This is a genomic window from Methylobacterium organophilum (assembly GCF_022179465.1).
GTDB lineage: Bacteria > Pseudomonadota > Alphaproteobacteria > Rhizobiales > Beijerinckiaceae > Methylobacterium > Methylobacterium organophilum.
The window spans coordinates 170,169-227,839 of sequence record NZ_BPQV01000010.1 but is presented as its reverse complement, the minus strand read 5'-3'; the positions used below and the strand labels follow the sequence as shown (position 1 = coordinate 227,839).

Here is a 57,671-nt window from a genome sequence, read left to right as displayed (position 1 = left end):
CCGGACGAGGCCGCCTTCGACTTCGCGGATCTGCGCACCGGCGAGCGCTGGCAGCTGCGCCCCAATGCCGGCCGCCTGCCCTGGTGGGTGCTCGACGCCTCGCGCCGGGTGCCGGGCAGCCGCGCCTCCGACTACCTCGCCCCCTTGAGCCTGATGATGGCCGCCTCCGGCAAGGCGCCGGGCCGGGCCGGCACGATCGGCGAGAAGATGGCCTGCGAGGGCCTGCTCTACGAGCGGCTCTGGCATCCGGTGCTGCTCGCCGCCCTCAACACCGACCCGCGCGAGAGCGATGTCGGGCTCGCCGCGACCATCCTGAAGGAGACCCTGGGGGCGGGCGGCCGGGCCTGCCGGCCCCTCGTCGCGGTCCAGGGGCTCTCGGCCGCCTTCGTCGATCCGGCGCTCAGCTATCTCGCGGCCCGGGGCGGCGAGATCCGCTACGGGCGGCGCCTGCGCGCCCTCGGGATCTCCGGGGGCCGCATCGCCAGTCTCGACTTCGCGGACGGCCCGACCGAGATCGGGCCGCGGGACGGCGTCGTGCTGGCCTTGCCGCCCTGGGTCGCCGCCGATCTGCTGCCCGGCCTGCCGGCGCCGCAGGAATTTCGCTCCATCGTTAACGCGCATTTCGCAGGGGCTCCGCCGGCCGGCGCGCCGCTGCTGCTCGGCGTGGTCGGCGGCCTGACGGAGTGGCTCTTCGCCTATCCGGACCGGTTCTCCGTGACGATCAGCGGGGCCGACCACCTGCTCGACACGCCCCGCGAGGAGCTGGCCCGCCGGATCTGGGACGAGATCGCGGACCTTCACGGACTTGCACGCGAATTGCCTAGCTGGCAGATCGTCAAGGAGAAGCGGGCGACCTTCGCGGCCACGCCCGCCGAGGCGGCCCGGCGCGCCGGCGCGACGACCGTCTACACGAACCTGGTCCTGGCAGGCGACTGGACCGCGACGGGTCTGCCCTCGACGATCGAGGGCGCGATCCGCTCGGGTACCATGGCCGCGGACGCACTGACCCGTTCCGGGATGTGCGGGCGGACACAGGCGTCAAGCGCCGCGTGAAACAAAACGGCCGCGAAAGACGGTCGCAGAGGCGAGAACGATGCGAGAGGCAGCAGGCAAGGTCGAGACGCTCAAGCGTCCCCGGACCCGTGACGTGGCCATCGAGGAGGTCGAGCGCGCGATCCAGAGCGCGACCCGCGCCCTGACGGATCTCGCCCAGTCCGACGGCCATATCTGCTTCGAGCTGGAGGCGGATGCGACCATCCCCTCCGAATACGTGCTGTTCCACCACTTCCGGGGCACCGAGCCGCGGCCGGGCCTCGAGGCCAAGATCGGCAATTACCTGCGCCGCACCCAGTCGCCCGTGCATAGCGGCTGGGCGCTGGTGCATGACGGGCCGTTCGACATGAGCTGCACCGTCAAGGCGTATTTCGCCCTGAAGATGATCGGCGACGACATCGAGGCGCCGCATATGCGCCGTGCCCGCGAGGCGATCCTGACCCGCGGCGGCGCACGCAACGCCAACGTCTTCACCCGCTTCCTGCTCGCGCTCTACGGCGAGGTGCCCTGGGCGGCGGTGCCAGTGATGCCGGTGGAGGTGATGCACCTGCCGAAGTGGTTCCCCTTCCACCTCGACAAGGTCTCCTACTGGGCCCGCTGCACCATGGTGCCGCTCTTCGTGCTGCAGGCGAAGAAGCCGCGGGCGAAGAATCCGCGCGGCATCGGCGTGGGCGAGCTGTTCGTGACCCCGCCCGATTCGGTCACGTCCTGGCCGGGCTCCCCGCACGCGACCTGGCCGTGGACGCCGATCTTCGGCGCCGTCGACCGGGCGCTGCGCGTCACCGAGCCCTATTTCCCGAAGACGCCGCGCAAGCGCGCCATCGACAAGGCCGTGGCCTGGGTGAGCGAGCGTCTGAACGGCGAAGACGGGCTCGGCGCGATCTTCCCGGCCATGGTCAATTCCGTGCTCATGTACGAGGTGCTGGGCTATCCCTCGAACCACCCGCAGGTGAAGATCGCCTGCGAGGCGATCGAGAAGCTCGTAGCCGAGAAGGAGCACGAGGCCTATGTGCAGCCCTGCCTGTCCCCCGTCTGGGACACGGCGCTGAGCGCCCATGCCCTGCTCGAGGCGGGCGGCGAGGCTGCCGAGGGCGCGGCGCGCTCCGGCCTCGACTGGCTGAAGCCGCTCCAGGTCACCGACATCAAGGGCGACTGGGCCGCGACCAAGCCGGACGTGCGCCCCGGCGGCTGGGCCTTCCAGTACGCCAACCCGCATTACCCGGATCTCGACGACACCGCCGTGGTGGTGATGGCCATGGACCGCGCCCAGCGCCAGCACGGGCTGGTGAGCGGCATGCCGGATTACAGCCAGTCCATCGCCCGGGCGCGCGAGTGGGTCGAGGGCCTGCAGAGCGCCGATGGCGGCTGGGCGGCCTTCGACGCCGACAACAACCACCATTACCTCAACCACATCCCGTTCTCGGATCACGGCGCCCTGCTCGACCCGCCGACCGCGGACGTGACCGCCCGCGTCGTCTCGATGCTCGCCCAGCTCGGCGAGACCCGCGCGACGAGCCGCGCCCTCGACCGGGGCGTGACCTATCTCCTCAACGACCAGGAGAAGGACGGCAGCTGGTACGGCCGCTGGGGCATGAACTTCATCTACGGCACCTGGTCGGTGCTCTGTGCCCTGAACGCGGCCGGCGTCGATCCGCAATCGCCGGAGATCCGCAAGGCCGTGTCCTGGCTGATCGCGATCCAGAACCCGGATGGCGGCTGGGGCGAGGATGCCTCTTCCTACAAGATCAACCCGGCCTTCGAGCCTGGCTATTCCACCGCCTCGCAGACGGCCTGGGCGCTTCTCGCCCTGATGGCGGCGGGCGAGGTGGAGGATCCGGCCGTGGCCCGCGGCGTCAACTTCCTGACCCGCACGCAGGGCGCGGACGGCTTCTGGAACGAGGAGCGCTACACCGCCACCGGCTTCCCGCGGGTGTTCTACCTGCGCTACCACGGCTACCCGAAGTTCTTCCCGCTCTGGGCCATGGCCCGCTTCCGCAACCTGAAGCGCAGCAACACCGGCAAGGTCGCCTACGGGATGTGATCGCGTCGCGGCGGCGGACGATCTGACGAACGGCGCGGGGGCTCTCCGCGCCGTTTTGCTTTCGTCCCCGACCCTGCCGTTCGACCGTCCCCCCGGCACGAGGTCCCCCGACCATGATTCCCTGGGAACATCTCGATACCGCCTCGATCCCCGGCGAGGGCGACACGCTGCGGCTGATGCGGCGGGGCAAGGAATTCTCGATCCAGCTCGGCCAGAACGAGCTGATGAACAGCCGCCTCAGCGGGTCCGAGGAAGCGCTGGCCCGGCTCGCCGCCGAGCGGATCGGCCGCGCCCGGTCGCCACGGATGCTGATCGGCGGCTACGGCATGGGCTTCACCCTGCGCGCCGCGCTGGGCTGCCTGCCGGCAACGGCCGAGATCGTCGTGGCGGAACTGGTGCCGGCGGTGCTCGCCTGGGCGCGGGGCCCGATGGCGGAGCTGTCGGGGGCCAGCCTCGACGATCCGCGCGTGCGCCTGCGCGAGACCGACGTGGTCGCCGCGATCCGCGAGAGGCCGGCGGCCTGGGACGCGATCCTGCTCGACGTGGACAACGGCCCGGACGGGCTGACGCGGCCGGAGAACGACCGGCTCTACGACGCGGCGGGCCTGCACGCGGCGCGGGGGGCGCTGAGGCCGGGCGGCGTGCTCGCGGTCTGGTCGGCCCATCCCGACGACGCCTTCACGCGGCGCCTGCGGCAGGCGGGCTTCTCCGTTCAGGAGGAGACGGTGCGCGCCCATGCCGGACGCCGGGGCGCCCGGCACCGGATCTGGCTGGCTTCGCGCTAAAGCGCTTTCCGCCGAAGGGGACACCGGTTCGGCGTGAGAGGCGCGTTCCAGTAAGGGCTGGAGCCGCTCCCGATTTCAACGCGATCGGGGGCGGCTTGAGGGGGGCTCAGGCCCCCCGGCGTGCCATCAGTTGCTCGATCAGCGAGGCGCCGGTCTGGAGGGCGGCGAGCTCTTCCGCGACCGCGTTCACCGTGTCCTTGATCTGCTCCGGCGTATGCTCGGAGGTGATGAAGAAGCGCAGGCGCGAGGCGCGCTCGGGCACGGCCGGGTGGATGATCGGCTGCACGTTGATGCCGCGGGCGAACAGGCGGTCGGACAGCGTCACGGCCTTCAGCGAATCGCCGACGATCACCGGAATCACCGCGAGCCCGAGGCTGGTGCCGACATCGAGGCCGAGCTTCTTCGCGCTGGCGAGGAACAGGGCACCGTTGCGGCGCAGGCGTTCCACGCGCTCCGGCTCGGCATGGAGCAGGTTCAGCGCGGTCTCCGCGGCGGCGGCCAGGGGCGGGGACAGGCCGACGCTGTAGAGGAAGCCGCCCGCGGTGCATTTCAGATACTCGACCAGGGCGCTCGGCCCGGCGATGTAGCCGCCGCAGGTGGAGAGCGTCTTCGAAAGCGTGCCCATCCAGATGTCGACCGCCGAGGGGTCGACGCCGCAATGCTCATGCAGGCCGGCGCCGGTCCGGCCCAGCACGCCGAGCCCGTGGGCATCGTCGACCATCAGCCAGCAATCGTAGCGCTCCTTCAGCGCGACGAAGGCCGCGAGGTCCGGCGTATCACCGTCCATGCTGTAGAGGCCCTCGATCACGATCAGCGCCCGGCGATGCTCGTGGCGCGTGGCCGCGAGCAGCTTCTCGAGCGATTCCGCGTCGTTATGGGCGAAGGAGCGGCGCTTGGCGCCGGAGAGCTGCGCGCCGGTGACCACGCTGTTGTGGATCAGCGCGTCGTGGAAGATCACGTCCGGCTCTTCCAGGATGGCACCGATAGCGGTGACGTTGGTGGCGTGGCCGCTGACCATGACCACGCAGGCTTCGGTGCCGTAATGGCGCGCCAGGGCGTTCTCCAGGGAGAGATGCCCGGGGCGCTCCCCGGCCACCACCCGGCTCGCCGAAGCCGAGGTGCCGAACTGCTCGATGGCGCGCTTGGCCGCCGCGTTCACCTCGGGATGCCCGTTGAGGCCGAGATAATCGTAGGACGAGAAGTTGGTGAGCGCCTTGCCACCGATCCGCGTGGTCGCGCCGGCCTTGGCCTCGTGCACCCGGAAGAACGGGTTGTCGAGGCCGATCAGGTCGGCGGCGGAGCGCTGGAGCTTCAGCTCGCGGTAGCCCGTGAGCTTGGCGAAATCCTGCGCGGTCTCCTTCGCCGGGGCCTTGGCTTCGTTGCGCGGTGCCGACGGCTTGGCGGCGTGCCGCCCGAGCCGGTTGGTGACGAAGCTGGCGAGCGCCGCGCGCCCCCCATCCGATCCCGGGGCCTGACTCATAGGATTTCTTTGATGTCCTGGCTGTTCTGCTCGACGAGGTTCTGGAAGGGCGCCAGCGTCGCGGCATCGACATCGGCGCCGACATGCTTCTGGGCGAGGGTGAGCACGGCGCCCGCGGCCTCGTCAACCGGCGCCGAGACGGACTGGATCAGGGTCTCGGACAGCTCGTTGACGGTGAGGCCGGAGGAGATGCCGGCGGGCGGCGCCTCCAGGGCGAAGCGCTCCTGCAGGCTCGCCCCGAGCTCGACGCCCATGAGGGAATCGAGGCCGATTTCCGAGAGCGGCCGGGTGCGGCCGATATCGTCCTTGGGCAGGCGCAGGATGCGGGCGATGTCCTCGACGATGGCATCGGCCACCACCTTGCGCACCGCGTCGATGTCCTGGCTCTTGAGCAGCGCGCCGATATTGATCGCCGCGACGCCGCCGGCCTCCGCCTGGTTCTCGGAGCCGAGGCCCGCATAGCTCGGCGAGCGCATGGTGGCGAGGCGCTCGCGCGCCTTGCCCCAATGCATGGCGGCGATCGCGATCACCGCATCGTCGCTCTCCGCGCCCTGCGTCTCCAGGGCCTGGGCCATCAGGTCGAGGCAGTGGCGCGCATCCATCGGCGTCACGCCGACACGGCCCGCCAGGCTCTCCATCACCGCGCGGTTGCGGGCGAGCACGCCGACATCGCCGATCGCGCCCCAGGCGACCGCCAAGGCCGGCAGGCCGAGGCGGCGGCGCTGGCGGGCGAGGCCCTCCATGAAGCCGTTGGCGGCGACATAGGCGCCCTGGCCCGGATTGCCGATGAAGGTCGTGGCCGAGGAGAACAGCACGAAGTAGTCGATCTGCCGGCCGCGGGTGACCGCGTCGAGATGCTGGGCGCCGATCACCTTCGGCCGGATCACCGCCTCCAGCGCCTCGGCCTCCAGATTGGCAATCAGGCCATCGTTGAGCACCATGGCGCCGTGGATCACGCCGGCGAGGCGCTTGCCCCGCCGCTCGATCGCGTCGACGAGATCGTCCACCGCCTGCCGGCTGGTGATGTCGCAGGCCTTGGTCTCGACGGTGACGCCGCGGGCCTTCAGCTCGGCGATGACCGCCGCGCCCTCCGCGTTGGGTTTGCCGGTGCGGCCGACGAGCAGCAGGTGCTTCGCCCCCCGGTCGGCGAGCCAGCGCGCCGCCTCGATGCCGAAGCCGCCGAGGCCGCCGGTGACGAGGTGGACGTTGCGGTCGGACACCGCGAAGGGCTGGCGGGCGAGCTTGGCCACGCTGCCGGCCTTCGGCGGCGCGATCACGATCTTCCCGACATGCCCCGATTGCTGCATCAGCCGGAAGGCGTCGGAGGTCTCGTCCGCCGTGAAGGGCTGGTAGGGCAGGGGCTTCAGGCCACCCTCGGCGAAGAGCGCCATCACCTCGCGGAACATCCGCGCACCGTCCTCGCCCTGGTGCTGGAGCACCTGATCGAGGTCCACGCCGAAATAGGAGAGGTTCCGGCGGAAGGGACGCAGGCCGATATGGGTGTTGGCGACATAGTCGCGCTTGCCCAGCTCCACGAAGCGGCCGAAGGGCGCCATCACGTTGAGGGTGCGCTCCATCATCTCGCCGAAGAGCGAGTTGAGCACCACGTCGACGCCCTTGCCGGTGATGCGGCGGACATCGTCGACGAAGGCCAGGGAGCGGGAATCGAGCACGTGCTCGGCCCCGAGCGCCTGGACCAGGGCGCGCTTCTCGCGGGAGCCCGCCGTGGCGATGACGCGGGCGCCCTTGAGCTTGGCGATCTGCAGCGCGGCGAGGCCGACGCCGCCGGCACCGCCATGCACCAGCACCCACTCACCGCGGCGCAGCCGGGCGCAGGTGACGAGGCCGTAATAGGCGGTGAGGAAGGCCACCGGCACGGTCGCCGCCGCAGCGGGGGCGAGGCCCGCCGGCATCGGCGCCACCACGGCCTCCGGCACCACGATATGCGTGGCGAAGCCCGACTGGGCGAAGGCGACCACGGGATCGCCGACGGCGAACTCGGTCACGTCCGCCCCGACGGAGACGACGCGGCCGGCCACTTCCAGGCCGAGGCGGGGGCCGGCGAAGCCGTCCTCCAGGATCTCCTCGGGCAGCATGTTCAGCGCCCACAGCACGTCGCGGAAGTTGAGGCCGGTGGCCTCCACCGCGATCTCGACCTCGCCGGCCTTGGGGGCGGCGCGCTCGGCCGGGCCCCAGACCATCTCGTTGAGGCCGCCGGTGGTGCCGCGCTCGAGGCGGGCGGCGACGGCCGGCTCGAAGGTGCCTTCCCGACGCCGGGCCGGACGGCCGGCGGCGAAGCGGACGACGCGGGTCGCGTCCTCGTCCAGCACGATCTCGGTCTCCGGGGTGCCGGAGAGGACGAGGTCGCGCAGGCGCTCGGCGGCGGCCTTCGGATCCATGGCGGGCGACAGGTCGACCCGGCGCAGGTCGAGGCTCGCGGTCTCGTTGGCGAGCGCCCGGCTGAAGGCCCAGAGGCCGGTCTCGACGGAGCCGACCTGGCCGCCCCGGTCGCGGGTCGCGCCGGGCGCGATCACCCAGAGGCGGGTCGGGCGGCTGCCGAGATGCTCGGCGCAGCGCTTCAGGCTGAGGCAGCGGTCGCGCAGGCGGGCGGCGGCCTCGCCGCCCGGGGTGAAGGCGCCGGCCAGGAAGACCACCGTGTCCGGCGTCTCCCGCTCCAGCTCCTTCAGGGATTGCTCGGAATCGAGGATGATCGAGACATGCACGCCGCTCGCGATGAGCAGGGTGGCGAGCGAGGAGGCGGTCTCCGCGCCGACCTCGTCGTCCGAGCCGATCACGAAGGCGAAGCTCTGGCCATGGGCGGCGGCCGGGCGGGCCGGGGCCTCGGCCAGCAGCAGCAGGTCGTCGCCGTTGACGGAGACGGCGCGGTCGGCGGTGACGCGCACCAGGCCGGAGGCGCTGAGGCGGCGCTGCCACCCGATCGTATCGTCGAGCCGGCTGACCGGCATGTCGGGCAGGGCCGAATCGAACCAGTCGGCGTCGAGGCCGAAGACGAGGTCGCGGAACAGGGAGACGCCCGGCTCCACCGCCACCAGCAGGCCGCCGGTGGCGAGGCACGCGGAGAGGGCGGCCGGCAGGTCGCGCGCGCCGCGATGGAGGGTGTCGCTGGCCAGGATCAGGTCGAAGCCGGCCGGCGGCAGGTCGGCGGCGGCCTCGATCACGGTGACGCCGTGGGGCAAGGCGAGGCGCGCCCGCTCCGCCCGGCGGCGGTCGGTCTCGAACAGGCTCAGGCGGCCCTGGACCTCCTCCGCGAAGCGGGTCGCCTGGGCGGCGAGGGGCCCGAAGCCGACCTGGAGGACACGCAGCGCCCGGTCCTGGGGCAGCTTCGCCCGGACGCCTTCGACGATGCGGGCGACGGTCTCGGCCGAGGCGCGGGCGGTGGCGCCGCGCAGATGGAAGGCATCGATCGCCGCCTGATTGAGGCTGACCGCCTCCTCCAGGCCCTCGGCGACGAGGCGGCCGGCGAGGGCCGTGACGTCGGCCATCAGCACCAGCTCGGCGGAGAGCTCGGGATGGTCGGCGGCGACCCAGCGCATGATCTCTTCCGGATCGGGCAGGGTGACGTCGCTGCGCAGGCGCCAGTGCGCGCCGTCGAGATCGGCCAGCCCGCTGCTCTCCAGGGCATGCAGGGCGTTGACGAGCCAGGGGCGCAGGGCGGCGGGCAGCCGCGCGTCCTCGAGCGAGACGGCGCCCTCCGCCCCGACGAGGCCGGAAGCGACGCGGTAGGCCAGGGCCGTGGCCCAGCCTTCGAGCAGGAGATGGCCGGGGCCGAGATTGGCCTCGTCGTCGCCCTTGGCGGCCTCGGCCGCCGGCCGGACGATCTCGGCGATGGCCGGGCCGAGCAGGATCGGGAGCGCGGTCGGCTCGGAGGCGAGCTCGGTGCGCTGCGCCACGGCATAGGCCGCGAGCTCGTCGCCGCCGCGGGCGCGCAGGGCCTGGAAGCGGCCCTCGCGGATCGTGGCGACCACCGCGCCCTCGGCATCGACCAGGGTGAAGTCGGCCAGGATGCTGCGCTCGTTGCAGCGGCGCGTCTCGATCAGCGCGCGATGGATCACGGCGCCCGGCCGGATCAGGCGGATCTCGCCGAAGCGCACGGGCACATAGGCCTTCACCGCGTTCTCGCCGAGAAGCTCGGAGAAGAGCAGGATCAGGCCGTGGAAGCAGGCGTCCAGGCGGCCCGGCACGAGGCCGTAGCGCGCATCGGCCTCCGCCGGCACCAGCTCGGAGACGATGGTCGCCTCGTCGAGGCGGGCGGAGGCCGCCACCTGCCGGAAGGACGGGCCGAAGCCGAGGCCGGAGGCCAGCGCCCGGCGATAGAGATCGGCCCCCGCCACCGCCTGCTCGTCCGGCAGGTCGATCACGCGGGGCGCGGGGGCGCGGAACTGGCCCTCGACGATCTTGGCCTGGGCATGGAGCTGCCAGGCGGCCTGGGTCAGGCGGGGCCGGCTCAGGATCTGGATCTGGTTGCCGCCGCCCGAGAGCCGCACGGCGACCTCGCGCAGGGAATCCTCGGCGAGGATCATCGGCGAGTGGATCTCGAAATCGGCGAGGGTCACCGTCTCGGAGCGCAGCGCCTCGCGGGCGACGTGCAGGGCCATCTCCACGAAGCCGGCGCCCGGTACGAGCACCTGCCCATCGATGACGTGGTCGCCGAGCTCGGGCACGGTCGCGGCATCGAGATGGCCATGCCATTCGAGCCCGTCCGCCACGGCGCGGACGCCCGCGAGCGGGTGGTGGCTGCGGGTGTTGACCCAGCCCGCGCCCTCCGCCGTCTCCGCGAGGCGGAAGCTGCGGCGCTGCCAGGGATAGAGCGGCAGGGGCACGATCCCGGCGGGGTTGGTGCCGAACACGGCGGCCTCGTCGACCGCGGCGCCCGCCACGATCGCGGCGGCGACGGCGCGGGCGATGGGATCGCCCTCGGCCGGCTTGCGGTGGAGCACGCCGACGGAGGCGACCTCGATGCCGAGCGGCTCGACCGCGTCGCCGATATGGGGCAGCAGCGTCGCCCGCGGGCCGACCTCGACGAAGACGCGCACGCCCCGGCGGGTCGCCTCCTGCAGGGCCTCGCAGAAGCGGACCGGCTCACGGATATTGCGCCACCAGTAGCCGGCGCCGAACTTCGTGCCGGCGAGCACGTCGCCGGTGACGGTGGAGACCATCGCCGTGTGGCCGGCGGAGGGCTTCAGCCCGTCGAGATCGCGCAGCAGCGGCTTCTCGGTCGGGTCCATCAGCCGGCCGTGGAAGGGATATTCCAGGTCGAGCTTCTTGCCGCGGCGGCGCTTGCGCGCCAGCGCCTTCATCGCGGCCTCGATCGAGTCCACCGGGCCGGCGACGGTGATCGCCTTGGGGCTGTTATAGGCGGCGATGTCCAGGTCCGGATAATCGGCGAGGAAGGCTTCCATCTCCTCGACCGGGCCGAGCAGCACGGCCATGCTGCCGTGGCCGCGCGTCGTCTCCTGGTGCTTGCTGCGGTAGAAGATGACCCGCACCGCCTGTTCCAGGCTGAGGATGCCGGCGGCTTCCGCCGCGGCGATCTCGCCGACGCTGTGGCCGAGCACCGCCGCCGGCTTGAGGCCGCGGGCGCGCAGGGCCGCGTTGGAGGCGGCGGAGATCGCGAAGATCAGCGGCTGCGAGACGCGGGTGAGGGAGAGCTGCGCGTCGAGATCCTCGGCGAACAGCGCATCCTTGAGCGACCAGCCGGAATGGCCGGCGAAGAGCGTGTCGATCCGGTCGAAGGTCTCGCGGAAGGTCGGGTTCTCCGCATAGGCCTCGCGGCCCATGCCGGCCCACTGGCTCCCATTGCCGGAGAAGACGAAGGCGACCTCGGCGGCGCGGTCCACGGCGGTGCCGATGACGGCCTTCTCGGTCTCCTCGCCCTCGCCCACGGCGCGCAGGGTCTCGACCAGGGGCCCGTCCAGCGGGACGGCGAGGCGCACGGCCTGGCGCTCCCGGCGATGGGCGGCGGCGGCGGCGATGCGGGCGGTCTCGGCGGCATCGGCGTGCGCGAGGCGGTCGGCATAGTCCTGCGCCAGCTCGGAGAGGGCAGCCCGGCTCTGGGCCGAGAGGAGCAGCATCTCCGGCGCGCGGAAATCGGCGCCCGTCGCGGCCACGGGGGCCGGGTCGGTCAGCACGACGTGGGCGTTGGTGCCGCCGAAGCCGAAGGAATTCACGCCGGCGAAGCGCTCCTTGCCCCGCTTCAGCGGCAGGGGGGCGCGGTTCACCGCGAGGTTCAGGGTGTCGAACGGGATCTCGGGATTGAGCTCGGCCGCGTGCAGCGAGGCCGGCAGCAGGTCGTTCTCCAGGGCGAGATGCGCCTTGAGCAGGCCGGCCAGCCCCGAGACCGGCTCGGTATGGCCGATATTGGTCTTGATCGAGCCGATCGGCAGCGGGGCCTTGCGGCCCTTGCCGAGCTTGCTGCCGATGGCGTTGGCCTCGATCGGGTCGCCGACCGCGGTGCCGGTGCCGTGGGCCTCCACGAAGGCGATCGCGTCCGGCGCGATGCCGGCGTCGCGGTAGACCTGCTCCAGCAGGGCCGCCTGCGCCTCGCCCGAGGGCAGGGAGATGCCGGTGGTGCGCCCGTCCGAATTCACGCCGCTCGTCGCGATGACGCCGCGCACCAGGCTGCCGGCCCGCGCCGCCGCCTTGGCCGATTGCAGCACCAGCACCACACCGCCCTCGGCGCGGACATAGCCGTCCGCATTCGCCGAGAAGGCCTGGCACAGGCCCGTGCGCGAGAGCATCTGCGCGTTGGAGAAGGAGATGAAGCTGAACGGGCTCGCCAGCAGGTTCACGCCCGCGACGATGGCGGTGTCGACCTGACCGTTCTCGATCGCGGTGATCGCGGCGTTGAGCGCGACGAGCGAGGAGGAGCAGGCGGTGTCGAGGGTGAAGCTCGGCCCCTTGAGGTCGTAGATGTAGGAGAGGCGGTTTGAGACGATGGAGAGCGTGTTGCCCGTGGCGCCGTAGGCATCCGCGCTCGACGGATCGAGGATGCGCAGGTTGCCGTAATCCAGGGCCGAGGCGCCGACGAACACGCCGATATGGCTTCCCGCCACCGCCGAGGGACGCAGGCCCGCATCCTCCAGGGCCTCCCAGGTCAGCTCCAGCAGCAGGCGCTGCTGCGGATCCATCTGCTCGGCCTCGCGGGGCGAGATGCCGAACACGCCGGGATCGAAGGCCCAGATGTCGTCGAGGACGCCGGCGGCGAAGGTGTAGCTCTTGCCGCGCTCCTGCGCCCGCGGATGCAGGAAGCGCTCCCGCGTCCAGCGGTCGGCGGGGATCTCGGAGACCGCGCAACGCCCCTCGGTGAGCAATTGCCAGAGGGCCTCGACGCTGGGGGCACCGGGGAGCCGGCAAGCCCGGCCGATGATGGCGATATCCTGGCGCTGAGTCACGTCGATCCGCATACGCTCGTGGAAGAACGGGCGGCTCTCGCCGTCCGGCATGCACCCGTTTCGACCTTAGGCCGCACCCGCGAAGGCTGTCCAACGCTGCAGCGCAGAAACAGACTTGATCCTAAAGATTGGGTGATAGTGTGGCACGCGCCCATCAATCGAAACGGATGGGCTTGCACCACCATGAGTTGATAAAATCAGCAGACGCTTGCCAGCGACAGTCGAAAAACGCGCTCAAAAGCAGTCCATCGCGGCTATCGGGAACCGTATCCGGAAACAAACTGCCTGACCTCAAGCATCCGTGCGGCGGGAGAACGCCTGCGAACGTGACCAAAGGATGACGCAGGCCGCCGCGGATCCGGCGCCGGGACCGAATCCGGATGGGTGCGGACAGAGGGCCACAGCTGGCCCCGGGACCGCCGGGGAGACCGGGCGGGCCTCAGCCCTGTCCGGCCGTCCCGCTTCCGACGCCGACGCCGGTATAGTGGAAGCCGTGCCGCTCGGCATCGGCGGAGGCGTAGACGTTGCGCAGATCGACGAGCACCGGCGCCTTCATCGAGGCGCGCAGGCGGCCGAGATCGAGGGCGCGGAAGGCGTCCCACTCCGTGACGATCACCAGGGCATCCGCCCCCTCGGCGCAGGTATAGGCGTCCTCGGCATAGGTCACGCCTTCGAGCATCGGCCGCGCCTGCTCGATGCCCTCGGGATCGTAGGCGACCACCGCCGCGCCCGCATCGCGCAGCCCCGCGATGATCGACAGGGAGGGCGCGTCGCGCATGTCGTCGGTGTTGGGCTTGAAGGTCAGGCCGAGGATCGCGACCGTCTTGCCGCGGACCGAGCCGCCGCAGGCGGCGATCACCTTGCGGGCCATGGCGCGCTTGCGCTGGTCGTTGACCGCCACCACCGTCTCCACCAGACGGATCGGCGCCCCGTAATCCTGCGCGGTCTTCACCAGCGCCAGGGTGTCCTTGGGGAAGCAGGAGCCGCCATAGCCCGGCCCGGCATGGAGGAAGGTGCGGCCGATCCGGTTGTCGAGGCCGATGCCGCGGGCCACCTCCTGGACGTTCGCGCCGACCTGCTCGCAGAGATCCGCGATCTCGTTGATGAAGGTGATCTTGGTGGCCAGGAAGGCGTTGGCCGCGTACTTGGTCAGCTCCGCCGTGCGCCGCCCGGTGAACAGGATCGGCGAGTGGTTGAGGTAGAGCGGGCGGTAGATCTCGTTCATCACCGCCTTGGCGCGCTCGTCCTCCGTCCCGATGACGATCCGGTCCGGCCGCTTGAAGTCGCCGATCGCGGCGCCCTCGCGCAGGAATTCCGGATTGGAGACCACGGCGAACGCGGCCTCCGGCCGCGCCTCGCGGATGATGCGCTCGACCTCGTCGCCGGTGCCCACCGGAACCGTCGATTTCGTCACCACCACGGTGAACCCGTTCAGGGAGGCCGCGATCTCCTTGGCGGCGGCATAGACGTAGGAGAGATCCGCGAAGCCGTCCCCGCGCCGGGAGGGCGTGCCCACGGCGATGAAGACGGCATCCGCCCCCGCCACCGCTTCGGCCAGCTGCGTCCCGAAGGACAGCCGGTTCTGCCTCACGTTCTCCGCGACCAGGGCCTCGAGGCCCGGCTCGTAGATCGGCATCCGGCCCGCCTTCAGGCCCTCGATCTTGGCCGGATCCTTGTCGATGCAGACGACGTCGTGGCCGAAATCCGCGAAGCAGGCTCCGGACACCAGGCCCACATATCCCGACCCGACCATCGCTATGCGCATGTCACGCCTTTCCCATGCCGCAACAACCTACGGTTCGACCATGTTGCGGCGCACGGTCTTAGACACCTTTGCCGCCTGCGGCAAACCGGACGCCCGCCCTCTCACGCGCCCCAGCCCTTGGCGACGGAGCGCAGGACGAGGTCGCTGAGCACGCTGTCGAAATCCACCATGTCGGTGGCGACCTTGATCGTCTTCAGAAGGTCCGCAAGCGCCAGGATCGCCGGGCGCAGGCGGGGCGGGTCGGGCGGATCGGCCGTGATCCCGTTCTGGTCGAACAGGGTCGAGAGGAAGGCCCTGTGATAGTTGAAATGGCCGACGACGCCGACCCGGGCGAGCACCTCGACGGCGATGATCGAGGAGCCGGGCGTCACCCGCTCGTCGAAGCCGCGGGTGCCGAGCTGGCGGGTCAGCGGGTTGTAGAGGAAGTGGTAGACCTCCTCCGGCATGAACCGGAACAGGCGCTTCAGGCTCTTGGCGTCGGTGAAGTCGAACTCCGCCGCGTAGCGCGCGCCGTCCACGAAATTGCCCAGGCGCCAGTTCTGCGCCGGATCGGCGGCGAGCCCGGAGCGGTCGCGCAGCCAGGTCAGACGCTGGGCCATCTCCACATAGGGGTCATGGACGAGCATGGCCGACAGCGTCTCGGACTGGACGAAATGCGGCTCGTAACGGGGAAAGTTGATCGCCCCCGACATCAGGCAGGAGGTCATCTCCGCCGTGTCGAAGATCACCCGCAGGATCTCGTCGGAGAATTTCCCGATGCCGAAATAGCATTGCCGGAAATGCGGGAAGAGGGCCGCCTCGATCGGCAATTCCGGGTTCACGCTCGTGTTCACGAGAACCACGCGGTTCCGGGACAGGCCTTCCGGGGGCGCCCGGCGATAGACCAGCATGTTGGTGTCGGCGTCGCGGATCTCGAGCCGGTCGAGGGCGCCGAGCCCGGGCACGTGCTCCTCGGTGACCTGGAACACGCATTGGCCCGTGGAGTGCCAGCCCAGGGCGACGATGTTGGCATCGAAGCCCGTCGCGGCGATCTCGGCGACGCGGCGGCCATGGACCGAGACGTGGACCCGGCTCACCGCCGCCGGGTTGTCGGGCACCACCCATCCCACGATCCGGTCGCCGGAATCCGATTGGAGGAAGAAGCGCATGCCTCGCTAAGGGTGTCCCGCTCCGGCCGCCTTCGGCCGCGTCCGGAGGCCATAGCGCAATTTCTCCCGCATTGCAGGCGCGCAGAGTTTTCCGCGCGTTGCGCATGAGCTCGCTTGCATCGTCTGTCGGCTCTGGTTATAGCCCCCTCACCGCCGGGGCCGACAGGCCTCAGCCGGGCGCGTAGCTCAGCGGGAGAGCACTACCTTGACATGGTAGGGGTCACAGGTTCGATCCCTGTCGCGCCCACCATCGCAAGCCCTTGCGATGATTGCGGAAAATGGCTCCCATCACGGGAGCCTTTTTTGTTTCCGGGACAGACCGCGCTACCGGCACCGATCCGACGCCCCTGACCGGTCTCGCCGGTTCGGCCGACCGAACCGGCAAGTCTGGCACAGGCCTCCCTCGATATGGCCGCGCAACGCCCTTATGGCGGGAAGGCGGAGCGGCGTCCGGTGGATTTCGGCCGCCAGAACGTGTTCGACGTCACGATCGGCTTCACCTATGTCAGCACGGCGATGCCCTCACCGCTGGAGATGTCGCGTCGGGTGGGTGCCCTGATCGTCGTGCATGCCGCGCCGGAGCCGAGCCTCTTGCAAGGCGACGTCTGCTTCTCGAACATCTTCTGAGACTTCCGGAGCCAGACAGTGAAGGCCATCGACCAGCCCGGCATGCTGCCTGACGGAACCAAGTCGATTTCCGGCGATTCGCGCAGTGACCCGATCACCTCCGGCTCTGTGACAGACGGGCTCGCCGGCCGATCCGGGGATCCCGACCCGTCGGGATTCGAGGCCGGCAACGGACCGGGGCCGATCGCGGCCCTCCGCGAGGCGCATCTCCTGAAGCGCCCAAGGACGAGCGGGTGGGCACGGCTACCCTCGTTCATCTCTTCGTCTTGATGCTTCCCCTCCATGCGCCCCAGCCCGAGCGGCCGCTCTGCTCGGTCGCCAATGCCACGCGTGTCTCTCAACAGGTGGAAAAGGTCTGATGTACGTCTTCCCCATGGCCGGGCTGAGTCGGCGCTTTACGGAAGCCGGCTACACGGTTCCGAAGTTCATGCTGCCGGCAGGACCGATGAACCTGTTCCAACATTCGATCCATGGTTTCCGCGAGGCCTTCGAGACCGAGTCCTTCCTGTTCATCTATCTCGGGGCCACCTGTTCGGATGCCTTCATCCTCGACAGCGCGGCGGCGATCGGCCTTCGCCCGGAGAATGTCCGTCTCGCGCGCCTGGACCAACCGACAGACGGACAGGCGACCACGGTGGCGGAGGGGCTCGCCGTGGCGGGCGTCTCGGTGGACGAGCCCCTGACGATCTTCAACATCGACACGATCTATTCGGACTTCGCGCAACCCGACTTCTCCGGTCGCGGCCCAGTCGACGGATACCTGGACGTGTTCGTGGGGGAGGGGACCCACTGGTCCTTCGTCCGGCCGAAAATCGAGGGAGAGCGGCTGGGCGAGGCGATCGAGGTCACGGAAAAAATCCGCATCTCGAACCTGTGCAGCTCGGGACTCTATCACTTTGCCCGCGCAGGAAGCTTCATGAAAGAATTCGATGCGATCCGCAGCCGCTCCGTACACGAGCTGCAGGGCAATGAGCGCTACATCGCGCCGCTCTACAATGCCATGATCCAAAAAGGACAAACCGTCTATTACCGCGTGATCCGCTCCGACAGCATCCAATTCAGCGGCACGCCTGCCGAATACCACCGGTTTCTGGCGGATAACGGCTACCCCGAGAACGCACCGCCGGTCGGTTGAGCACGACGGAGATGATGTGCGTCGGCGTGTCCGGACGGCTGAGCTGCTACGCCTGTGGTTGCATCGCGCCGCCATCTGCCCAGGGAAAGGCTAAGTTGCCGATCCAATGAGAGACGGGCACGGCTCATAGATGCGCGAGTCCATCCCAAAGCAGGAATATGTGACATGATTTATGCAAAGAACGGAAATCTTTTCGGCCCTAGAACGCCGTCAGTTCTTGTCGACGATCTTCTAGAGACCCCGCTCTATTTCTTTGCTGCACATTTCAAATGCGTCTACGTCGTCAGCAGCATTGAGGGCGACAAAGTGTTTTTCGCCGATGGCCGCTCCTTCACACGTGCAGCGGTGATGGAGATCAATCCGATCCTAGTTCATGAGAACGGGCAGCGCCTTTTCCTGAACGGTCCCATCGAAGACGATATCCCCCATCATTTCATTTTGACCAATGATTATGACGGCAGCCTTTTGATTGGTCAGGAGATTGCGACCGATTATCCTGTGCTATTCGAATCCTTGGAAAAGGAGCGCATCTACGACACGACTGCGTTACGCGTGGAAACCGGACTGCACGGAGACGGAGACTATGTCATCCGCACGAACCACGGCCTGTTCTTCACCTTTGAGAACGCCATACTCTACGATCCATCTCGACCTTTGCAGAAGAATAATGCGCCGATTCTTCCGAGCTGCACGCCCTCTGGGCCCGGCGACGATCCGTTCAACAATCTAGGCCGAACCAAAATCCGAATTATTGAAGATACAGTCATGTATCTATGCAATCCATGGAGTAGCAATTATAATGTATTTCTACATGAATATTGCCCAGCAAGCTTTTTTGGAGAAAATTATGTTAATAATTTGAAGTACTACATTGCAAATATTGAATGGCAGAGAGAATTAATGGAACTTATGGGCGTTCCATCAGAGCATATTATCAAAGACGACAATGAAACAGCAGTTGTATTCCGAAGAGTTATAATTCCGCTGCGCTTTTCTAATCTTAGCTATATTGGCAAACAACTTGTAGATACTTATAAAAAGTTGCGCCAGACTCTGCGCGAAGCTGCAAAGCCGGTCGAAGCCAAGACGGGGAATCTTTTCCTCGGCCGGCGTCAGATGATGGGAAATACTGGTAACAACCGGTTCATGACCAATGCCGATCAGGTACTCGACTTGATCCGAGATTTTGGCGTCAAGCCTGTCTATGCCGAGGATTGCCCCCATATTCCGCAGAAATATGCCCAGTTGAGCCATGCCGACCTAATCATCACCGAAATCGGCGCCAATGTCTGTAATATTTGCCTATCGGAAAGCCCGAAGGCAATCATTCTGATTGCCTCGCCTGGGTGGTGGATTATTAAATACTACTGGAAATATCTAATGCAAACGATCCACCCAAATGCACGGGTCATCCTATTCGAAGATTGCTCCGTGGAAGATAATCATCAGTCCGATGACACCTTCAATAAGCCATTTAGGGTAAATGTTGAGACTTTACGGGGCGTATTGACATCAGTTATATTCGGTCAAACGTGAGCCCAACCTGTTGGCTCGATCTTACCCTTTGCGTATGGCTTCAATGGATCGGATCACCGGCGTGCCGTTCTCGGCCGGAACGCCGGTGCCGAACCGTCAGGCCTCTTCGCCGATCGCCTGAACTAACAGCGACTGAACCTCGCCGGCTCCCGGGCTGTCCGTAACCGGTCGAAACGCGATCCTCTCTCCTTTACGGAAGGTCACTCCGGTTACGGGGACATAGTGCGAGGCCGACGCCGCACTGTTTTTCCGGGGAGTCGAGAGGACGCGCTGCCGGACCTCGCCCGAAACCACGATCTCGAGATCGGCCAGGCCGGTTTCCATCATCATCCCCAAGAGAATGCCATGTTCCGAAGCCTCGTAAAGTGCGAGTGGGACTGACGACGGCTGCGGCCAGGGCTGATCGGGCTGTGCAACGGCGACCTTGATCGGCTTGCGCACTCTCAAGGCAGATCGGCGGCGCCCCGATGTCAAGAACAGGTCGATATGGGCCGCGATCAGTGCGCCGGCCATTTTCGCGAAATAGGGATGAAGATGCGTGTCATCCATGAACATCTCATCGATGCTCGACTTGCCGCAGGAATGCATGACTCGGATGATCAGCGGCCTGCAATCGATCAGGCAGGCTTCCGAAGCCTGGCAGATCGTGCGGTAGGCATGCAACGTTGCCGGATCAGGCTGCGTCATGGCCGCCTTATCAGGCCACAGTAGCACCACCGGCCGTACAGCACGCGGCAAGCTGTCCAGCACCAGCGGCATATCGCGCAAGATCTGCTCGACATTGCCATTACAATCGCTGGTATAATAATCCAGGATAACAAGATCCTGTTCGGTCTGGCGTGCACGGAATGTGCGGGAGATCCAGCCGGCGAGGCCGAAATTCGCGGTCTCGAAAGAGATATTCTCCAGGCGACCGGATGTGCTTTCGGCCAGCCCCTGGGCAAACCCCGTCTCCAGAAGGCTGTCGAAACCACCATTCAGCATGATGTTCTTGCCCAGGCGCCGGTCACCGGTCACGAATAGGGATTCCCGCAGGTTTTCCGTAAAGGCCGGAGCGTCGATGATGTACTCCGCATTTTCGATGCGGCTCTCGGGTTCGGCGAGCTTTGTCTGGTGGAAGGCGAAGAAATACGTAAGGTCAAAGCCGATGGCGCGATAGAGCAACGGAAAGAAATAGGATCCCTTAAAAACCGGATGTTCGATGATAAACATGCTCGCCGACAGCGGCAAGAAAATCAAGTTCATCATATTGGCGCCGGTCAGACTGACGGCCATCGACACGCCCTGCGCCTCCGTCGCCTTTTCCGTCAGACTCTTGCTGTCGAAATCCCGGATTGGGATGCCGATTTCATCAAAAGCTTCCTCAAGCTCGGCAAAGTTGAGCAGGACACGCTGATTGCCCTGGTAGTTCATGTTCGGCTTACGACCGAAGAAGATCGTCCTACCTCTGCTTGGCCGCTCTTCAGGATCGATCCCTGCCTTGAAAAGAACCTGCATGCGGAAGAACCGCAGGGCTTGACCGAGAACGGCAGGCGGCGTCGACATGTTGCGCGCCATCGCACCGGGATAATAGACCGGGCCGGCAACCCGAACAGCTTCACCGTGCTTGAGGTAGATGAAGGTGCGATCCGGGAAGCAAGTTTCAAGAATTTCCCGGACATGACCATGATCCGAGGTGACGATCGGCAGGTGCCGCAAGGCTTCGATCTGACACACCGCCCAGATTCGAGGAAATATCTCTACAAGAAAATGCTGGTAATTCTTGTCCCAGATATGCGTGCAGAAAATTGCGCCAGCCTGGTCCTCCCGCAATAAGTGATCATGCTTCAAATTTGCAGCAATCTCCTTATTCACATAGTCAAATTCTTCTTTCATCGGATATAGATCGTAAAAGGTTGTATCCGGACAAAAAGCTTCGCCCTGGATCACGCCATAGGTGGTGATCATGCCACCGTGGAATCGATAGAGCCGGGGAAACCGACCGTCGAAGGTGTCGCTCAGCGGTCCGTATTGCGTCAGCTCGACGAAACCGTCCTGCACGTCCGCCAGAAAGAGATCGAGGGAGCGCATATCCTGAACGACATGGGCGTGGAACGTCACGGGTGAAAGATCCTTATCGCGGCCGCTATGCGGCATAGTTCGAGAGCGGCGAAGGCCCGCTTCAGCGTCGTAAACCTGCAGGTTGGGCTGGACCAGACCCGGCGTGTCATGGATCTACCGGACCGCAGTTTCCCTCATCAGGGGCGCCCTCGATCCTACTCCCTACGGTGTTTCCGGTTCGACTTCGTTGCAGGATTGGCCACAACCAGCACAGCAACCGAGGGATGCACAGCAGTATCAAAGGACCACCGGAGGCTCCTCCGAGTTGGTGGAGGGCCCTACCGAGACGACATGGGCGGGTGACATCAAGAAAACTCGAGCACCGACTCTGCCGAATCTGCGGCTTCAACGGATCTCCTCACTCTCGCCGCCTTCATCATGATTCGGCACAAGCCGACTGCGGAGAGAAACAAGAGTTCTGCAAGCTCCTGCACGCGCGGAATCAGGATGCGCAAGAAGGGCGAGTCCCCATGACCCCGGAGAGAAGCAGGCTGCATGAGCTACCTTCCTGCAAATCAGCTTGTCCCGTATCAGGCCGCCGATCGCCGCCGCGGTTTCCCAATCTCCAAATCCCTCACCCGGCAAACCTGCTCCCTCGTCAGACTCCCGAGTTTCTTGCGCCAGCCGATCGTCCGTCATGCCGAGGACCAAGACCGCTCCGGCCACGCTCCGACCCCGCGAGATCGCTACCTCCGCCTGCCGCAGCTTGGCAGTCAACCCCTCGGCTTTTGCCGGGTCGTTCGCATCCCGTCCCCCCTCGTCTGGCTCGAAAGCCATACATCCGGACGGACCACTTCAAGGGGAGGTGGATCAGGATTGACATTGCGTTGCAGTATGGCATGAAGCATTCGATCCTAAAATTCTGTCTGACCGTCCGCGCGAGCTTGCCGGTCGCCGACTAAGTAGAATAGAAGATGATGTCGACCGAGCTGAAAAAAAATAGCTCCTACGAGATTGTCGACACTCTACCATCGGTTGTTGAAATATCGGCGGATACGCCGCTCGACAGTTCGAACGGACTCCATTTTCGTGAGTGGTCACAGCCAGGGCAGGGATGTTATCGCTGGTCCGGTGCGGCCGAGCGGATTCGTCTGCCGATCCGAATCGATCGAAGCGCCGGCAACGTCATCTCCATCCATATGATGCGGGCGATGTGCGAGCCTGCCCGCATCCGTATGCTGGTCGACAGTCAAGAGGTCGCAATCACCGAGACCATCCAGGCGTACGGCATCCTCGTATCAGCTGCCGTGCCGCCTTCGCCACGCGGTGCGCTGCTTCTGGAAATCATTTCGACCACGCAACAGGAAGGCACTTTTCCCGGAGCGCGGACCCTCGGACTTGCTGTCCACCATATCCGCGTCGCGTCGGGAAATTTTTGACATGAGCAGCTTAACCGACTTCACGCCTGTACTCGACAACGCGTCCGACCGAGGTTTGACGGCACAGATAAAGCAACTCGCGGCACGGCAGCGGGCTCTAGAGGCCACGCTCGCGGATCAACAGCGCGCCCTCGACGCAGCGGTCAAGGCCGGATTTGCTGCCGGGCGGGCAGCCGGTGTCGGTTCGGCCGGCAGCGCATGGCGCTTCGACGCCCGGATGCCGAACACGGTCAGTGATCGGCTGTCTTTGCCGGAGCGTGACGAAACGGGCCGCTGGGTCCGGTGGCTGGTGAGCGCATCCCTCCTGCCGATCACCGTGCGTCTCCTACCTGACCGGCAATACGACCTGACGGTCGTCGTACCGAAGTTTGCTTCGGAAGTCGCTTATCAAAGCCTTTACGTGCGCGCGAACGGCCAGGATCTGCCATGGCTGACTTGGGAAGGCGCTACCCGCACGACGATTGTCTCGCATGGTCCGGAGGAGGCTTTGAGCCTTATCCTCGCTGTCGCGGATCCCGGCGAGTCGGACGCGCCCTTCGCGATCTCCCTCATCGATCTCAAGGCTCGGTGACACGTGGCCTCTTCCGTTCGCCTGACCGTCGCGATCTGCACCTACGATCGCTACGACCTTCTCGACAGAACACTGGCCGCGCTGCTGGAGCATGATCGCATCGACGGTCTCACCACAGAAGTCGTCGTCGTCGACAATACGCCGCCTGATCGGCGGCGTCCGATCGGCCTGCCCGACAGTCCAGGGTGGCGCGCGACCATCTGCGAGGATGTCGGACTCTCCCACGCCCGGAACAGCGCGATCGACCAAGCGGCCGGCGAGATCATTACCTTCCTCGACGACGACGCCCTCGTCTCGCCGGGTTGGACGCGGGAAATCCTCAAGGCGTTCGATGCCAATCCCGAGGCATTGATCGTCGGCGGGCGCGTCGTGCCGTTATACGACGATCCGGACGAACTGCCGGAATGGTTCGATCCAAGCTTGGCCTCGCATCTGTCCTGCATCGACTGGTCGCCGGTCGGCCGGTTCTTGAAGGAAGGCGAATGGTTGGTGGGCGCCAACCTGTCATTGCGTCGGACCGTATTCGAGACCCATGGTCGCTTCGATCCCGCGCTCGGCCGGCGCGGCGTCGGCTCGCTTCTGAGCAACGAAGAAATTGCGCTGATGGAGAAAGTCGGCCGCCAGCGGACTTTCTACTGCCCGGAAGCCTGCGTCTCGCACATCATCGCAGCCGATCGCCTGACAACGGAATATTTCCGCCGCCGAGTCTTCTGGCAGGCCATCTCGGACATGGTGTCGGGCTCTTGCTGGATGACGAACGAGCAAGCGCTCGAACGCTATCGCGATCGGATGGTGCGCTCGCCGGCACAATATCGCAACATAAAAGCCCTGTCCTATGACCCGCGCACCTCCGCTGAGTTCCTCATCCAGCTTGATGCGGTCTACGCGATGACGATGCTCGCGGGTGCCGGCTTTCGACAGGGAGGCGATGTATGACGCCTGCCGAGAGCACCCCGAAGGGCCTGTCGAACCGCTTCGGGCAAAACGTCCTATTCATTACCCCCTTCGCATCGCATCCGGCCGATGCTGGCCAGCGCCGGCGCGTCCATCAGATGGCCTCGCATCTCAAGCGGTCCGGCTACCGCATCACTTTCGTTCTCTTCGCGCTCGAAATGCCTTGGTACTGGTATTTCGACGAGCCTGCCTATCGCGAGATGGTCGAGGCCTGGGATGAAGTCCATGTCTATCCCGCCTCGAAGCAGGTCGGCCTGCCACCCCGGGACGGTTATGCGCACGGTCTCGACGAGTGGTGGGATCCGGGTTTTCAGCAGTTCCTTGAACGTCTCGCAGACATCAAGACCTACGATGTCGTTATGGTTTCAAATGTCTGGCTCTCCAAGGCATTTCAAATTTACGATGGATTGACATTCAAAATCTTAGATACGCACGATATTTTCAGCGCGCGACTCAGTATCGCGCAGCGAGCCGGTATCGCGCCGGAATTTTTCTGGACACGTAAGGAAGAGGAAATCCTAGGCTGGAGCAGGGCCGACCTCGTCCTCACCGTGACCGACGAGGAGATGTCCTACTTCGGTGATAGCTCGGTCCCTCCGACCATGAGCATCCCCATCGTACCAGCTCGAGCCCGTAGCGCCCCCCGGCGGCGGACCTACCTGCATGAGGATCGCGTCGTGTTCGGCGTTCTCAGCAGCGCGCAGATCTACGCGGCAGAAGGTCTCAAACGCCTCCTGATCGAACTCGAAAGCTCCGTCGCCGACAGCTACGCGCCAGTTGACATCGTGGTCGCTGGCAAGATCTCCGATCACGTGGAGACGGCCCTCCCGGTGCGTAAACTCGGCTGGATCCGATCGGAGGATGATTTCTTCGATCAGGTCGATTTCGTCCTGGCGCCGCAATTCGAAGGAACAGGATTTAAGGTCAAGGTTGCCGACGCGATGATGGCTGGCATGCCCATCCTGGCCAGCGAGCATTCCGGGATTGGTACATTCCTGCCGAGAAGCCTGCTCTTCGCAACGCCGAAGGCGCTGGCGGGCGCGATGTGCCGGATCGCGTTGGAGCGGCCTGCCCTGTCACGGTTCAACGCGCTGGTCACGCAGGCGACACAGGCCTTGATCGCCAAGCGTGATCGCTCCGAACAAGATCTTGTCGAGGCGATCAGCGTGGCGCGGGGTGCGTTCGTCTTCGACCTACGACGGCTCACAGCCGCCGAGCACTTTCCGATCATGCTGTCTTACATCAGCTGGACGCGGTTGGTATCGGCGAGCGCTTCGGTATTCGTTCTCGTGGACAATGGTTCGAAACGTGTGGTGGACCGTCTGAGAAACCGCTGGTTCCGGATCGTCACCGAGGAAGAGTTGCCCGATTTCCTGGCGGCACGGCTGGAGGCCATTGCGCTGGGGCCCTTCCGCGTCAGTGACATTCCCAGACATAGGCGAGATCCGCGCTGGGATTGGCTGCTCGGAGCCGAATGTGCGGAAATGGGGAAAGCAGACGGGTCTCTGGCCTATCTGCCGCATCTACATACTGACGTGAGCTGGATGCCTGGGCTGATGCCCCTGGCAGAATCCATTCAGAAAAACCCGCTTCTGCACGGAACCGTGCGCCGCATCTGCGTGACGGAAGAACCCATGCTCGCCAGCGCTCTGATGCGGGTCTGGGGAGCGTCCGGAATCGCCATCTCCGTCACGGATCGGCTGGCAATGCGCACGCTCGTGGCGGCTTTGCTCACGCTGGCGGACAGCGCCCCCGTTGAGATCCTGTGGCTCTGTGAAACCGACACACCGCTGGGGCGGCTGATCCACGAGATCGCGCTGAGCAAGCATCTGAGTTTCAGCAGCGCCGACTCGACCCAGGAGCCGTCTTTCGAGAATGCGGAAGCGTACGGACTCGCTCTTCTGGCGGATTTGTACGGCACGAATACTTCGGCGCGCCCAGGCATCACGATCTGCTGATGCGGTATATCAGTGTACGGTCCGAGCGATAACGTTCGAGCCGTACACTCACGAAAGCGCGACTTTAAAACAATTCTGATATAGGCCGATGCGGCCTCGTAGATTGACTACGACAGTGTCGACGCCATTTAAGGGCCGCCCTAAACGATCATAAATGCACCATTTGAAAAATTTCTAGAGACAATTGAAGCGATCTAGCGCCGAGCAGGGACAGCATGCTTTGGACAGTCTTTTGCGGAGGCGATCTCGGATGGCTCCGCTCCCGACAAACGGAACGATCACTGCCCGTCCACAAGGCTCACACGCCGCCCTAAGCTCGAAACACCGGGAGCGTTCCTGCACGCTTTGATCGCGGAGAGGGACGACAGAACCCTGGAGAAGATGCGTGCTCGCGTACGGGACGAGCGCGCTCTCACGAACCGTCTGCCGTTCACGATGAACGACAACGAATCCATGCGACGCGCAACAACATGCAAAATACGACAAGGCGTGCTCGAAGACCGTTCGACGATTTCTAGACCGTCTTTCAGTTTGTCAGCCGACATTGGTCAAATGAGGGTTGAGCTTCCTCATCGAAGACACATACGTAACGTTGCGACCCATAAACTGACAGGATCAATACAAATCCATCATGTATCGAGCGCGACGAAGAGCCGAAGTGCGTTTGCCAAAAATGCTTTTTGTCGGCTGGGCTTATCAGCGTGCAGGGGGATCATGGAGAGGAACAAGTGGATTGTGAGAGCGAGATTCTCCGGGTCACCGATCCGATGGCCGGCGAGGGACCGCTCCGATCCCACCTGACCGAGCCATCGGATCGGCCCCTCTTCCGGGAACGAGATCGTCATCGACCGCTCGCCCGTGGTGTCGAGCACAAACCGGTTGGCAAGGATAAAGTCGTATCCCTCGATCGAATGGTTGAGCTTGGCGAGATCGTAACGCAGATCTCCGTACATACTCGGTTCGTTGTTTGAAAACGACCCTCGTGGATCGATGACCTTTACGGACTGCTCGCGAAAATCATAAAAAATATTGGGAAAACAGAAATCACCGTGCATCAGGCCAATGACGTCCGGCGTGCTCTCCGAGATGAGCTTCGCTGAAATTTCAGCGATGCGGGTGAGGCTCGGGAGGGGATGTCCCGCATAGGTCCACTCGTCATCAAGGTCGATGCCGGAGGTCCTGGCATAGTCCAGAAGACGCTCGGGCGTCTTCTGCGTTACCAGTTTGTCGATTGCGGAATTAGCCTCCACTGGGGCAGGCACGTGTGCGCAGCGGTCGAGAAACTCGAACGCCGAGTGGAATATCTGCTGCCAAACCTGCTGACCGAGATGGCCGAAAACAAAAAGCTCGTGCAGTGTCGGACTGTGCTCGTAGGCCGTTCGGTAGGAAAAAACACCCTCATCGTTGGTTTCAGAGCCGAGATATAACGGCGCATAAAGCCGCATGATGGGCGGGAGGGCCTCGAACCAGCTCGCCTCGTTGCGGGCCTTCTTCTCGTTGCTGCTGGATTTCTCGACGATACGATGCTTGATTTTCAAGCTGTTGAACGCACGAGCCGTCGTGATCTTGGCGCGCGAACGATAATACGTCTGCAGATGGCCGCAATCCAACCACTCGCCCAGCTGACGCAGACGGAGCGGCGCCGCCGTACTGGAGTAGATATTGAGAGCTTCCAGGAAGTTGCCACGTGAAACGGCGAGGGCACGCCGGAAGTCATGCCCGCTTGCGAATGAAAAATAGCCGGTCAGCACGGGCCCGCTCGGCACACCGGTTGCACCGGTTTGGGAGAAGCGGCCTGTCCCGTCGACGACACCCCACGAATACGAGAGGGGGGAAGACTCGACCGAGACGAGATCGAGTTCGGTGGGAAGTTCGTTGAGGAAGACGGTGTCGCCGTGAAGGATCCTCACGGGTCCCGAGGCGCATACGACGGCAAGTGCGTAAGCGACGCTTTCCCCGAGGGTCAGGCCGTCGGGAACGAACAGGACCTCGGCGCCCCGGCCTCGCAATTGTCCCAGGTCCCAAACCGTCGGCTCGAAGGACTGGGGGAGCGTGACGACGATGCGCCCCGGTAAGGCGGCGGCCTTCTCGATCTGCAGGGCGATGAGCCGATCATGCCCGATCGGGAGGAAGCTGGGTGGCAGGAGGCCATATTCTGCCGCGATCTCCGCATTCACATAGGCTGCGGAGGTGATGAGGGTGATGGGGCGCATCAAGATTCGCCTAATTCTGAGATTTGATGCCGACCAGGGCCTGGATGCCGGCGAGATCTAGGGAGGTGAACTCTTCCGGCCTGATCGCCTTGTCATCGACGTAGAAGCCCTCGGTGCCGCACCACGGCTTGCCGACCAGGACCTCGTCATAGGGAATCGCATGCTTGTCGAGCCATCCCAGTATTACGGGCAGCGTCTTGACATTAATCACGCCAATATTACCCTGGAACGTATTCATATTTCGTGCTGTGCTAATAACAATCTTAAACCCCAGATCCTTCATTTCACGCAGCTTCTCGACCACGTCGAGTCGTGGCTTGCGTTGGTCGTATGGCGCACCCGGCTCGTCGATGGTCAGCGTCCCATCCAAGTCCATCACAATCGTTTTCATGATTTATGCGCCTAATTTCGAAGACGTGATTCGGAACGCGTTCCCGAAAGGATCCTCAACTTCGGAAGGCGTTGCGTCTCTTCGAGGAATTTGGATCGTTGCCCGACCGATGCCGGCAAATGGGGCTCGGCAACACGGCGCCTGCCGAGACGGGCGGGTCGATCCAGCCGCCTTGTCCATGCTTCGGGCACGGCTCTCGGTCGTTGTTTTGACGCGCTCTCTTGCGCCGAACCGGCATCCATTTTCGCGGCGAAGGCTCTCGCGTCGCTCCGGGCCACGCCGGCCGTTCTGGCCCGGCTTGGCCTCCGGGCATCGGCACGGCCGTGATCCCGATCGAGGCGATGGCGTGAGGGATGCCGGTTTTCGTGGAAGCTCCCTAGCCTGCGGGACTGGAGCGATGACGAGATCATCCCCACCGTTCTCCCCCGACGTTGTTAGGTCTGCACACGAAACAGCGCTCAACCGGCAACCGAACCCGACTCGTAAGGTGGATCCAGACGACCGTCGCGACAGGGGCTGTGTGAGCGGGTTGCGGGAACCGGTCAAGCTTTTTGGCAGACGTTTCCGGTCCAGCATCCCGGATTTCGGCCGCGACCGATGACCTGGCAGGTATTCCAAACCGGGCTCTGTGGGGGGCTACTTCATGGCAGAAACCATAGGCAGCCAGGGCTCATGTCAAGGAAGATGATCGACACGGGCCGTCGGCGGCCCAGCGATGCGCGTGGACGCATACAACCTTTAGTATACTATTCGGGGCGGCCATGGCTCCGCCCCTCTTGAACAGGGAGAGAGGATTTTCTGTTTCAGGCTTGCGATGCGCAATCTTCAGTTGAGCTCCCATAACACCTACTCTCCCGTGAGCAGTCGGGCCTTCTCACATTCCTTACGCTTCATCCGACGCGACCGGTCCGTCTGCAAGCCATCGGACTGCCTACGCCGGCAGTTATCGCTCCGCTCGGGGATCACCGCCTTCTCACGCTCGTGCGAGACTCTTGCCCTGTGCCGTCCGCGCTCGAGCCGCCGCAGTTCCACATCACCCGCTGTGCGCCCGTGTTCGGACTTCGCCGTCGCTCGGCGCCGCCGGGCCGGTCAGCCCAGCGGTTTCTCCCGCCATGTGCCGCGTGTGCCGGTGCCGCGTCCGATGGGACGTGCTAGGCTGCCGGCAGAGATGCACGCCTCGGGAGGCACCATGAGGACGGTTCTGCTGGTCGGCGCGCTGCTGCTCGTACCCGGCGCCGCGTCGGCGGCCTGCCAATGCGTCTGCGCGGCCGGGAAGTCACGGGCCGCCTGCTCGTTGCCGACGGATGTCGAGCCGATCTGCATGCAGATCTGTCCCGAGAAGATCGGATCGGACAGCGTGGCCGCCAGCCCGATCAGCAGCGGCCTTGGCGGAGGGCTGGGCGGCAGCCTCGCGTCGGGCGCGGCGGCGGCGCAGGCCTCCGGCCTCGCGAGGGCGATGTCCCAGGGCCTGCCCGGCGGATTGTCCGGCGCGGGCGACCCGCGCCTTCTCGAGCGCTGAGACGCGCGCCCGCAGGGACCGCCTCAGGCGGCGGTCTTGAACTGCGCGCCGATCGTCTCGTCCGTCCGCCAGGCGACGGCGCAGACGCGCACCTCGCCGAGGCAGGGCGAGACCAGGACGAAGGTGTCGGGCACGGGCCCGGTATCCGGCAGGGTCAGACGCACGCCACCCTCGGAGATGTCGTAGAGCATACAGGGTATCGACGTATGCTCGTCGATCGCGATCAGACCGTTCTCCGTCACACGATGACGGGGGGCCGCGCGCCGCTCATCCATACCGGGTGTCTCGCCTTCTCGTTCGCCGTCCAGTGTGAGCATGGGCGTCTTAAGGCTTCGACGGTCGGGTCGTTCGAATTGTAGCGATCGGACACCCTTTCCGATTGAGCGGCCTGGAACGCTTCGCGCCTTCCTTGCAAAGTGCCGCCGCGTCCGTCCGGCGGGAAGCGCAGCGTCCCGACGTCGCGCGATCGGCCCGGCGACCGGATCGGGATTTCGGCGAGGGCTCGATGAGGCGACGTCCACCATTCCCGGATGGCGCCGGCCTCACTCGAAGGCGACCCCGAGCGCCCGCGCGCCCCGCCAGGCCACCCGCGCCGGCAGGCTCTCGCCGGTCGACTCGATCTGCAGGCGGAAGCGGTCCGGGATGCCGAACTGGTTGCCGACGAGCAGCATCGCGCCGCCTTCCGAACGGTCGTTGACGCGGCAGGGGATTCCCAGGCAGGTGGGCGCGACGATCAGGGCGTGATTGTCCGCCCAGATGCGCGGCTCCTTTCTCCGATCACTCATGGTGGATCTACAGATCGCCTCCGAACAGGCTTCGATTTTTGATTCTCAAATGTTGATCAAAGCTTAAAGCATTCGGATACAGGCAGAATTTGACAATTCGCTCGTCGCAGAACAATCACGGAGGCGTGAAAGAGCTTTTCACGGGCCGTCCGTCGCGCGGAAGCATTGAAAGAGGTTAAAGAGCGCGACTGTGAAGCATCCGATGGCTTCTTCCCGCGCCAACTCGCGCAGAAATAAATCGCTTCCGAGAACTCAACTTCGAGTTGCGCCAGTGGCGCAGGGCGAGCCCAGCAAGACGGCCTTCTCGTCACGGCTCGGCCTCAAGGATGTGCGGCGGAGATGGTTCAGGGATTGCCGCATTGGGAGAGAAGGCTTTCGAAAAATGCATGCAACCGATCGGCGTCGACGGACTTGTCCCCGCTCATTCCTGAAACGCGCCGGAACGAGCCGGCGAACGACGATGCTGCACGCGCATTCCCTTCTCCCGCCCATGGCCGGTCCCCGCTCCAATCCCGTCCTGTTCGGGATCGCGGACGGTCTGGCCAAGCTCTTCCCGGTCGACGCCCTCGACCGGCCGCACCGACACGGAGCGCCGCGGGACGGGGCGGGCGAACGCGCGGCCCCGGATGCGGGGCCTTCCGGAAGGGTGGCGAAGGGCGCCACGGGCTGACCGCCTTCGCGCCCCGTTCTGGCCACGTTCCTGACGGCAGGTTCCCGCCGTCGAAACGAGCGGGGGATCCTCCACGATGTCGTTCCTGCACGACCTGCCGGTCGCGGACCTGATCGCGCATTACGGCTATTTCGCCATCTTCGGGATCATCGCCCTGGAGAGCGCTGGCGTGCCGCTGCCGGGGGAGACGATCCTGCTCACCTCCGCCGTCTATGCCGGCAGCACGGGCAATCTGAACATTGTGCTCGTGGTGAGCGCGGCCGCTGCCGCGGCCATCCTCGGCGACAATCTCGGCTACTGGGTCGGGCGGCGCTGGGGAATGCCGCTGCTCCTGCGCCACGGCCACCTCATCGCCCTCGACCATGGCCGTCTGAAGCTCGGGCAGTACCTGTTCCGGGAGCATGGCGGGAAGATCGTGTTTTTCGGCCGCTTCACCGCGATGCTGCGCGCCTATGCGGCGGTGCTCGCCGGGGTGAACAAGCTCGATGCCCGCCGCTTCATGCTGTTCAACGGCCTCGGCGGCGTGGCCTGGGCCTCCATCATGGGCTTCGGCGCCTATTTCTGCGGGCGCTCCATCGAGCACATCGTCGGCCCGGTCGGTCTCGCCCTGCTCGCCTTCGTGGTCTTCGGCGGCCTCGCCCTCTGGCTGTTCATGCGCCGCCACGAGGAGCGCCTGCTCCTCAAGGCCGAGGCGGCCATCCCCGGCCCGCTGAGCTGAGCTCGGCTGAAAGATCTCGATCGGAACCGGAAAAGGCCGCCTCTCGGGGCGGCCTTTTCGTTTGCGCCCCGGCGTTCAGGGCTTGGACGGGCTGTCGCCGGAGGCCGGGGGCTTGCCGGGCTCGGCGCTCGCCTGCTTCTCGGGGTGCTTGACCTGGCTGTAGGCGATGTTGGCGAAGGAGCCGATCGTCGCCGACCAGCCGAGCGGGGCGGTGTCGCCCGCATCGCGATTGGCCGTGCAGAAGGCGCTCGTCAGGCCGTTGACCAGGGCGTCGTCGGCCGCGCCGGTGCCGGCGGATTTCAGCTTCGGCACGAGGGCGGACAGGGTCGGCACGAAGTCGTTCGGCTTCAGATCCTTGAGGGCGTCGGGCAGTCCGGCCTCGCCGAGCGCCGCCTTGAGCTTCTCGTTCTCCACCGTCGAGCAGGCGGCGTTGCCCGCCATCATGGTCTGCGTGCGCCCGCGCAGATCCGCGACGATGCCGGTCTCCGAGACCGGGGGCGCCTTGTTGCCCCAGGAATTGCGGATGTAGTCGGTCACGTCCTTGATCTGCTGGTCGCTCATCTCCTGGCCGATCGCCGGCATCGGCGCGTAGCCGCTCTGCGCCGACAGGCCGCCGAGGACGACCCGCAGCACCGTCTCCGGTCCGGCCGACTGCACCGAGGTGTTGCCGGCCAGCGCGGGGATCGCACCCTCGACGCCCTTGCCGTCCGGGCGGTGGCAGGAGGAGCAATAGGTCAGATAGGTCTCCGCGCCCGGGGCGCCGGGGCCGTTGAAGGCCTGCAGGTCCTTCTCCTTGTAGGTCTGCTTGGCGGGCACCGTGCGCAGATAGGCGACCATCGCCTTCAGGTCGGCATCGCTCAGCTTCGACAGGGATTCCTCGATGGTCTGGCGCATCGGTCCGGCGGCGACGCCGGGGCGGTTGCCCGGCGCGGTACCGGTCTTGAGGTAGGCCACCACCTCCGCGTCGCTCCAGGCGCCGATGCCCTGGTGCCCGTCCGGCGTGATGTTGGGGGCGTACCAGCCGTCGATCACGCCGCCGCCGAGCCGGCCGGCGATGCTCGTGTTGCCGACGAGCTTGCGCTCGTTGTGGCACATGCCGCAATGGCCGAGACCCTCCACGAGATAGCCGCCGCGGTTCACCTCGGCGCTGGCGTTCGGGTCGGGCTTGAAGCGCTCCGCGGAGAAGAAGGCGGTGCGCCAGGTGATCAGGGCCGTGCGCACGTTGAACGGGAACGGGATGTCGCTCGCCTCCCGCTTCTCCTTCACCGGGGGCAGCGACTTCAGGTAGGCGAAGATCGCCCGCGTGTCCTCGTCCGAGACCTTCGTGTACCAGCCGAAGGGGAAGGCGGGGTAGAGATACTCGCCCTCGTCGCCGATGCCGTGGCGGAAGGCCTTCTCGAAGGTCTCGTAGGTCCACTTGCCGAGGCCGGTCTCGTCGTCCGGCGTGAGGTTCGGCGTCTTGATCAGGCCGATCGGGGTGTTGAGCCCGTAATTGCCGGCAAAGGGTTGGCCGCCGGGCTTGGTGTGGCAGGCGGTGCAGTCGCCCACCGTCGCGAGGTACTTGCCGCGTTCGATCAGATCCTTGTCCGCGTCCTGCGCCGAGGCGGATTGCGCGACGGCAAGAAGACTCGCCAATCCCGACGCGAGGCCGAGGGCTTTTCTGCGGTCCATGGGCCTTCTCCGGGTTCGGATCGGATCGAGAAGAACAGTAATTCTAAATTGAGCGCCCGGGCGGGAACGCGGTGTTTTCAACCGATGTTCCAGGTGAGCAGTATTGCTGCCTGCGGCGAACCGTCTCCCGCGCGAAGCGCAGGGCCAGGTCGGCGAGATGGGCCAGCAGCGAGAGGGCGAGCCAGGGCGCGATGCTCGTCCAGGCCGATCCGAGCAGGGCGGCGCGCAGGGCGAGCATCAGCCCTACCCCGGCGAGCAGGCTCGGCAGCAGGGCGGGCAGGGAGGGCCCCCGGCCGAGGACCCGGCGCAGCCAGACGAGGCCGAGCGTCTCGGCGACCACGAGAACGAGAATCAGGTCGACGATGCGGCCGGAGGCGAACAGGCCCTCCATGGCTCAGGCTCCCCGGAGGGACGGGTTGAGCCGGACGATCCGGAGGTTCAGGCAGGCGGCGATGCCGACCCAGAGGAGATAGGGCAGGTTCATCGCTCCTGCCGCAGGCGCGGCGCGGCCGGTCACGAGCACCAGCACGGCGATGGAGAGCCAGAGGAAAGCGACCTCGGTCAGCGCCCAGTCCGGCCGGCGCAGGCGGAAGAACAGCACGCTCCAGGCGATATTGAGCACACCGTTGATGGCATAGGCCCAGACCAGCACGACCCGGGCGGCGAAGCTGTCATCGGCGTTCCAGGCGATCACCGCGGCGCCGGCGGTCAGCGCGAGGATCACGGTCCAGATCGGCCCGAAGGCCCAGTCCGGCGGCTTCCAGTCGGGCACGCGCAGGCTCCGGTACCAGGCGTCGGTCACCGTCGCGAGGCCGCCCGCGACGGCCACGACGAGAGCGGCGAGGGCCGCCACCACCGGCGGGCCGAGGCCGCCCTGCGTGAGCCCCGTCACGTCGAGGCCCATCGGAACAGGTGGGCGAGGTCCTTGAAGAAGATACGCGCATGGGCGGCGGGCTTCGCGCGCACCAGCTCCTTGTTCATGTAGGCGTCCCAGGTGAGCTGCTGCACGTCGCGGTCGCGGCAGATCGCGACGAAGCGCTCCCGCAGGGCGTCGTTGCGGTACCAGACCCACTGCATCATCCCGAGGATCCAGAACACGCGCCCGTGCAGCTTCATGAAGCGGCGCCGGGCCTCGCCGAGGGCGCGGGCATCGCCCGTGCGCAGGAAGGCGCCGGCGGCCTCGGCCGAGAGCCGGCCGCCGAGCATGGCGTAGTAGATGCCCTCGCCGGAGGCGGGCGCGACCACCCCCGCGGCGTCGCCGGCCAGCAGCACGTCGCGGCCATTGTCCCAGCGCTTCAGCGGCTTCAGGGGGATCGGCGCGCCTTCCCGGCGCAGGGTCTGCGCCGCTTCGAGGCCGCTCGACCGGCGGAGCGAACGGATCGAGGAGCGCAGCGAGAAGCCCTTGCGGGCGCTGCCCGTGCCGACGCTGATCGTGTCCCCATGCGGAAAGATCCAGGCGTAGAAATCCGGCGAGAGCGCGCCCTGGTAATAGACGTCGCAGCGCGTGCCCTCGACATCGGCGCCCGTCTCCGGCCGGCGGACGATCTCGTGATAGGCGAAGACCTGCCGCATGGCGGCGTGGCCCGGAATCTCCGCGCGGCCGACGGGCGAGGTCGCGCCGTCCGCGCCGATGACGAGCCGGGTCCGGACCAGGCTCTCGCGCTCCGTCTCCCCCCGGCCGCAGCGGAAGCGCACGAGGGTCTCGCCGCCCTCGCGGGAGACCTCCTCGAACACCGCCTCCCGCAGATCCGCCCCCGCCTGCCGCGCCCGCGCGCGCAGCCAGGGGTCGAAGGTCTCCCGGTCGACCATGCCGACGAAGCCGTCGCCGATCGGCATGTCCACCCGCTTGTCCTTCGGCGAGACCATGCGGGCCGAGCGGATGCGGGCGACGAGGAGCGAGTCGGGGATAGCGAAGTCGCGGATCAGCCGCGGCGGGATCGCGCCGCCGCAGGGTTTGATCCGGCCCGGCTTGTCGAGGAGCAGGACGGAGAAGCCGGCTCCGGCGAGGTCGGTCGCCGCCGTCGCGCCCGCCGGCCCGCCGCCGACCACCACCACGTCGAAGCGTTCAAGGCGATCGGAAGAGGGCGGGTGGGCCATGGCGCTACCTCGCTTCGAAACCGGGATCGAGCTGGAAAGCGGCCGTGCGGGCGAGCGGATTGGCCCGCAGCCGCGGCGGCGCATGTTCGACGCGCAGGGCGATCAGGGTCGCGACCAGGAACAGGCCGCCCTCGGCCGCGAACACCGTCGCATAGGCCTGGACCGGTGCCTCGACGACGAGGCGCATCAGGTCGACGCAGAGCGTGCCGAGGAAGCCGCCCGCCCCGAAAGCGACGCCCTGCGCCGCTCCCCAGACGCCCATGCGGGTGCCGCGCTCCCGCTCGCCCCCGCGCCTGGCCAGCCCCATCATCGAGCCGATGGCCGCGACGGCATAGACGCCGTTGGCGAGGCCGAGGGCGAAGACGCAAGACCGCAGGGGGAAATCCGGCCCCACCGGACCGCCCGCGGCAATGGCGAAGAGGGCGAGCGCCGAGCCGGCGCAGCCGAGCGCCGTCCAGAGCTTCAAGGAGCCGAGCACCGGGCCGCCGATGAAGACGGTGATGCCCGCGACCAGCAGCATGCCGGCGAGCACCCCGCCATGCTGGAGGCCGGCGAGCTTGGTGGTCGCCCCCGGCGTCATCGCGAAGACGAGGCCGGCATAGGGTTCGAGGATCAGCTCCTGCGCCGAATAGGCGAGCATCGACACGAAGATGAAGAGCGTGAAGCGCCGGGCGGCGGGCTCGGCGAGCACCTGCCGCAGCACCGTGAAGAAGGGGCGCTTCGGCTCGGCCTTCGCGGCGGCGGCCGCCTGGTTCCGGGGCTCGATGCCCGTCACCGCGAGCGCGGCCAGCCCGAAGGCCAGCGCCGAGACGGTCCCGGAGACCGCGACGAGGCGGGTCAGCGAGAACGGATCGAGGAAGTGACCGGCGAGCGGCGCCGTCACGGCGAAGCCCGCGATCATCATCACCCAGACGATGGTCGCCGCCGCCCCCCGCCGCTCGGCCGCGACGCCGCCCGCGAGCAGGACGAGGAGCGAGGTGCCGGCCGCGCCGACCCCCATGCCGACGGTGAGGAAGGAGAGGGCGGCGAGCGCGAGCCCGGCGACCGTGTTGGTGGCGGCGAGCGCCGTCGCGACCGCCGCGCCGAAACCGCCGAGGCAGAGCGCGGCCATGCCGCCGAGGATCCAGGGCGTGCGCCGGCCGCCGATATCGGAGCCGTAGCCCCAGCGCGGGCGCAGCACCTGCACCGCGTAATGCAGGGCGATCAGCGCTCCCGGCACGATCGCCGGCAGGGCGAGTTCCACCACCATGACGCGGTTGATGGTGGAGGTCATCAGCACGACCACGGCGCCGAGCGCCGTCTGAACCAGGCCGAGCCGGACGATCTGCCACCAGGAGAAGGACGGCATTCTAGAGCGCTCCCTGCACGAGCGGCCGCAGGGCGAACGCCGCAGCCAGCATGCCGAGAACGTAGAGCGTCGTGCCGGTTCCGTTATACCAGGCGGCCCGCGCGCGGGGATCTTTCAGGAAGCGCGCCATCAGGGCGAGCTGGCCGCCGAGCAGCAGGGCGACGAGGCCCGCATGCCAGGGCCGCTCCCAGGCGGCGAGGCAGGCGATCACCGCGATCTGCGGCAGGGCCATGACGAGGCAGGCGAAGCGCGCCGCCCGGGCCGCGCCGAGCTGGACGGGCAGCGAGCGCAGGCCCATGGCCCGGTCGCCCTCGAGCGACTTGAAGTCGTTGAGCGTCATGATGCCGTGGGCGCCGATCGAGTAGAGCAGGGCGACGACAAGCACCCGCGGATCGGGCAGCGAGGCCGCCATCACCGCCGCGCCGGTGAACCAGGGCAGGCCCTCGTAGCAGATCGCCACCGCCGAATTGCCCCACCAGCCGTTGCGCTTCAGCCGGAAGGGGGGCGCCGAATAGATCCAGGCCAGCGCCAGGCCGAAGATCGCCGCCCCGAGGATCCAGGGGCCGAGGGCGGCGGCGACGAGGAGCGAGAGCAGGGTCCAGCCGGCGGCGAGATAGAGGCCCCAGCGCCCGGGAATGCGGCCGGAGGGGATCGGCCGCTGCGGCTCGTTGATGGCGTCGACCTCCCGGTCGAACCAGTCATTGGCCGCCTGGCTCGTGGCGCAGACGAGGGGGCCCGCCAGCAACACGCCCGCCAGGATCACCGGCCATTGCCCGCTCGCGGGATGGCCCGACGAGACCACGCCGCAGGCGAAGGCCCACATCGGCGCAAACCACGTGATCGGCTTCAGAAGCTCGACCACGGCGCTCGGAGCGGGCGTTTGCATGCCCCGAAGCTATTTTTGACACCCCAGTGTGTCAAGTTTGATTTACAGACTTCGGTGTCAAAACCGACGGTCAGGCCTCGATCTCGCTGCCGTCGAGATCGCCGATGCCGTAGCGGCGCATCTTGGCGTAGAGGCCCTGGCGGCTGAGCCCCAGCATCTCGGCCGCGGAGGCGCGGTTGTCGCGGGTGATGCGAAGGGCCGCCTCGATGCACAACTTCTCGATGAGATCCGTGGTCTCGCGGACCAGGGTCTTCATCGAGACGCGGCCGACGAGCTCGGTCATCTGCTCGACGGAATGCGGCACCTCGCGGGCACCGGCATGGACGGCGGGCACGGTCCGGCGCGGGATCGGCCGGATCGCGAAGCCGAGGCAGGCCCGCTCGCCCCCCGGCACGGAGACCGCGGCGATCTCCACATCCTCCACCGAGCCGAAGGTGCCCCGGGTCACCGTGGAGAAGCGGCGCACGGAGCCGTGCTCGCGCAGGGTCTCGAACAGGGCCTGGCTCTCCATGCCCTCGCGGCCGAGCCAGCGCTCCAGGGGCTGCCCACGCACCTGCTCCTCGGTGGCGAGCTGCACCAGCTCCACGAAGGCGGGGTTGGCCGAGAGGATCCGCCGCGCCGGATCGGTGACGACGAAGCCCTCGGGCATGCGGCGGATCACCTCGAAGGCCTGGCCCCCGATGTTCTCCGTCTCCGCCGCCCCCTGCGGTGCGGAGAGCCGCACCAGCACGCTCGTCGCCTTCTCCCCGCGGAACAGGGAGGCGGAGATACGGGTCTCGCCCCGGCCCTGGCCGAGGCGGGCCAGGAGATCGCTATCCTGCCCCGTCACCCGCAGGCCGGTGAACAGGGCCTGCACCTCGCGGGTGCTGCCGGCCTCGAACAGCTCGACCACGTCCTGCCCGACCACGCGCTTGGCCGCCTTGCCGAGAAGGCGCAGGGCGGCGGGGTTGGCCTCGGTCACGCGCCGCGTGCCCGCATCGACCACCAGCACCGGCTCGCCGGAAAGCTGGAAGAGCAGCTTGTAGCGGGTCTCGGCCGCGCGCAGGCGGTCGTAGTCGCGCTCCAGCGCCTGCTGCGCGTCGGCCAAGCGCCGCTGCAGGGCGGCGACCCCGCGCAGCTCCCGGCCGATCACCACGATGGGGCCGTCCTTCTTCGGCCGCATCGTCGCGTAGCGCACGGGCAGGTCGATGCCGGTGGGGGAGGGATGGTTGACCTGGCGCCACCGGGTCACCGCCCCGGACCCGGCATCCCGCAGCAGGGCGTCGATCTTCGGCCGGCTCTCCACCGTCACCGTGTCGACGAAGCGCTGGCCGAGCCAGGATTCGATTCGCTCGTCGCCGAGCTCGGAGGAGCCGATCACCGTCTCCCGAATCACCCCCTCCGCATCGACGACGAGGGACAGGTCCGTCGTGGCCGCGATCAGGAGGCCAGCCGCCTCTCCATCGAGGACGCCGGAAGCGAGCTGCAATGCCACGGAGGGCTGATGCGGGGCGGATCGGGCCAAGGGGGTCACGTTCACCACGTCGTGAAGTGTCGAACGGGACCTTTCAGCAGGCCCGCGTCCGCATTTCAAGCAAGCTCTCTGCAACTTTCGGGGCAAGTCGACCGTCGGCGGCCGTCGCATCGGCGCCGACGCGTGCGACCTGCTCCGGTTGACGGAGGAACAATGAGCCGCCGACAAGGATCCGAACGCCGGGATTGCGCGAAACCTTGCGCAGCACGGCGATCGTCTCCGCCATGGTCGGGAGGAAGACCTCGCAGGACAGGGTGAGCCCGATCACGTCGAACCACTCGTCCCGCGCGATCTCGACCGCCTGGGGCGACTCCGCCCGGCTCACGGCCCAGCCCGCATCCCGGAAGAAGCTGGCGACCAGGGCAAGGCCGAAGAGATGCGTTTCCTGGGGACAGCCGGCGAGGAGTACCCGCCGGCCATGCTCGGGCAGGCCGTCGCGCTCCATCAGGCTGCAGAGATCGCGGGCGACGGTCTGGAGCCGGTTGAGCCCCAGAGTCACCTGCACGAAATCGCACTCGTCCTCCTCCCACAGCGTCCCGAGATGCCGGGCGGCCGGAGTGAGGAGGTCGAGGAGAAGGCCCTCGACCGAGACGCCCTCGTCGAGCAGCCCGAGCACATGGGGCGCCACGTCCTGGCCCGAGGGCGCGAGGAGCAGGGTGCAGAACCGGGCGATCTGATCCGGGCTCGGCCGCTGCCGGCCGCGCAGCCGCTCGATCGGGGCGGACTCGCGATGGGCGAGCATCAGCCGCGGCAGGATCTCCGATTCGACGAGACGGGCGAGGTCGTCGGGGAAGGGCCCCGGCACCTCCGCGAAAGCGCGGAGCGGATCGAGCGCCAGCAGGATCTCGGGCGTGCAAGGCAGGGCGCAAGGGGATTCGGGCCGGCCGAACTCCTGAAGCGCCGCAGCGAGCTCCATTCGTTCGCCGGAATGCCTCCAGTCTCCCATTGGCGCCTCCCAGGGTTGTTTTTGGACGACCCGTACGCGCAGCCCCGTTTCTTATAGTTTGTTATATCCGGTTGGGCCCACGATACGCTCATCTGACGGCTTGGCAATCGTCGAAATTGTATAATACCCGACACCACTGTCACACTGGTTTTACGTCAAGCGCCATTGACACTCGATGAGGCGCGGTTAGGCTCTTTCGGGAGCAAGGTTCCGCGACAGACGGAGCCGGAAGCGACCGAGGCGAGCGCATGGGCGTCCACACGACCCTGCCGGCAAGACCGCTCTACACGAGCGAGGAACGCCGCCGCCGCGACGCGTCCCGCTGGACCCTGGTCCAGGGGATCCTGGCGCCGCTGCAATTCCTTGTCTTCCTGATCAGCCTCGCCCTGATCCTGCGCACGCTGTTCACCGGGGAGGGCCTAGCGGCGGCCAATGCCTCCGTCGTCGCCAAGACCCTCGTGCTCTACGCGATCATGGTGACGGGCTCGATCTGGGAGAAGGACGTCTTCGGGCGCTACCTGTTCGCCCCGGCCTTCTTCTGGGAGGACGCGGTGAGCATGCTGGTGCTGGCCCTGCACAGCGCCTATCTCGCCGCGTTGCTGACCGGCGCTTTGCCGGGGATACAGCTGCTCCTCCTCGCGCTCTCGGCCTACGCGGCCTATGTCGTCAATGCCGCGCAGTTCCTGCTGAAGCTGCGCGCCGCCCGGCTGGAAGCGCCCGCTCTCGTGGGGGAGGGCGCGCGATGAACGCCCACGCACCTGTCCAGAACGGTGGCTGCGACGTCGCGATCCACCAGGAGCGCGGACAGCGCGCGGTGTTTTGCGGACTGACCGGCATCGTCTGGCTCCACCGCAAGATCCAGGACGCCTTCTTCCTCGTCGTCGGCTCGCGCACCTGTGCGCATCTGATCCAGTCGGCCGCCGGCGTGATGATCTTCGCCGAGCCGCGCTTCGCCACCGCCATCATCGACGAGCGGGACCTCGCCGGCCTCGCCGACATGAACGAGGAGCTCGACCGGGTCGTCACCCGCCTGATCGAGCGGCGCCCCGATATCCGCCTGCTGTTCCTCGTCGGCTCCTGCCCCTCCGAGGTGATCAAGCTCGACCTTTCGCGGGCGGCGCTCCGCCTGTCGCAGCGCCTCGCCCCGGCGGTGCGCGTGCTGAACTATTCGGGCTCGGGCATCGAGACGACCTTCACGCAAGGAGAGGATGCCTGCCTCGCCGCCCTCGTGCCGGAGATGGGGGAGAGCGACGCCGCCGATCTCCTGATCGTCGGCGCGCTGGCCGACGTCGTCGAGGATCAGTTCAGCCGGATCTTCGCCGAACTCGGCCTCGCCGCCCGGTTCCTGCCGGCGCGCCGGGCCGGGGCGATGCCCCCGGTCGGGCGCGGCACCCGCTTCCTCCTGGCCCAGCCCTTCCTCACCGAGACCGCCCGGGCCCTGGAGGAGCGCGGCGCCCGCCGCATCCCGGCACCGTTCCCCCTCGGCGCGGAGGGCACCACCGGCTGGCTGCAAGCGGCGGCCGAGGCCTTCGGCGTCGATCCGGCCCGCTTCGAGGCGGCCACGGCGCCGGGCCGGGCGCGGGCTCGCAAGGCGCTCGCGGCTCATCGGGAGCGGCTCGAAGGCCGCCGCGTCTTCTTCTTCCCCGATTCCCAGCTGGAAATCCCGCTCGCCCGCTTCCTCGCCCGGGAGCTGGGGGCCGAGCCGATCGAGATCGGCACGCCCTACCTGCATCGCGGCCACCTCGCCGCCGAGCTCGCGCTGCTGCCCCGGGGCGCCACGGTGGTGGAGGGCCAGAGCCTCGACGACCAGCTCGACCGCTGCCGGCAGGCGCGGCCGGACCTGACCGTCTGCGGCCTCGGCCTCGCCAATCCGCTGGAGGCGGAGGGGCTGGCGACCAAGTGGTCGATCGAGCTGCTGTTCACGCCGATCCAGGGCTACGAGCAGGCGGGCGACCTCGCCGCCCTGTTCGCCCGGCCCCTGGACCGGCGCGCCAGGCTGGAGGTGTAGCGATGCAGCTCACCGTCTGGACCTATGAGGGGCCGCCCCATATCGGCGCGATGCGGATCGCCACCGCGATGCGGGGCCTGCATTACGTGCTGCACGCCCCCCAGGGCGACACCTATGCCGACCTGCTCTTCACGATGATCGAGCGGCGGGAGGCCCGCCCGCCCGTCACCTACACCACCTTCCAGGCCCAGGATCTCGGCCGCGACACCGCCGCCCTGTTCAAGGACGCGGTCGCGGAGGCCTACGCCCGCTTCGCCCCCCAGGCGATGATCGTGGGCGCCTCCTGCACGGCGGAGCTGATCCAGGATGATCCCGGCGGCCTCGCCAAGGCCCTCGCCCTGCCGATCCCGGTGATCCCGCTGGAACTGCCCGCCTACCAGAAGAAGGAGAACTGGGGCGCCTCGGAGACCTTCTACCGCCTGGTGCGCGCTTTGGCCGGTCCGGCGGTGGAACGCGCCCCGCGGGAGGGGCGGCGCGCCTCCTGCAACCTCCTCGGCCCCACGGCTCTGGGCTTCCGCCACCGCGACGACCTGATCGAGATCCGCAAGATCCTCGACGCCCTCGGCATCGACGTGAACGTGGTCGCCCCCCTCGGCGCCACGCCCGCCGATCTCGGGCGCCTCGGCGCGGCCGATTTCAACGTCGTGCTCTATCCCGAGATCGCGCGCAGCGCCGCGCAATACCTCGAAAAGACCTTCCGCCAGCCCTTCACCGAGATCGTGCCGATCGGGGTCGGCGCCACGACCCGCTTCGTCGAGGCGGTGGCGGCGCTCGCCGGGGTAGATCCCGCGCCGGTGCTCGCCGGCGCGCCCTCGCGGCTGCCCTGGTACGCGCGCTCGGTCGATTCCAACTATCTCACCGGCAAGCGCGTCTTCGTGTTCGGGGATGCGAGTCACGCGCTCGCCATCGCCCGGGTCGCGACGAAGGAGCTCGGCTTCGCCTTGGTCGGGCTCGGCACCTATACCCGGGAATTCGCCCGCGAGGTCCGGGCCGAGGCCGCCGCCCACGGCCTCGAGGCCACGATCACCGACGATTATCTCGACGTCGAGGCGGCGATCCAGGCGGCCCAACCCGAGCTGGTGCTCGGCACGCAGATGGAGCGCCACGTCGCCAAGCGCATGGGGCTGCCCTGCGCGGTGATCTCGGCGCCGGTCCATGTGCAGGATTTCCCGGCCCGCCACGCCCCGCAGATGGGCTTCGAGGGCGCCAACGTCCTGTTCGACACCCTGGTCCATCCCCTGATGATGGGGCTGGAGGAACACCTCCTCGGCATGTTCCGGGAGGACCACGAATTCCATGATGGCGTCGGGCCGTCGCATCTCGGCGCGGCGCCGAGAGCGGCCGGAGACGCCGTGGGACAGGCGCCGGCCGGCTCCTCGCACAAGCCGGCGCCTGCACCGGACACGGCCGCCTCCCAGGCCGCGCCCATCGTCCTCGATGGGACCGCGCCCTGGGCGCCCGAGGCCGAGAAGGAACTCAAGAAAATCCCGTTCTTCGTGCGCGGAAAAGCCCGCGCCAACACCGAGCGCTTCGCCCGCGAGCGCAACCTCGCGCGCATCACTCTCGAGACCCTTTACGATGCCAAGGCGCATTACGGCCGATAGGCCAGAGATCCGCGTCGTCATCGTCACGCTCGACAATCATCTGGCGAGCGCGGTGGAGCGGGCGCGCCTGCGCCTCGGCGCCGAGATGCCCGGGCTCGCCTTGAGCTTCCACGCCGCCGCGGAGTGGGAGACCGATCCGGACACGCTCCGGGCCTGCGAGGCGGATATCGCGCGGGCCGACATCGTGCTCTGCGCCATGCTGTTCCTCGACGAGCACGTGCGGGCGATCCTGCCCGCGCTCCAGGCCCGGCGGGAGGCCTGCGACGCGATGGTCGGCTGCCTGGCGGCGGGCGAGATCGTGAAGATCACGAAGCTCAACCGCTTCGACATGAGCGGCGCCAAGCGCAGCGCCCTCGACTTCCTGAAGAAGCTGCGCGGCAAGCCCGGCGCGGAGGGCAACGCGGCCCGCCAGATGGCCCTGGTGCGCAAGCTCCCGAAGATCCTGCGCTTCATCCCCGGCTCGGCCCAGGACGTGCGGGCCTATTTCCTCACCCTGCAATACTGGCTCGCCGGCTCCGACGAGAACGTGGCCGCGCTGGTCCGCTTCCTGGTGCAGCGCTACGCCGCCGGCCCGCGCAGCCCCTGGCGCGACCTCGCCCCGGCCGCCGCCCCGCTCGATTATCCGGAGACCGGCCTCTACCACCCGCGCCTGCCTGGCCGCATCGGCCAGGATCCGTCGCGGCTGCCGCGGGTGGCGGGGGAGCGCGGCCGGGTCGGCCTCCTGCTGATGCGCTCCTACGTGCTCGCGGGGAACACCGCCCATTACGACGGGGTGATCGCGGCTTTGGAGTCCCGCGGCCTCTCCGTGGTGCCGGCCTTCGCCAGCGGCCTCGACAACCGCCCGGCGGTGGAGGCCTTCTTCCTGCACGAGGGCCGCGCCGCCATCGACGCCCTCGTGTCGCTCACCGGCTTCTCCCTGGTCGGCGGCCCCGCCTACAACGACGCCGCCGCCGCGGAGGCCCTGCTGGCCCGGCTCGACGTGCCCTATCTCGCGGCCCAGGCGCTCGAATTCCAGACCATCGAGCAATGGGAGGCGGGCGAGCGCGGCCTCTCCCCGGTCGAGGCGACCATGATGGTCGCGATCCCCGAGCTCGACGGCGCCACCGCGCCGATGGTGTTCGGCGGCCGCTCCTCGGCCTCCGGGCCGGACAATGCCCGCGACATGCGCGTGCATCCCGAGCGGGCCGACCGCCTCGCGGCCCGCGTGGCGCGGCTGGTGGCCCTGCGGCGCAAGGCCAAACGGGACCGGCACCTCGCCATCGTCCTGTTCAACTTCCCGCCCAATGCCGGCGCGACCGGCTCGGCCGCCTTCCTCTCGGTCTATGCCTCGCTCCTCAACACCCTGAAGGGCCTCGCCGCCGAGGGCTATACGGTCGCGCTGCCGGAGAGCGTCGACGCCCTGCGCGCCGGCATCCTCGAAGGCAATGCCGCCCGCTACGGCAGCCCGGCCAATGTCCACGCCCGCGTCGCCGCCGAGGCGCATGTCCACCGGGAGACGCATCTCGCCGAGATCGAGGCGCAATGGGGGCCGGCGCCCGGCCGCCACCAGAGCAACGGGGCCGAGATCCTGGTGCTCGGCGCGCAGTTCGGGAACGTCTTCGTCGGGGTGCAGCCGGCCTTCGGCTACGAAGGCGACCCGATGCGGCTGCTCTTCGAGCGCGGCTTCGCCCCGACTCACGCCTTCTGCGCCTTCTACCGCTGGCTGAGGGACGATTTCGGCGCCGATGCGGTGCTGCATTTCGGCACCCACGGCGCCCTCGAATTCATGCCCGGCAAGCAGACCGGCCTGTCGGACGGCTGCTGGCCCGAGCGGCTGATCGGCGACCTGCCGAACCTCTATCTCTACGCCGCCAACAACCCCTCCGAGGGCACGCTCGCCAAGCGCCGCTCCGCCGCGACGCTGGTCAGCTACCTCACCCCGAGTCTCGCCGCCGCCGGCCTCTATCGCGGCCTCGTCGACCTCAAGGCCTCGATCGAGCGCTGGCGTGCCCTCGAACCCGAGGCGGAGGCCGAGCGGGCGGCGCTCGCCGCGATGATCCAGAGCCAGGGCGCCGCCGTCGACCTAATGCCGGCCGAGCCCGCCTGGGAGGGCGATCTGGCGGCCCGGGTCGCGGCGCTCGCCACCGCCCTGACCGAGCTCGAGGAGACCCTGATCCCCCACGGCCTGCACGTGGTCGGGGAGGGCACGCCGACCGAGGAGCGGATCGACCTCCTGCTCGCCCTGGCCGAGGCCTCGCACGGGCTCAAGCCCGCGCGCCCCGGCATCGCCCGGCTGGTCGCCGGCGCCGCCCTCGACGTGGCCCTCGACGCCGCCGGCCTGCCGCGGGACGAGACCCATCGCGCCGCCTTCGCGCAGCTCGCCGAGACCGACCGCCTGCTGGCGCAGGACCACGAGGTGCCGGCCCTGCTGCGGGCTTTGGACGGGCGCTTCGTGCCCCCCGTGGCCGGCGGCGACCTCCTGCGCAACCCGGCCGTGCTGCCCACCGGGCGCAACCTGCACGGCTTCGATCCCTACCGCCTGCCCTCGGCCTTCGCCGTGGCGGACGGGGCGCGGCAGGTCGCCCGCCTGCTGGAGCGCCACCGCGCCGACAAGGGCAGCCTGCCGGAGAGCGTGGGCCTCGTCCTCTGGGGCACGGACAACCTGAAGAGCGAGGGCGGCCCCATCGCCCAGGCCCTGGCCCTGATCGGCGCCCGGCCCCGCTTCGACGGCTATGGCCGGCTCGCCGGGGCGGAGCTGATCCCCCTCGACACGCTCCAGCGCCCCCGGATCGACGCCGTCGTCACCCTCTCGGGCATCTTCCGCGATCTGCTGCCGCTGCAGACCAAGCTGCTCGCCGAGGCGAGCTACCTCGCCGCGACCGCCGACGAGCCCGTCGCCGAGAACTTCGTGCGCAAGCACGCCCTCGCCATCCAGGCGGCGCAGGGCTGCGACATGGAGACGGCAGCGCTCCGCGTCTTCTCCAACGCGGAGGGGGCCTACGGCGCCAACGTCAACCACTTGGTCGAATCCGGCCGCTGGGACGACGAGGACGAGCTCTGCGAGACCTTCGCCAAGCGCAAGAGCTTCGCCTATGGCCGCTCCGGCCGCCCGGCGCCGCAGAAGGCGCTGATGAAGGCCGTGCTCGCCCAGGTCGACCTCGCCTACCAGAACCTCGATTCCGTCGAGGTCGGGGTGACCTCCGTCGACCATTACTTCGACGGGCTCGGCGGCATGGGCCGGGCGGTGGCCCGCGCCCGGGGCACCAGCGTGCCGATCTATGTCAGCGACCAGACCCGGGGAGAGGGCAAGGTCCGCTCCCTCTCGGAGCAGGTGGCGCTGGAGACGCGCACCCGCATGCTCAACCCGAAATGGTACGAGAGCCTGCTCGGCCACGGCTACGAGGGCGTGCGCCAGATCGAGGCGCATCTCACCAACACGGTGGGCTGGTCGGCCACGACCAATGCCGTGCAGCCCTGGGTCTACGAGCGCATCACCGAGACCTTCGTACTCGATCCCGCGATGCGCGACCGCATGGCGAGCCTCAACCCCACCGCCTCCGCCCGGGTGGCGAGCCGCCTGATCGAGGCGCATCGGCGCGGCTTCTGGAGCCCCGACGCGGCGACGCGCGACGCCCTCGACCGCGCCGAAGAGGAACTGGAGGACCGCCTCGAGGGCGTGATCCCCGCCATCACCGCAGGAGTCGCGGCATGAACATCGCCATCCGGAACCCCGTGGTCGCGCGCAAGGAGGAGGGCAGCCTGCAGGTCGCCCTCGACCCGAACGACCGCATCGAGACGGCCAAGGTCTTCGCGGTCTACGGCAAGGGCGGGATCGGCAAGTCGACCACCTCCTCGAACCTCTCCGTCGCCTTCTCGAAGCTCGGCAAGCGCGTCCTCCAGATCGGCTGCGACCCGAAGCACGATTCGACCTTCACCCTGACCAAGCGCCTCGCGCCGACGGTGATCGACGCCCTCGAATCCGTGAACTTCCACTCGGAAGAGCTGCGGCCCGAGGATTTCGTGGTCGAGGGCTTCAACGGCGTGAAATGCGTCGAGGCCGGCGGCCCCCCTGCCGGCACCGGCTGCGGCGGCTACGTCGTCGGCCAGACCGTGAAGCTCCTCAAGGAGCATCACCTGCTCGAAGACACCGACGTGGTGGTGTTCGACGTCCTGGGCGACGTGGTCTGCGGCGGCTTCGCCTCGCCGCTGCAGCATGCCGACCGGGCGCTGATCGTCACCGCCAACGATTTCGACTCGATCTTCGCCATGAACCGGATCGTCGCCGCGATCCATTCCAAGGCGAAGAACTACGGCGTGCGGTTGGGCGGCGTCATCGCCAACCGCTCGGCCAAGACCGACGAGATCGACCGCTTCAACGCGGCGGTGGGCCTGCGCCGGCTCGCCCATTTCCCCGATCTCGACGTGGTGCGCCGCTCGCGCCTCAAGAAATCGACGCTGTTCGAGATGGACCCGTCGCCGGAGCTGACCGCCGTGACCGACGAGTACATGCGGCTCGCCGAGACGCTCTGGGCCGGCGCCGATCCCTGCGAGGCCGCGCCGATGAAGGACCGCGACCTGTTCGAATTCCTCGGGTTCGACTGATGAGCACCAGCTACGCCACCCGCCGCTCCCAGCTGGAGACCTATTTCGACCGCACCGCGGTCGAGGCCTGGTCGCGGCTGACCTCGGACGCCCCGGTCTCGAAGATCCGCGCCACGGTGCGGGCCGGCCGCGACCGCATGCGGGCGACGCTGCTCGACTGGCTGCCCGCGGATCTCTCCGGGCAGCGCCTGCTCGACGCCGGCTGCGGCACCGGGGCGCTCGCCGTCGAGGCCGCCCGGCGGGGGGCCGAGGTGGTGGCGGTCGACGTCTCGCCGACCCTGGTCGGGCTCGCCCGCGAGCGCCTGCCGGCGATCCCGGGCGCCGGCCGGATCGCGTTCCGCGTCGGCGACATGCTCGACCCGGCCCTGGGGCGCTTCGACCATGTCGTGGCGATGGATTCGCTGATCCATTACAGCGCCGCCGACATCGTCCGGGCGCTGGCCGTGCTGGCGCCGCGCACCGGCGGCCGCTTGCTGATCACGGTGGCGCCGCGCACGGCCCTGCTCACCCTGATGCATGCGGCCGGCACGCTGTTTCCGAAATCCGACCGGGCGCCCGCCATCGTGCCCGTGACCGAGGGCGCCCTGCGCCGGCGGATCGCCCGCGAGCCGGCCCTGACCGGCTTCGCCCTGGCGCGGACGCAGCGGGTGAATAGCGGGTTCTATCTTTCCAATGCCATCGCGCTGACCCGCGACGACCCTTCACTCCCGGCGGAGAGAGGGGATCTCGGGGGCGGCGCATGAAGTCCGGCCTCGCCATCACCCGCGCCCTGCTGCGCCTCGGCCCGGCCATCCTTCCCTTCGCCGATGCGGCGACGAAGGAATTGCCGCTCGGGCGGCTGATGCGGCTGTCGCTGTTCCAGGTCACCGTCGGCATGGCCGCGGTGCTGCTGATCGGCACGCTCAACCGGGTGATGATCGTCGAGCTCGCCGTGCCCGCCTGGATCGTGGCGCTGATGCTCTCCCTGCCGCTGCTGGTCGCGCCGTTCCGGGCCCTGGTCGGCTTCCGATCGGACACGCACCGCTCCGTGCTCGGCTGGCGGCGGGTCCCCTACATCTGGTTCGGCACGCTGCTGCAATTCGGCGGCCTCGCCATCATGCCCTTCGCCCTGCTGCTGCTCTCCGGCGACACCACCGGGCCGCTCTGGGTCGGGGATGCGGCGGCCGCGCTCGCCTTCCTCCTCGTCGGCGCCGGGCTGCACACCACGCAGACGGTGGGCCTGGCGCTGGCCACCGATCTCGCCCCGGCCCAGTCCCGCCCGAAGGTGGTCGCCCTGCTCTGCGCCATGCTGCTCGCCGGCATGATGGGCAGCGCCGTGATCTTCGGCCTGCTGCTGGCGAATTTCTCGCAGGTCCGCCTGATCCAGGTGATCCAGGGCGCCGCGCTGGCCACCATGGTCCTGAACGGCATCGCCCTGTGGAAGCAGGAGCCGCGCGGGGCCGCCCGGACCGACCGGGCCGCCCCGCGCCCGGCCTTCGCGCCATCCTGGCGCGCCTATGCCCGGGACGGCCGGGCGCGCCGGCACCTCGCCGCGATCGCGCTCGGCACCGCCGGCTTCTCGATGCAGGACATCCTGCTCGAACCCTATGGCGGCCACATCCTCGGGCTCACCGTCTCGCAGACCACGGCGCTGACCGCCATGCTCGCCGCCGGCGGCGGCCTCGGCCTCGTCACGGCGGCCCGCTGGCTCGGCCGCGGGGGCGACCCCTACCGCGTCGCCGCGGCCGGGGCCGGCATCGGCATCGTCGCCTTCTCGGCGGTCGTCTTCGCCGCCCCGCTCGCCTCGACCCGGCTCTTCGCGGTGGGCGTGACGCTGATCGGCGTCGGCGGCGGCCTCTTCGCCCACGGCACGCTCACCGCCTCCATGGAGAAGGCCGGCCCGGAGGATACGGGCCTCGCCCTCGGCGCCTGGGGCGCGGCCCAGGCCAGCGCCGCGGGCCTCGCCATCGGGTCGAGCGGGCTCCTGCGCGACCTCGGCTCGGCGCTCGCCACCTCCGGGGCGCTGGGCGAGGGCATGAACCTGCCCTCCACCGGCTATCTCATCGTCTACCACCTCGAGATCGCATTGCTCTTCGCGACCCTCGCCGCCCTCGGCCCGCTCGTGCGCCGCCGGAGCGCGCGGGCGCCGCGTCCAGACACCCTCGTCAACCAGCCCACCTGATCGGGAGGCGCGCCATGCCCAGAGGCGAGATCACCGGTTACATCGACGTCGCGCAGGTCGTGCTCTACGCGTTCTGGATCTTCTTCGCGGGCCTCGTCTTCTGGCTCCGCCGGGAGGACCGCCGGGAGGGCTATCCCCTCGAGAACGAGGCCGCCGGCCGGCTGAAGAGCCCGAACCCGATCCTGATCCCGACACCCAAGGCGTTCCGGCTGTCGAGCGGGCACACCACCTACGCGCCCAACACCAATTTCGACTACGCCACCGGCGTGCCGAGCGCGAAGGTCGAGCCCTGGCCCGGGGCGCCCTACGAGCGCACGGAGCGCTCGTTCCAGGCCCCGGTCGGCCCGGGCTCCTGGGCGCCGCGCCACGACGAGCACGACCAGACCTGGGACGGGCAGAACCGCATCGTGCCCCTGCGGGTCGCCACGCATTTCGTGGTGCACGAGGCCGGGCCGAACCCGATCGGCTCGGTGGTGTTCGGCGCCGACCGCCAGCCCGCCGGCACCGTCGTCGATCTCTGGGTCGACCGGGGCGAATCCTTCGTGCGCTACTACGAGGTCGAGCTCGGCGCCGGCGGCCGCCGGGTGCTGATGCCGGTCAATTTCTGCCGGACCGGCCCGCTGGACGACACGGTGAAGACCAAGGCGCTGCTCGCACGCCAATTCGCGGACATCCCCGGCACCAGGGACCCGGATTCCGTGACGCTCCTCGAGGAGGAGAAGATCATGGCCTATTTCGGCGCCGGCACGCTCTACGCCACGCCCGCCCGCGCGGAGCCGATCCTGTGACCGAATCCGATTTCCTCCCCGAGGGCACCCTGCGCGGGCTGCCCGGTCCGCTGCCGGAGGGCGAGCGGCGCGTCTGGCAGGGCGCGCCCGGCACCCGCGGCGTGTTCCTGCGGGTGTTCCACGCCCGCCTGGTCGCCCTGTGGTTCGGGGCCGCGGCCCTCGCCTTCGCGCTCGCCGCGCCGAGCCGGCTCGAAGCCCTCGCCGCGGCGGCGCCGGTGCTGCTCGCCGGCCTCCTGGCTCTGGCGCTGCTCGGCCTGTTCGCCTGGCTCGTCCACCGCACGACGGTCTACACCCTCACGAACCGCCGCATGGTGCTGCATGTCGGCATCGCCTTGCCGATCACCCTCAACCTGCCCTTCGCGCAGATCGAGGCGGCGGGCCTGCACGCCTTCCGCGACGGCAGCGGCGACCTGCCCCTGCGCCTGAAGGACGGCCAGCGCATCGCCTACCTGCATCTCTGGCCCCATGCCCGGCCCTGGCGCGTGGCCCGGCCCGAGCCGATGCTGCGCTCGGTGCCCGAGGCGGCGCGGGTGGCCCGCCTCCTGGCCGAGGCGCTGGCGGCCCATCACGGGGCTTCGGAGAGTGTCGTCCCGGTCATCGTCGCGCAGCCTTCCGAGCCGGCCCTGCCCGGCCGGCTGGTCCCGGCGGAATAGGGGAGGGCGGCCATGCCCGATCGCACGCACACGGGACCGATTCCGAAGCTCGCGGCTTTGGGGATCCTCGGGCTCCTCGGCTTCACCATGGTCGCCGCCGGGTTCGGCCGGCGCGAGGATATCGGCCGCACGGTGCTGCCCGAGGCGACTCCGCTCGCCCGCCTGGATTTCCGGGCCGAGGACGCGGCGGACGGTTCCATCGCGCTCAAGGACGCGGCCACCGCCCGGCTCCTGGCCACGATCCGCCCCGGCGAAGACGGCTTCGTGCGCGGCACCCTGCGCAGCCTCGCCCAGGCGCGCCAGCGCGAGGGGCTCGGCCGCGCCACCCCCTTCCGCCTCACCCGCTACGACGACGGCCGCCTGTCGCTGGCCGACGCCGCCACCGGGCGCAGCATCGCCCTCGAAGCCTTCGGGCCGGACAATGCCCGCGCCTTCGCCCGCCTGCTCCCCGATTCCACGGAGACCCGCTGATGGACTTCCTGCGAAAGCGCGTGGTCGAGGTGCCCTGCACCATCGAGATCGAGCAGACCCCCGAGAGCCTGCACGCCCACGTCACCCTGGATGCCGGCTTCGAGATCGAGCCCGGCGACGCCGTGCAGGTCCACGAGGCCCCGGCGATCATCCCCTATGGCGAGCGCGTGATCCTGCACGGCCGCGCCACCGTGACCCGCGCCGGGGCGCTGGAGCGCGCCTGGACCAAGCTGATCGCCCACCTGGAGCTGACCGAGCTCTACGAGGTGAGCTTTTCCGAGAGGAGGACGCTGTGAACGCGCATGTCCATCCGATTCCGAAATCGCCCGTCAACGCCTCGACCAAGGCTGCGCAGGAGACGACCTTCCTCTCGCCGCGCTTCTACACCACCGATTTCGACGAGCTCGACCGCACCGATGTCGAGCCCGTGCGCCGGGAATGGGACATCCTGATCGAGGAATTGCGCTCCGACCCGAACAAGCGCCACTTCGTCCGCAACGAGGAATTCGACTGCGACCTCTCGAATCTCGAGCCGGAGCTGCGCAAGGAATTCCTCGACTTCCTCGTCTCCTCGATCACCGCCGAGTTCTCGGGCTGCGTGCTCTACGCGGAGATGCGCAAGCGCGCCAAGAACAAGGACATCAAGGAGCTGTTCGGCTTCATGAGCCGGGACGAGGCCCGGCATGCCGGGTTCATCAACGACACGTTGAAGGATTTCGGCATCGGCGTCGATCTCGGCTTCCTGACCAAGACCAAGAAATACACCTTCTTCCGGCCGAAATTCATCTTCTACGCGACCTATCTCTCCGAGAAGATCGGCTATGCTCGCTACATCACCATCTTCCGCGAGCTGGAGCGCCATCCCGAGCGGCGCATCCACCCGATCTTCAAATGGTTCGAGAAGTGGTGCAACGACGAGTTCCGCCACGGCGAGGCCTTCGCCCTGCTGATGCGGGCCAATCCCAAGCTCACCGCGGGCGTGAACCGCTACTGGATCCGGTTCTTCCTGCTCGCGGTCTTCGCGACGATGTATGTGCGCGACCATTGCCGCCCGGCCTTCCACAAGGCGCTGGGCGTCGATCCGACCGATTACGACTTCAAGGTCTTCCGCATCACCTCGGAGATCTCGAAGCAGACCTTCCCGATCACCCTCGACATCGAGAGCCCGAAATTCCGCCGGGGCCTCGACACGCTGCTCGACTGCTCCCGCCGGATCGAGGCGGCGCGGGCGGAGGGCGGCCTGGCCGGCACGCTGAAGCTTGCCCTGCAGGGTACGCGCGCGGCTTTCACCTTCGCCCGGCTCTACGCCCTGCCGGTGAAGGAGAACGCCATGCCCGCCGATATCCGCCTGCAACCGGTCTGGTAGCATGGGCGCCTACGCCACCCCGGCGCTCTACGCGGTGTTGCTCTGGTGGTTCTCCACCGGGGTGATCCTGCTCCTGGATCACCGGCCCCGGCACACCCATGCCTACAGCATGGCGGGGGCGACGCTGGTGCTCGCGGGCGCCCTCTGGGCGATCGGCGCGAGCGCCGGCGACCCCTCCGAGACGGGGGTCTACACCGCCTTCACCGCGGCGATCCTCGTCTGGGGCTGGCAGGAGATGAGCTACTATATGGGCTTCCTCTCCGGCCCGAAGCCCGTCGCCTGCGCGCCGTCCCTGCGGGGGCTCGACCGCTTCCTCGCGGCGCTCGCCACCAGCCTCTGGCACGAATTCGCGATCCTGATCGGCGGGCTCGCGATCCTCTGCCTCACCTGGGGCCAGCCGAACCACTTCGCCCTGTGCACCTACGCGACCCTGGTGCTGATGAACGCCTCGGCCCGGCTGAACCTGTTCCTGGGGGTGCGCAACCTCAACACCGAGCTGCTGCCGCCGCACCTGTCCTATCTCGCCTGCTTCCTCACCCGGAAGCCAATGAATCTGCTCTTCCCGGTCTCGGTGAGCCTCGGCACCATCGCCGCCGCGCTGATGCTGCGGGCTTCCCTCGGCGAGGGAAGGCTGCCCCACGAGCAGGTGGGCTTCACCCTGCTCGCGAGCCTGACCGCCCTCGCGGTGCTGGAACACTGGTTCCTGATGCTGCCCCTGCCTTCGGTGGCGCTCTGGCGCTGGAGCCTGCCGGGCAAGCCGACAAGGGGCTTGATCGACATCAACGACGCCGCGGGGCGCCCACGCGAGTGAGCGCACCCAGCGGGACAAACGACCAAGGGAGGATGGCCATGGACTATGAAGGCTTCTTCGGTAACGCGATCGCCGGCCTCCACCGCGAGGGGCGCTACCGGGTCTTCACCGATCTCGAGCGCCACCGCGGCGGCTTCCCCAAGGCGACCCATCACAGCCCCGGCGGCCTGCGCGAGGTCACGGTCTGGTGCTCCAACGACTATCTCGGCATGGGCCAGCATCCGAAGGTGCTCGCCGCCATGCACGAGGCCCTGGAGCGCTGCGGCGCCGGCGCCGGCGGCACCCGCAACATCTCCGGCACCAACCACTACCACGTGCTGCTGGAGCGGGAGCTCGCCGACCTGCACGGCAAGGAATCCGCGCTGCTCTTCACCTCGGGCTACGTCTCGAACTGGGCGGGGCTCGGTACGCTCGCCGCCCGCCTGCCGCATTGCGCCGTGTTCTCCGATGCGGAGAACCATGCCTCGATGATCGAGGGCATCCGGTACAGCCGCGCCGAGCGCCACGTCTTCCGCCACAACGACCCCGAGGACCTCGACCGCAAGCTCGCCCTGATCGAGCCCGGCCGGGCCAAGCTGGTCGCCTTCGAGTCGGTCTACTCGATGGACGGGGACATCGCCCCGATCGACGAGATCTGCGACGTGGCCGAGAAGCACGGCGCGCTCACCTATCTCGACGAGGTCCACGCGGTCGGCCTCTACGGCGCCCGGGGCGGCGGCGTCTCCGAGCGGATGGGCCTCGCCCACCGCCTCGACGTGATCGAGGGCACGCTCGGCAAGGCCTTCGGCGTGCAGGGCGGCTACATCACCGGTTCGGCCCAGCTCTGCGACTTCGTGCGCAGCTTCGCCTCCGGCTTCATCTTCACCACCTCGCTGCCCCCGGCGGTGGCGGCCGGCGCGGCGGCCAGCATCCGCCACCTCAAGGAGAGCGAGGCGGAGCGCGCCCGCCACCGCGACCGGGTGTCCCGCGTGCGCGCCGCCCTCGACGCCGCCGGCATCCCGACCCTGCCGAACCGCAGCCACATCGTGCCGGTGATGGTCTGCGACCCGGTGCTCTGCAAGGCGATCTCCGACACCCTGCTCGACGAGTTCGGCATCTACGTCCAGCCGATCAACTACCCAACGGTCGCCCGCGGCACCGAGCGCCTGCGCATCACGCCCTCGCCGCTGCATTCCGACGAGGACATCGACCACCTGGTGGACGCGCTGAGCACGATCTGGCGGCGGATCGGCCTCAGGCAGGAAGCGGCGGAATAGCCCCCGAACCCTCCCCCCCTCCGCGGGGGAGGGTGCCTGCGGAGCAGGCGGGAGAGGGGCCGGCTCAGCCCCCTCCGGACGCGGCGCTCCCCTCACGCAACCCCCTACGGGGCCACCCTCTCCCGCGGAGGGGCGAGGGGTTTGCGGTTCATTCCCGACATGTCAGGACGGTCGGAAACGTCGCTTTGAGCACTATCCCCGTGCCCACCTTCCCCTTCACCGCCATCGTCGCCCAGGACGAGATGCGCCAAGCCCTTCTGATCGCGGCGGTGGATCCGTCGGTGGGCGGGGTGCTGGTGTTCGGGGACCGGGGCACCGGCAAGTCCACGGCGATCCGGGCCCTGGCGGCCCTGCTGCCGCCGATGCAGGCGGTGCTGGGCTGCCCCTATGCCTGCGATCCGGCGAGCCCGGCGCAGGCCTGCCCCCATTGCGCCACGCATCCGCGCCCGAAGAAGGCGGTGGAGGTGCCGGTGCCGGTGGTCGACCTGCCGCTCGGCGCGACCGAAGACCGGGTCGTCGGCGCCCTCGACCTGGAGCGGGCCCTGAGCCTCGGCGAGAAAGCCTTCGAGCCGGGGCTGCTGGCCCGGGCCAATCGCGGCTTCCTCTATATCGACGAGGTCAACCTGCTGGAGGACCATCTCGTCGACCTGCTGCTCGACGTCGCCGCCTCCGGGGTCAACACGGTGGAGCGCGAGGGGCTCTCCCTGCGCCATCCCGCCCGCTTCGTGCTGGTCGGCTCCGGCAACCCGGAGGAGGGGGAGTTGCGCCCGCAGCTCCTCGACCGCTTCGGCCTCGCCTGCGAGGTCACGACTCCCACCGACATCCCGACCCGGATCGAGGTGGTGCGCCGCCGCGACGCCTACGAGCGCGATCCGGAGGGATTTTGCGCCGCCCATGCGAAGGCGGAGAAAGCCCTGCGCAAGCGCCTCGTCGCCGCCCGCACCCGCCTCGATGCGGTGAGCGTGCCCGATGCGGTGCTGGAACAGGCGGCCCGGCTCTGCCTGGCGCTCGGCACGGACGGCCTGCGCGGCGAACTCACCCTGCTGCGCACGGCCCGGGCGCTCGCCGCCCTCGACGGCGACGACACGGTCACCGACGCCCATCTGAAGCGCATCGCCCCCAGCGCCCTGCGCCACCGCCTGCGCCGCAACCCGCTGGACGAGTCGGGCTCCACCGCCCGGGTGGCGCGGGCGGTGGACGAGGTGTTCGGGCCGTGAGGAAGGCCGCTCAACCCCCCTTCGTGCCCGGGGGAGCGGATGCCTGACCCCGCC

The 57,671-nt window shown here is 68.0% G+C and carries 46 protein-coding genes and 1 tRNA gene (2 of these 47 cut by a window edge); 30 read left to right on the top strand and 17 right to left on the bottom strand.

What is annotated here, in order from left to right:
• The 3 genes from hpnE to MFF21_RS17285 all read left to right on the top strand — a co-directional run.
• On the top strand, nt 1-1,053 hold the 3' portion of the coding sequence (gene hpnE / locus MFF21_RS17295) for a hydroxysqualene dehydroxylase HpnE (protein ID WP_238312533.1). The gene continues 249 nt to the left of window position 1, outside the view; the window shows 1,053 of its 1,302 coding nt (coding positions 250-1,302); the start codon falls outside the window, past its left edge; its stop codon occupies nt 1,051-1,053.
• Nucleotides 1,054-1,093: 40 nt separating this feature from the next.
• Nucleotides 1,094-3,094: a squalene--hopene cyclase gene (shc, locus tag MFF21_RS17290; RefSeq protein ID WP_238312532.1), complete on the top strand. Its 2,001-nt coding sequence runs from the start codon at nt 1,094-1,096 to the stop codon at nt 3,092-3,094.
• Nucleotides 3,095-3,207: 113 nt separating this feature from the next.
• A complete protein-coding gene (locus tag MFF21_RS17285) occupies nt 3,208-3,879 on the top strand; it encodes a spermidine synthase (protein ID WP_238312531.1) in 672 nt (223 codons plus the stop codon).
• A gap of 106 nt (nt 3,880-3,985) precedes the next feature.
• On the opposite strand, the gene MFF21_RS17280 is transcribed toward MFF21_RS17285, so the two are convergent.
• From MFF21_RS17280 to MFF21_RS17265, 4 genes are all read right to left on the bottom strand, one after another.
• On the bottom strand, nt 3,986-5,359 hold the full coding sequence (locus MFF21_RS17280) for an aminotransferase class I/II-fold pyridoxal phosphate-dependent enzyme (RefSeq protein ID WP_238312530.1): 1,374 nt from the start codon (nt 5,357-5,359) through the stop codon (nt 3,986-3,988).
• Nucleotides 5,356-12,771: a type I polyketide synthase gene (locus MFF21_RS17275; protein ID WP_238312547.1), complete on the bottom strand. Its 7,416-nt coding sequence runs from the start codon at nt 12,769-12,771 to the stop codon at nt 5,356-5,358. The genes MFF21_RS17280 and MFF21_RS17275 overlap by 4 nt, the downstream gene beginning before the upstream one ends.
• 439 nt (nt 12,772-13,210) lie before the next feature.
• On the bottom strand, nt 13,211-14,536 hold the full coding sequence (locus tag MFF21_RS17270; protein ID WP_238312529.1) for a UDP-glucose dehydrogenase family protein: 1,326 nt from the start codon (nt 14,534-14,536) through the stop codon (nt 13,211-13,213).
• A 101-nt stretch (nt 14,537-14,637) separates the two neighbouring features.
• Entirely contained in the window at nt 14,638-15,684 is a 1,047-nt protein-coding gene (locus MFF21_RS17265; RefSeq protein WP_238312528.1) for a hypothetical protein, read from the bottom strand.
• 175 nt (nt 15,685-15,859) lie between these two features.
• On the opposite strand from MFF21_RS17265, the gene MFF21_RS17260 reads away from it, so the two are divergent.
• The 4 genes from MFF21_RS17260 to MFF21_RS17245 all read left to right on the top strand — a co-directional run bounded on the left by MFF21_RS17260 (nt 15,860) and on the right by MFF21_RS17245 (nt 18,982).
• Nucleotides 15,860-15,934: transfer RNA gene (locus tag MFF21_RS17260), tRNA-Val, on the top strand.
• A 158-nt stretch (nt 15,935-16,092) separates the two neighbouring features.
• Nucleotides 16,093-16,311, top strand: a complete 219-nt coding sequence (locus tag MFF21_RS17255; RefSeq protein ID WP_238312527.1) for a hypothetical protein — start codon at nt 16,093-16,095, stop codon at nt 16,309-16,311.
• 358 nt (nt 16,312-16,669) lie between these two features.
• Nucleotides 16,670-17,446 carry a glycosyltransferase family protein gene (locus MFF21_RS17250; protein ID WP_238312526.1) on the top strand — a complete coding sequence of 259 codons (777 nt, stop codon included), beginning with the start codon at nt 16,670-16,672 and terminating at the stop codon, nt 17,444-17,446.
• Between the two features lie 165 nt (nt 17,447-17,611).
• On the top strand, nt 17,612-18,982 hold the full coding sequence (locus MFF21_RS17245; RefSeq protein ID WP_238312525.1) for a glycosyltransferase 61 family protein: 1,371 nt from the start codon (nt 17,612-17,614) through the stop codon (nt 18,980-18,982).
• 96 nt (nt 18,983-19,078) lie between these two features.
• Here MFF21_RS17245 and MFF21_RS17240 read toward each other — a convergent pair whose 3' ends face one another.
• The gene (locus MFF21_RS17240; protein ID WP_238312524.1) at nt 19,079-21,082 is read right to left on the bottom strand and encodes a glycosyltransferase 61 family protein; all 2,004 of its coding nucleotides are present in this window, start codon (nt 21,080-21,082) and stop codon (nt 19,079-19,081) included.
• A 914-nt stretch (nt 21,083-21,996) separates the two neighbouring features.
• On the opposite strand from MFF21_RS17240, the gene MFF21_RS17235 reads away from it, so the two are divergent.
• From MFF21_RS17235 to MFF21_RS17220, 4 genes are read left to right on the top strand one after another with little or no spacing between them, the layout of a single operon-like run.
• Nucleotides 21,997-22,461: a hypothetical protein gene (locus tag MFF21_RS17235; protein WP_238312523.1), complete on the top strand. Its 465-nt coding sequence runs from the start codon at nt 21,997-21,999 to the stop codon at nt 22,459-22,461.
• A gap of 1 nt (nt 22,462) precedes the next feature.
• Nucleotides 22,463-23,032: a hypothetical protein gene (locus tag MFF21_RS17230; RefSeq protein ID WP_238312522.1), complete on the top strand. Its 570-nt coding sequence runs from the start codon at nt 22,463-22,465 to the stop codon at nt 23,030-23,032.
• 3 nt (nt 23,033-23,035) lie between these two features.
• Entirely contained in the window at nt 23,036-23,968 is a 933-nt protein-coding gene (locus tag MFF21_RS17225; protein WP_238312521.1) for a glycosyltransferase family 2 protein, read from the top strand.
• Nucleotides 23,965-25,944: a glycosyltransferase gene (locus tag MFF21_RS17220; protein WP_238312520.1), complete on the top strand. Its 1,980-nt coding sequence runs from the start codon at nt 23,965-23,967 to the stop codon at nt 25,942-25,944. Before MFF21_RS17225 ends, MFF21_RS17220 begins: the two co-directional genes overlap by 4 nt.
• 629 nt (nt 25,945-26,573) lie before the next feature.
• On the opposite strand, the gene MFF21_RS17215 is transcribed toward MFF21_RS17220, so the two are convergent.
• Both MFF21_RS17215 and MFF21_RS17210 read right to left on the bottom strand, forming a co-directional pair.
• On the bottom strand, nt 26,574-28,157 hold the full coding sequence (locus tag MFF21_RS17215; RefSeq protein ID WP_238312519.1) for an aminoglycoside phosphotransferase family protein: 1,584 nt from the start codon (nt 28,155-28,157) through the stop codon (nt 26,574-26,576).
• Nucleotides 28,158-28,167: 10 nt separating this feature from the next.
• Entirely contained in the window at nt 28,168-28,548 is a 381-nt protein-coding gene (locus MFF21_RS17210; protein WP_238312518.1) for an HAD hydrolase family protein, read from the bottom strand.
• Nucleotides 28,549-29,737: 1,189 nt separating this feature from the next.
• Here MFF21_RS17210 and MFF21_RS17205 point away from each other — a divergent pair.
• Entirely contained in the window at nt 29,738-30,067 is a 330-nt protein-coding gene (locus MFF21_RS17205) for a hypothetical protein (RefSeq protein WP_238312517.1), read from the top strand.
• A 23-nt stretch (nt 30,068-30,090) separates the two neighbouring features.
• Here the strand turns inward: MFF21_RS17205 and MFF21_RS17200 are convergent, their stop codons facing one another.
• Together MFF21_RS17200 and MFF21_RS17195 are read right to left on the bottom strand one after the other, a co-directional pair.
• A complete protein-coding gene (locus MFF21_RS17200) occupies nt 30,091-30,342 on the bottom strand; it encodes a PilZ domain-containing protein (RefSeq protein ID WP_373325039.1) in 252 nt (83 codons plus the stop codon).
• A 267-nt stretch (nt 30,343-30,609) separates the two neighbouring features.
• The gene (locus tag MFF21_RS17195) at nt 30,610-30,852 is read right to left on the bottom strand and encodes a PilZ domain-containing protein (RefSeq protein WP_238312515.1); all 243 of its coding nucleotides are present in this window, start codon (nt 30,850-30,852) and stop codon (nt 30,610-30,612) included.
• A 460-nt stretch (nt 30,853-31,312) separates the two neighbouring features.
• Here MFF21_RS17195 and MFF21_RS17190 point away from each other — a divergent pair, with 460 nt between their 5' ends.
• Nucleotides 31,313-31,522: a hypothetical protein gene (locus tag MFF21_RS17190; protein ID WP_238312514.1), complete on the top strand. Its 210-nt coding sequence runs from the start codon at nt 31,313-31,315 to the stop codon at nt 31,520-31,522.
• Between the two features lie 76 nt (nt 31,523-31,598).
• Nucleotides 31,599-32,240: a DedA family protein gene (locus MFF21_RS17185; RefSeq protein ID WP_238312513.1), complete on the top strand. Its 642-nt coding sequence runs from the start codon at nt 31,599-31,601 to the stop codon at nt 32,238-32,240.
• A gap of 75 nt (nt 32,241-32,315) precedes the next feature.
• Here the strand turns inward: MFF21_RS17185 and MFF21_RS17180 are convergent, their stop codons facing one another.
• The 8 genes from MFF21_RS17180 to MFF21_RS17145 form a co-directional block, all read right to left on the bottom strand.
• Nucleotides 32,316-33,911, bottom strand: a complete 1,596-nt coding sequence (locus tag MFF21_RS17180) for a cytochrome c (RefSeq protein ID WP_238312512.1) — start codon at nt 33,909-33,911, stop codon at nt 32,316-32,318.
• 43 nt (nt 33,912-33,954) lie between these two features.
• Entirely contained in the window at nt 33,955-34,302 is a 348-nt protein-coding gene (locus tag MFF21_RS17175) for a hypothetical protein (RefSeq protein ID WP_238312511.1), read from the bottom strand.
• Nucleotides 34,303-34,305: 3 nt separating this feature from the next.
• Nucleotides 34,306-34,803 carry a TspO/MBR family protein gene (locus MFF21_RS17170; protein WP_238312510.1) on the bottom strand — a complete coding sequence of 166 codons (498 nt, stop codon included), beginning with the start codon at nt 34,801-34,803 and terminating at the stop codon, nt 34,306-34,308.
• Complete coding sequence (locus MFF21_RS17165; protein ID WP_238312509.1) at nt 34,800-36,008, bottom strand: geranylgeranyl diphosphate reductase; 1,209 nt, start codon at nt 36,006-36,008, stop codon at nt 34,800-34,802. The genes MFF21_RS17170 and MFF21_RS17165 overlap by 4 nt, the downstream gene beginning before the upstream one ends.
• A 4-nt stretch (nt 36,009-36,012) precedes the next feature.
• On the bottom strand, nt 36,013-37,356 hold the full coding sequence (locus MFF21_RS17160; protein WP_238312508.1) for a BCD family MFS transporter: 1,344 nt from the start codon (nt 37,354-37,356) through the stop codon (nt 36,013-36,015).
• 1 nt (nt 37,357) lies between these two features.
• On the bottom strand, nt 37,358-38,242 hold the full coding sequence (chlG, locus tag MFF21_RS17155) for a chlorophyll synthase ChlG (protein WP_238312507.1): 885 nt from the start codon (nt 38,240-38,242) through the stop codon (nt 37,358-37,360).
• 70 nt (nt 38,243-38,312) lie between these two features.
• Nucleotides 38,313-39,746, bottom strand: coding sequence for a transcriptional regulator PpsR (ppsR, locus tag MFF21_RS17150; RefSeq protein ID WP_238312506.1), 1,434 nt, complete (start codon nt 39,744-39,746; stop codon nt 38,313-38,315).
• Between the two features lie 43 nt (nt 39,747-39,789).
• A complete protein-coding gene (locus MFF21_RS17145; protein WP_308445687.1) occupies nt 39,790-40,671 on the bottom strand; it encodes a cobalamin B12-binding domain-containing protein in 882 nt (293 codons plus the stop codon).
• Between the two features lie 278 nt (nt 40,672-40,949).
• Between MFF21_RS17145 and bchF the strand changes: the two genes are divergently transcribed.
• From bchF to MFF21_RS17065, 16 genes are all read left to right on the top strand, one after another.
• Nucleotides 40,950-41,447 (top strand): 2-vinyl bacteriochlorophyllide hydratase, encoded by a 498-nt coding sequence (gene bchF / locus MFF21_RS17140; RefSeq protein ID WP_238312504.1) that lies wholly within the window; start codon nt 40,950-40,952, stop codon nt 41,445-41,447.
• Nucleotides 41,444-42,709, top strand: coding sequence for a ferredoxin:protochlorophyllide reductase (ATP-dependent) subunit N (locus tag MFF21_RS17135; RefSeq protein WP_238312503.1), 1,266 nt, complete (start codon nt 41,444-41,446; stop codon nt 42,707-42,709). Before bchF ends, MFF21_RS17135 begins: the two co-directional genes overlap by 4 nt.
• 2 nt (nt 42,710-42,711) lie before the next feature.
• Nucleotides 42,712-44,313, top strand: a complete 1,602-nt coding sequence (gene bchB / locus MFF21_RS17130; RefSeq protein WP_238312502.1) for a ferredoxin:protochlorophyllide reductase (ATP-dependent) subunit B — start codon at nt 42,712-42,714, stop codon at nt 44,311-44,313.
• The gene (locus MFF21_RS17125) at nt 44,288-48,004 is read left to right on the top strand and encodes a magnesium chelatase subunit H (RefSeq protein ID WP_238312501.1); all 3,717 of its coding nucleotides are present in this window, start codon (nt 44,288-44,290) and stop codon (nt 48,002-48,004) included. The genes bchB and MFF21_RS17125 overlap by 26 nt, the downstream gene beginning before the upstream one ends.
• Nucleotides 48,001-48,894 (top strand): ferredoxin:protochlorophyllide reductase (ATP-dependent) iron-sulfur ATP-binding protein, encoded by an 894-nt coding sequence (bchL, locus tag MFF21_RS17120; protein ID WP_238312500.1) that lies wholly within the window; start codon nt 48,001-48,003, stop codon nt 48,892-48,894. Before MFF21_RS17125 ends, bchL begins: the two co-directional genes overlap by 4 nt.
• On the top strand, nt 48,894-49,637 hold the full coding sequence (gene bchM, locus MFF21_RS17115) for a magnesium protoporphyrin IX methyltransferase (RefSeq protein WP_238312499.1): 744 nt from the start codon (nt 48,894-48,896) through the stop codon (nt 49,635-49,637). The genes bchL and bchM overlap by 1 nt, the downstream gene beginning before the upstream one ends.
• A complete protein-coding gene (locus tag MFF21_RS17110; protein ID WP_238312498.1) occupies nt 49,634-51,055 on the top strand; it encodes a BCD family MFS transporter in 1,422 nt (473 codons plus the stop codon). The genes bchM and MFF21_RS17110 overlap by 4 nt, the downstream gene beginning before the upstream one ends.
• Before the next feature lie 14 nt (nt 51,056-51,069).
• A complete protein-coding gene (puhA, locus tag MFF21_RS17105; RefSeq protein WP_238312497.1) occupies nt 51,070-51,843 on the top strand; it encodes a photosynthetic reaction center subunit H in 774 nt (257 codons plus the stop codon).
• Nucleotides 51,840-52,496 carry a photosynthetic complex putative assembly protein PuhB gene (gene puhB / locus MFF21_RS17100; protein ID WP_238312496.1) on the top strand — a complete coding sequence of 219 codons (657 nt, stop codon included), beginning with the start codon at nt 51,840-51,842 and terminating at the stop codon, nt 52,494-52,496. Before puhA ends, puhB begins: the two co-directional genes overlap by 4 nt.
• A 12-nt stretch (nt 52,497-52,508) precedes the next feature.
• Nucleotides 52,509-52,967 (top strand): photosynthetic complex assembly protein PuhC, encoded by a 459-nt coding sequence (gene puhC / locus MFF21_RS17095; RefSeq protein WP_238312495.1) that lies wholly within the window; start codon nt 52,509-52,511, stop codon nt 52,965-52,967.
• Nucleotides 52,967-53,263: an O2-dependent cyclase accessory protein gene (locus MFF21_RS17090; RefSeq protein WP_238312494.1), complete on the top strand. Its 297-nt coding sequence runs from the start codon at nt 52,967-52,969 to the stop codon at nt 53,261-53,263. Before puhC ends, MFF21_RS17090 begins: the two co-directional genes overlap by 1 nt.
• Before the next feature lie 17 nt (nt 53,264-53,280).
• Entirely contained in the window at nt 53,281-54,333 is a 1,053-nt protein-coding gene (gene acsF / locus MFF21_RS17085; RefSeq protein ID WP_238312546.1) for a magnesium-protoporphyrin IX monomethyl ester (oxidative) cyclase, read from the top strand.
• 1 nt (nt 54,334) lies between these two features.
• Nucleotides 54,335-55,144, top strand: a complete 810-nt coding sequence (puhE, locus tag MFF21_RS17080) for a putative photosynthetic complex assembly protein PuhE (RefSeq protein WP_238312493.1) — start codon at nt 54,335-54,337, stop codon at nt 55,142-55,144.
• Between the two features lie 38 nt (nt 55,145-55,182).
• Nucleotides 55,183-56,400, top strand: coding sequence for a 5-aminolevulinate synthase (gene hemA / locus MFF21_RS17075; RefSeq protein WP_238312492.1), 1,218 nt, complete (start codon nt 55,183-55,185; stop codon nt 56,398-56,400).
• A 200-nt stretch (nt 56,401-56,600) separates the two neighbouring features.
• Nucleotides 56,601-57,617 (top strand): magnesium chelatase ATPase subunit I, encoded by a 1,017-nt coding sequence (bchI, locus tag MFF21_RS17070; RefSeq protein WP_238312545.1) that lies wholly within the window; start codon nt 56,601-56,603, stop codon nt 57,615-57,617.
• Nucleotides 57,618-57,656: 39 nt separating this feature from the next.
• On the top strand, nt 57,657-57,671 hold the 5' portion of the coding sequence (locus MFF21_RS17065; RefSeq protein WP_238312491.1) for a magnesium chelatase subunit D. The gene runs 1,752 nt beyond the window's last position; the window shows 15 of its 1,767 coding nt (coding positions 1-15); the start codon lies at nt 57,657-57,659; the stop codon falls past the right edge of the window.

What these genes read in the sequence shown, in the direction of transcription:
- shc (WP_238312532.1), top strand. Translation starts at nt 1,094, where the DNA reads ATGCGAGAGGCAGCAGGCAAGGTCGAGACGCTCAAGCGTCCCCGGACC.
- MFF21_RS17285 (WP_238312531.1), top strand. Translation starts at nt 3,208, where the DNA reads ATGATTCCCTGGGAACATCTCGATACCGCCTCGATCCCCGGCGAGGGC.
- MFF21_RS17280 (WP_238312530.1), bottom strand. Translation starts at nt 5,359, where the DNA reads ATGAGTCAGGCCCCGGGATCGGATGGGGGGCGCGCGGCGCTCGCCAGC.
- MFF21_RS17270 (WP_238312529.1), bottom strand. Translation starts at nt 14,536, where the DNA reads ATGCGCATAGCGATGGTCGGGTCGGGATATGTGGGCCTGGTGTCCGGA.
- MFF21_RS17265 (WP_238312528.1), bottom strand. Translation starts at nt 15,684, where the DNA reads ATGCGCTTCTTCCTCCAATCGGATTCCGGCGACCGGATCGTGGGATGG.
- MFF21_RS17255 (WP_238312527.1), top strand. Translation starts at nt 16,093, where the DNA reads ATGGCCGCGCAACGCCCTTATGGCGGGAAGGCGGAGCGGCGTCCGGTG.
- MFF21_RS17250 (WP_238312526.1), top strand. Translation starts at nt 16,670, where the DNA reads ATGTACGTCTTCCCCATGGCCGGGCTGAGTCGGCGCTTTACGGAAGCC.
- MFF21_RS17245 (WP_238312525.1), top strand. Translation starts at nt 17,612, where the DNA reads ATGATTTATGCAAAGAACGGAAATCTTTTCGGCCCTAGAACGCCGTCA.
- MFF21_RS17235 (WP_238312523.1), top strand. Translation starts at nt 21,997, where the DNA reads ATGATGTCGACCGAGCTGAAAAAAAATAGCTCCTACGAGATTGTCGAC.
- MFF21_RS17230 (WP_238312522.1), top strand. Translation starts at nt 22,463, where the DNA reads ATGAGCAGCTTAACCGACTTCACGCCTGTACTCGACAACGCGTCCGAC.
- MFF21_RS17220 (WP_238312520.1), top strand. Translation starts at nt 23,965, where the DNA reads ATGACGCCTGCCGAGAGCACCCCGAAGGGCCTGTCGAACCGCTTCGGG.
- MFF21_RS17215 (WP_238312519.1), bottom strand. Translation starts at nt 28,157, where the DNA reads ATGCGCCCCATCACCCTCATCACCTCCGCAGCCTATGTGAATGCGGAG.
- MFF21_RS17210 (WP_238312518.1), bottom strand. Translation starts at nt 28,548, where the DNA reads ATGAAAACGATTGTGATGGACTTGGATGGGACGCTGACCATCGACGAG.
- MFF21_RS17205 (WP_238312517.1), top strand. Translation starts at nt 29,738, where the DNA reads ATGAGGACGGTTCTGCTGGTCGGCGCGCTGCTGCTCGTACCCGGCGCC.
- MFF21_RS17200 (WP_373325039.1), bottom strand. Translation starts at nt 30,342, where the DNA reads ATGGATGAGCGGCGCGCGGCCCCCCGTCATCGTGTGACGGAGAACGGT.
- MFF21_RS17195 (WP_238312515.1), bottom strand. Translation starts at nt 30,852, where the DNA reads ATGAGTGATCGGAGAAAGGAGCCGCGCATCTGGGCGGACAATCACGCC.
- MFF21_RS17190 (WP_238312514.1), top strand. Translation starts at nt 31,313, where the DNA reads ATGCTGCACGCGCATTCCCTTCTCCCGCCCATGGCCGGTCCCCGCTCC.
- MFF21_RS17185 (WP_238312513.1), top strand. Translation starts at nt 31,599, where the DNA reads ATGTCGTTCCTGCACGACCTGCCGGTCGCGGACCTGATCGCGCATTAC.
- MFF21_RS17180 (WP_238312512.1), bottom strand. Translation starts at nt 33,911, where the DNA reads ATGGACCGCAGAAAAGCCCTCGGCCTCGCGTCGGGATTGGCGAGTCTT.
- MFF21_RS17175 (WP_238312511.1), bottom strand. Translation starts at nt 34,302, where the DNA reads ATGGAGGGCCTGTTCGCCTCCGGCCGCATCGTCGACCTGATTCTCGTT.
- MFF21_RS17165 (WP_238312509.1), bottom strand. Translation starts at nt 36,008, where the DNA reads ATGGCCCACCCGCCCTCTTCCGATCGCCTTGAACGCTTCGACGTGGTG.
- MFF21_RS17160 (WP_238312508.1), bottom strand. Translation starts at nt 37,356, where the DNA reads ATGCCGTCCTTCTCCTGGTGGCAGATCGTCCGGCTCGGCCTGGTTCAG.
- chlG (WP_238312507.1), bottom strand. Translation starts at nt 38,242, where the DNA reads ATGCAAACGCCCGCTCCGAGCGCCGTGGTCGAGCTTCTGAAGCCGATC.
- MFF21_RS17145 (WP_308445687.1), bottom strand. Translation starts at nt 40,671, where the DNA reads ATGGAGCTCGCTGCGGCGCTTCAGGAGTTCGGCCGGCCCGAATCCCCT.
- bchF (WP_238312504.1), top strand. Translation starts at nt 40,950, where the DNA reads ATGGGCGTCCACACGACCCTGCCGGCAAGACCGCTCTACACGAGCGAG.
- MFF21_RS17135 (WP_238312503.1), top strand. Translation starts at nt 41,444, where the DNA reads ATGAACGCCCACGCACCTGTCCAGAACGGTGGCTGCGACGTCGCGATC.
- bchB (WP_238312502.1), top strand. Translation starts at nt 42,712, where the DNA reads ATGCAGCTCACCGTCTGGACCTATGAGGGGCCGCCCCATATCGGCGCG.
- MFF21_RS17125 (WP_238312501.1), top strand. Translation starts at nt 44,288, where the DNA reads ATGCCAAGGCGCATTACGGCCGATAGGCCAGAGATCCGCGTCGTCATC.
- bchL (WP_238312500.1), top strand. Translation starts at nt 48,001, where the DNA reads ATGAACATCGCCATCCGGAACCCCGTGGTCGCGCGCAAGGAGGAGGGC.
- bchM (WP_238312499.1), top strand. Translation starts at nt 48,894, where the DNA reads ATGAGCACCAGCTACGCCACCCGCCGCTCCCAGCTGGAGACCTATTTC.
- MFF21_RS17110 (WP_238312498.1), top strand. Translation starts at nt 49,634, where the DNA reads ATGAAGTCCGGCCTCGCCATCACCCGCGCCCTGCTGCGCCTCGGCCCG.
- puhA (WP_238312497.1), top strand. Translation starts at nt 51,070, where the DNA reads ATGCCCAGAGGCGAGATCACCGGTTACATCGACGTCGCGCAGGTCGTG.
- puhC (WP_238312495.1), top strand. Translation starts at nt 52,509, where the DNA reads ATGCCCGATCGCACGCACACGGGACCGATTCCGAAGCTCGCGGCTTTG.
- MFF21_RS17090 (WP_238312494.1), top strand. Translation starts at nt 52,967, where the DNA reads ATGGACTTCCTGCGAAAGCGCGTGGTCGAGGTGCCCTGCACCATCGAG.
- puhE (WP_238312493.1), top strand. Translation starts at nt 54,335, where the DNA reads ATGGGCGCCTACGCCACCCCGGCGCTCTACGCGGTGTTGCTCTGGTGG.
- hemA (WP_238312492.1), top strand. Translation starts at nt 55,183, where the DNA reads ATGGACTATGAAGGCTTCTTCGGTAACGCGATCGCCGGCCTCCACCGC.